This is a genomic window from Thauera phenylacetica B4P, assembly GCF_000310225.1.
Lineage (GTDB): Bacteria > Pseudomonadota > Gammaproteobacteria > Burkholderiales > Rhodocyclaceae > Thauera > Thauera phenylacetica.
Map to the genome: position 1 here is coordinate 1 of NZ_AMXF01000006.1, position 51,734 is coordinate 51,734.

71 protein-coding genes and 1 pseudogene (1 of these 72 running past the window's edge) are annotated in these 51,734 nt (G+C 61.0%); 35 read left to right on the plus strand and 37 right to left on the minus strand.

Features of this window, described 5'->3' with window-relative positions; translation table 11 throughout:
• The first annotated feature begins 389 nt into the window (after positions 1–389).
• Positions 390–1,028 (plus strand): DNA-binding protein, encoded by a 639-nt coding sequence (locus tag C667_RS02140; RefSeq protein WP_004356254.1) that lies wholly within the window; start codon positions 390–392, stop codon positions 1,026–1,028.
• Positions 1,028–1,249: a hypothetical protein gene (locus tag C667_RS02145; RefSeq protein ID WP_004356256.1), complete on the plus strand. Its 222-nt coding sequence runs from the start codon at positions 1,028–1,030 to the stop codon at positions 1,247–1,249. The genes C667_RS02140 and C667_RS02145 overlap by 1 nt, the downstream gene beginning before the upstream one ends.
• 2 nt (positions 1,250–1,251) lie before the next feature.
• Here the strand turns inward: C667_RS02145 and C667_RS02150 are convergent, their stop codons facing one another.
• Genes C667_RS02150 through C667_RS25470 form a run of 3 tightly spaced genes read right to left on the minus strand, consistent with a single transcriptional unit; the run spans position 1,252 to position 2,869 of the window.
• Entirely contained in the window at positions 1,252–1,521 is a 270-nt protein-coding gene (locus C667_RS02150; RefSeq protein WP_157302108.1) for a hypothetical protein, read from the minus strand.
• A gap of 56 nt (positions 1,522–1,577) precedes the next feature.
• Positions 1,578–2,702, minus strand: a complete 1,125-nt coding sequence (locus tag C667_RS02155) for a M23 family metallopeptidase (protein WP_004356260.1) — start codon at positions 2,700–2,702, stop codon at positions 1,578–1,580.
• Positions 2,699–2,869, minus strand: a complete 171-nt coding sequence (locus tag C667_RS25470; RefSeq protein ID WP_004356261.1) for a hypothetical protein — start codon at positions 2,867–2,869, stop codon at positions 2,699–2,701. The genes C667_RS02155 and C667_RS25470 overlap by 4 nt, the downstream gene beginning before the upstream one ends.
• A 229-nt stretch (positions 2,870–3,098) precedes the next feature.
• Here C667_RS25470 and C667_RS02160 point away from each other — a divergent pair, with 229 nt between their 5' ends.
• A complete protein-coding gene (locus C667_RS02160; protein WP_004356263.1) occupies positions 3,099–4,028 on the plus strand; it encodes a primase C-terminal domain-containing protein in 930 nt (309 codons plus the stop codon).
• A 190-nt stretch (positions 4,029–4,218) separates the two neighbouring features.
• Positions 4,219–4,533 carry a hypothetical protein gene (locus C667_RS02165; protein WP_039920606.1) on the plus strand — a complete coding sequence of 105 codons (315 nt, stop codon included), beginning with the start codon at positions 4,219–4,221 and terminating at the stop codon, positions 4,531–4,533.
• Positions 4,534–4,821: 288 nt separating this feature from the next.
• Here C667_RS02165 and C667_RS25475 read toward each other — a convergent pair whose 3' ends face one another.
• On the minus strand, positions 4,822–5,088 hold the full coding sequence (locus C667_RS25475) for a hypothetical protein (protein WP_058657698.1): 267 nt from the start codon (positions 5,086–5,088) through the stop codon (positions 4,822–4,824).
• Positions 5,089–5,295: 207 nt separating this feature from the next.
• On the opposite strand from C667_RS25475, the gene C667_RS24615 reads away from it, so the two are divergent.
• The 3 genes from C667_RS24615 to C667_RS25485 are packed head-to-tail and all read left to right on the plus strand — an operon-like array spanning position 5,296 to position 6,732.
• Positions 5,296–6,348: a DNA-binding protein gene (locus tag C667_RS24615; RefSeq protein ID WP_083881246.1), complete on the plus strand. Its 1,053-nt coding sequence runs from the start codon at positions 5,296–5,298 to the stop codon at positions 6,346–6,348.
• Positions 6,349–6,371: 23 nt separating this feature from the next.
• The gene (locus tag C667_RS25480) at positions 6,372–6,524 is read left to right on the plus strand and encodes a hypothetical protein (protein WP_196493490.1); all 153 of its coding nucleotides are present in this window, start codon (positions 6,372–6,374) and stop codon (positions 6,522–6,524) included.
• Positions 6,511–6,732, plus strand: a complete 222-nt coding sequence (locus C667_RS25485; RefSeq protein WP_157302110.1) for a hypothetical protein — start codon at positions 6,511–6,513, stop codon at positions 6,730–6,732. The genes C667_RS25480 and C667_RS25485 overlap by 14 nt, the downstream gene beginning before the upstream one ends.
• Positions 6,733–6,768: 36 nt before the next feature.
• Here C667_RS25485 and C667_RS02175 read toward each other — a convergent pair whose 3' ends face one another.
• The 3 genes from C667_RS02175 to C667_RS25490 all read right to left on the minus strand — a co-directional run bounded on the left by C667_RS02175 (position 6,769) and on the right by C667_RS25490 (position 8,204).
• Positions 6,769–7,314 (minus strand): hypothetical protein, encoded by a 546-nt coding sequence (locus C667_RS02175; protein ID WP_004356266.1) that lies wholly within the window; start codon positions 7,312–7,314, stop codon positions 6,769–6,771.
• A gap of 3 nt (positions 7,315–7,317) precedes the next feature.
• Complete coding sequence (locus C667_RS02180; protein ID WP_004356268.1) at positions 7,318–7,695, minus strand: hypothetical protein; 378 nt, start codon at positions 7,693–7,695, stop codon at positions 7,318–7,320.
• A 182-nt stretch (positions 7,696–7,877) separates the two neighbouring features.
• Positions 7,878–8,204, minus strand: a complete 327-nt coding sequence (locus C667_RS25490; protein ID WP_011222072.1) for a hypothetical protein — start codon at positions 8,202–8,204, stop codon at positions 7,878–7,880.
• Between the two features lie 244 nt (positions 8,205–8,448).
• Here C667_RS25490 and C667_RS24620 point away from each other — a divergent pair, with 244 nt between their 5' ends.
• The 5 genes from C667_RS24620 to C667_RS02200 all read left to right on the plus strand — a co-directional run bounded on the left by C667_RS24620 (position 8,449) and on the right by C667_RS02200 (position 15,618).
• Positions 8,449–9,174, plus strand: a complete 726-nt coding sequence (locus C667_RS24620; RefSeq protein WP_157302112.1) for a plasmid mobilization protein — start codon at positions 8,449–8,451, stop codon at positions 9,172–9,174.
• Positions 9,152–11,365: a relaxase/mobilization nuclease domain-containing protein gene (locus C667_RS02185; protein ID WP_004356272.1), complete on the plus strand. Its 2,214-nt coding sequence runs from the start codon at positions 9,152–9,154 to the stop codon at positions 11,363–11,365. The genes C667_RS24620 and C667_RS02185 overlap by 23 nt, the downstream gene beginning before the upstream one ends.
• Positions 11,366–11,736: 371 nt before the next feature.
• On the plus strand, positions 11,737–12,618 hold the full coding sequence (locus tag C667_RS02190; protein WP_039920589.1) for an AbiTii domain-containing protein: 882 nt from the start codon (positions 11,737–11,739) through the stop codon (positions 12,616–12,618).
• Between the two features lie 412 nt (positions 12,619–13,030).
• Positions 13,031–14,710 carry a TnsB C-terminal domain-containing protein gene (locus tag C667_RS02195; protein WP_000179844.1) on the plus strand — a complete coding sequence of 560 codons (1,680 nt, stop codon included), beginning with the start codon at positions 13,031–13,033 and terminating at the stop codon, positions 14,708–14,710.
• 2 nt (positions 14,711–14,712) lie between these two features.
• Positions 14,713–15,618, plus strand: a complete 906-nt coding sequence (locus tag C667_RS02200; RefSeq protein ID WP_004356276.1) for a TniB family NTP-binding protein — start codon at positions 14,713–14,715, stop codon at positions 15,616–15,618.
• Between the two features lie 56 nt (positions 15,619–15,674).
• On the opposite strand, the gene C667_RS02205 is transcribed toward C667_RS02200, so the two are convergent.
• From C667_RS02205 to blaOXA, 6 genes are all read right to left on the minus strand, one after another.
• Positions 15,675–16,175 (minus strand): GNAT family N-acetyltransferase, encoded by a 501-nt coding sequence (locus C667_RS02205; protein WP_000376623.1) that lies wholly within the window; start codon positions 16,173–16,175, stop codon positions 15,675–15,677.
• A gap of 127 nt (positions 16,176–16,302) precedes the next feature.
• Entirely contained in the window at positions 16,303–17,142 is an 840-nt protein-coding gene (sul1, locus tag C667_RS02210; RefSeq protein ID WP_000259031.1) for a sulfonamide-resistant dihydropteroate synthase Sul1, read from the minus strand.
• Positions 17,136–17,483: a quaternary ammonium compound efflux SMR transporter QacE delta 1 gene (locus tag C667_RS24635; RefSeq protein WP_000679427.1), complete on the minus strand. Its 348-nt coding sequence runs from the start codon at positions 17,481–17,483 to the stop codon at positions 17,136–17,138. The genes sul1 and C667_RS24635 overlap by 7 nt, the downstream gene beginning before the upstream one ends.
• A gap of 204 nt (positions 17,484–17,687) precedes the next feature.
• Entirely contained in the window at positions 17,688–18,476 is a 789-nt protein-coding gene (locus C667_RS24640; protein WP_004356282.1) for an ANT(3'')-Ia family aminoglycoside nucleotidyltransferase AadA4, read from the minus strand.
• Between the two features lie 16 nt (positions 18,477–18,492).
• The gene (locus tag C667_RS25495; protein ID WP_157302114.1) at positions 18,493–18,858 is read right to left on the minus strand and encodes a hypothetical protein; all 366 of its coding nucleotides are present in this window, start codon (positions 18,856–18,858) and stop codon (positions 18,493–18,495) included.
• 214 nt (positions 18,859–19,072) lie between these two features.
• The gene (blaOXA, locus tag C667_RS24645) at positions 19,073–19,873 is read right to left on the minus strand and encodes an OXA-46 family oxacillin-hydrolyzing class D beta-lactamase (RefSeq protein WP_004356283.1); all 801 of its coding nucleotides are present in this window, start codon (positions 19,871–19,873) and stop codon (positions 19,073–19,075) included.
• A 157-nt stretch (positions 19,874–20,030) separates the two neighbouring features.
• Between blaOXA and intI1 the strand changes: the two are divergent.
• A pseudogene (gene intI1 / locus C667_RS24650) lies at positions 20,031–20,552 on the plus strand (class 1 integron integrase IntI1); the annotation flags it as partial.
• A gap of 62 nt (positions 20,553–20,614) precedes the next feature.
• Here intI1 and C667_RS02220 read toward each other — a convergent pair.
• On the minus strand, positions 20,615–21,181 hold the full coding sequence (locus tag C667_RS02220; protein ID WP_003159185.1) for a recombinase family protein: 567 nt from the start codon (positions 21,179–21,181) through the stop codon (positions 20,615–20,617).
• A gap of 181 nt (positions 21,182–21,362) precedes the next feature.
• On the opposite strand from C667_RS02220, the gene C667_RS02225 reads away from it, so the two are divergent.
• The 9 genes from C667_RS02225 (at position 21,363) to C667_RS02265 (ending at position 27,812) form a co-directional block, all read left to right on the plus strand.
• A complete protein-coding gene (locus tag C667_RS02225; RefSeq protein ID WP_003108276.1) occupies positions 21,363–21,614 on the plus strand; it encodes an AbrB/MazE/SpoVT family DNA-binding domain-containing protein in 252 nt (83 codons plus the stop codon).
• Positions 21,611–22,006, plus strand: coding sequence for a type II toxin-antitoxin system VapC family toxin (locus C667_RS02230; RefSeq protein WP_003159186.1), 396 nt, complete (start codon positions 21,611–21,613; stop codon positions 22,004–22,006). Before C667_RS02225 ends, C667_RS02230 begins: the two co-directional genes overlap by 4 nt.
• Before the next feature lie 11 nt (positions 22,007–22,017).
• Positions 22,018–22,554 carry a hypothetical protein gene (locus C667_RS02235; RefSeq protein WP_003159187.1) on the plus strand — a complete coding sequence of 179 codons (537 nt, stop codon included), beginning with the start codon at positions 22,018–22,020 and terminating at the stop codon, positions 22,552–22,554.
• Positions 22,555–22,797: 243 nt separating this feature from the next.
• The gene (locus tag C667_RS02240; protein WP_011222055.1) at positions 22,798–23,385 is read left to right on the plus strand and encodes a recombinase family protein; all 588 of its coding nucleotides are present in this window, start codon (positions 22,798–22,800) and stop codon (positions 23,383–23,385) included.
• Positions 23,386–23,456: 71 nt separating this feature from the next.
• Positions 23,457–25,124, plus strand: a complete 1,668-nt coding sequence (locus C667_RS02245) for an Eco57I restriction-modification methylase domain-containing protein (protein WP_004356304.1) — start codon at positions 23,457–23,459, stop codon at positions 25,122–25,124.
• Positions 25,125–25,865 carry a type-2 restriction endonuclease gene (locus C667_RS02250; protein WP_004356305.1) on the plus strand — a complete coding sequence of 247 codons (741 nt, stop codon included), beginning with the start codon at positions 25,125–25,127 and terminating at the stop codon, positions 25,863–25,865.
• A gap of 38 nt (positions 25,866–25,903) precedes the next feature.
• Positions 25,904–26,152, plus strand: a complete 249-nt coding sequence (locus C667_RS02255; protein WP_004356308.1) for a hypothetical protein — start codon at positions 25,904–25,906, stop codon at positions 26,150–26,152.
• Positions 26,153–26,155: 3 nt separating this feature from the next.
• Positions 26,156–26,980, plus strand: coding sequence for a hypothetical protein (locus C667_RS02260; protein ID WP_004356309.1), 825 nt, complete (start codon positions 26,156–26,158; stop codon positions 26,978–26,980).
• 7 nt (positions 26,981–26,987) lie between these two features.
• Positions 26,988–27,812, plus strand: coding sequence for an abortive infection family protein (locus C667_RS02265; RefSeq protein WP_039920595.1), 825 nt, complete (start codon positions 26,988–26,990; stop codon positions 27,810–27,812).
• Positions 27,813–27,824: 12 nt separating this feature from the next.
• Here the strand turns inward: C667_RS02265 and C667_RS25500 are convergent, their stop codons facing one another.
• The 13 genes from C667_RS25500 to C667_RS02320 form a co-directional block, all read right to left on the minus strand.
• Positions 27,825–28,412: a hypothetical protein gene (locus C667_RS25500; RefSeq protein ID WP_016245702.1), complete on the minus strand. Its 588-nt coding sequence runs from the start codon at positions 28,410–28,412 to the stop codon at positions 27,825–27,827.
• A 33-nt stretch (positions 28,413–28,445) separates the two neighbouring features.
• Positions 28,446–28,676 (minus strand): hypothetical protein, encoded by a 231-nt coding sequence (locus C667_RS02270; RefSeq protein ID WP_004356313.1) that lies wholly within the window; start codon positions 28,674–28,676, stop codon positions 28,446–28,448.
• The gene (locus C667_RS02275; protein ID WP_004356315.1) at positions 28,655–29,128 is read right to left on the minus strand and encodes a hypothetical protein; all 474 of its coding nucleotides are present in this window, start codon (positions 29,126–29,128) and stop codon (positions 28,655–28,657) included. The genes C667_RS02270 and C667_RS02275 overlap by 22 nt, the downstream gene beginning before the upstream one ends.
• Positions 29,125–29,640: a hypothetical protein gene (locus C667_RS25505; protein WP_016245703.1), complete on the minus strand. Its 516-nt coding sequence runs from the start codon at positions 29,638–29,640 to the stop codon at positions 29,125–29,127. The genes C667_RS02275 and C667_RS25505 overlap by 4 nt, the downstream gene beginning before the upstream one ends.
• Positions 29,631–30,143, minus strand: a complete 513-nt coding sequence (locus tag C667_RS02280) for a hypothetical protein (RefSeq protein ID WP_241164082.1) — start codon at positions 30,141–30,143, stop codon at positions 29,631–29,633. Before C667_RS02280 ends, C667_RS25505 begins: the two co-directional genes overlap by 10 nt.
• Positions 30,100–31,224, minus strand: a complete 1,125-nt coding sequence (locus C667_RS02285) for a M23 family metallopeptidase (RefSeq protein WP_004356320.1) — start codon at positions 31,222–31,224, stop codon at positions 30,100–30,102. The genes C667_RS02280 and C667_RS02285 overlap by 44 nt, the downstream gene beginning before the upstream one ends.
• Positions 31,221–31,748: a hypothetical protein gene (locus C667_RS02290; RefSeq protein WP_004356323.1), complete on the minus strand. Its 528-nt coding sequence runs from the start codon at positions 31,746–31,748 to the stop codon at positions 31,221–31,223. The genes C667_RS02285 and C667_RS02290 overlap by 4 nt, the downstream gene beginning before the upstream one ends.
• Before the next feature lie 15 nt (positions 31,749–31,763).
• Complete coding sequence (locus C667_RS02295; RefSeq protein ID WP_004356326.1) at positions 31,764–32,831, minus strand: hypothetical protein; 1,068 nt, start codon at positions 32,829–32,831, stop codon at positions 31,764–31,766.
• Positions 32,824–33,012 carry a hypothetical protein gene (locus tag C667_RS02300; protein WP_004356328.1) on the minus strand — a complete coding sequence of 63 codons (189 nt, stop codon included), beginning with the start codon at positions 33,010–33,012 and terminating at the stop codon, positions 32,824–32,826. The genes C667_RS02295 and C667_RS02300 overlap by 8 nt, the downstream gene beginning before the upstream one ends.
• Positions 32,999–33,238, minus strand: a complete 240-nt coding sequence (locus tag C667_RS02305) for a hypothetical protein (protein ID WP_004356330.1) — start codon at positions 33,236–33,238, stop codon at positions 32,999–33,001. The genes C667_RS02300 and C667_RS02305 overlap by 14 nt, the downstream gene beginning before the upstream one ends.
• Complete coding sequence (locus C667_RS02310) at positions 33,238–33,843, minus strand: hypothetical protein (protein WP_004356332.1); 606 nt, start codon at positions 33,841–33,843, stop codon at positions 33,238–33,240. Before C667_RS02310 ends, C667_RS02305 begins: the two co-directional genes overlap by 1 nt.
• Positions 33,844–33,968: 125 nt before the next feature.
• Positions 33,969–34,499, minus strand: a complete 531-nt coding sequence (locus C667_RS02315; RefSeq protein WP_004356336.1) for a hypothetical protein — start codon at positions 34,497–34,499, stop codon at positions 33,969–33,971.
• Positions 34,496–37,339 carry a DotA/TraY family protein gene (locus tag C667_RS02320; RefSeq protein ID WP_083881249.1) on the minus strand — a complete coding sequence of 948 codons (2,844 nt, stop codon included), beginning with the start codon at positions 37,337–37,339 and terminating at the stop codon, positions 34,496–34,498. Before C667_RS02320 ends, C667_RS02315 begins: the two co-directional genes overlap by 4 nt.
• 264 nt (positions 37,340–37,603) lie before the next feature.
• On the opposite strand from C667_RS02320, the gene C667_RS02325 reads away from it, so the two are divergent.
• From C667_RS02325 to C667_RS02370, 13 genes are all read left to right on the plus strand, one after another.
• Complete coding sequence (locus C667_RS02325) at positions 37,604–38,236, plus strand: nucleotide-binding protein (RefSeq protein WP_004356341.1); 633 nt, start codon at positions 37,604–37,606, stop codon at positions 38,234–38,236.
• Positions 38,233–38,508: a hypothetical protein gene (locus tag C667_RS25510; protein WP_157302116.1), complete on the plus strand. Its 276-nt coding sequence runs from the start codon at positions 38,233–38,235 to the stop codon at positions 38,506–38,508. The genes C667_RS02325 and C667_RS25510 overlap by 4 nt, the downstream gene beginning before the upstream one ends.
• A 109-nt stretch (positions 38,509–38,617) precedes the next feature.
• A complete protein-coding gene (locus C667_RS25515; protein ID WP_024191637.1) occupies positions 38,618–38,914 on the plus strand; it encodes a ParC-related protein in 297 nt (98 codons plus the stop codon).
• 264 nt (positions 38,915–39,178) lie between these two features.
• A complete protein-coding gene (locus C667_RS24660; RefSeq protein WP_083881247.1) occupies positions 39,179–39,580 on the plus strand; it encodes a replication initiation protein in 402 nt (133 codons plus the stop codon).
• A 63-nt stretch (positions 39,581–39,643) separates the two neighbouring features.
• A complete protein-coding gene (locus C667_RS26310; protein ID WP_245538409.1) occupies positions 39,644–40,270 on the plus strand; it encodes a hypothetical protein in 627 nt (208 codons plus the stop codon).
• Between the two features lie 98 nt (positions 40,271–40,368).
• Positions 40,369–41,820: a helix-turn-helix domain-containing protein gene (locus tag C667_RS02340; RefSeq protein WP_004356348.1), complete on the plus strand. Its 1,452-nt coding sequence runs from the start codon at positions 40,369–40,371 to the stop codon at positions 41,818–41,820.
• Positions 41,817–42,662 (plus strand): ExeA family protein, encoded by an 846-nt coding sequence (locus tag C667_RS02345; protein ID WP_004356350.1) that lies wholly within the window; start codon positions 41,817–41,819, stop codon positions 42,660–42,662. Before C667_RS02340 ends, C667_RS02345 begins: the two co-directional genes overlap by 4 nt.
• Positions 42,663–42,682: 20 nt before the next feature.
• Entirely contained in the window at positions 42,683–42,910 is a 228-nt protein-coding gene (locus C667_RS02350; RefSeq protein ID WP_004356352.1) for a hypothetical protein, read from the plus strand.
• Positions 42,911–42,971: 61 nt separating this feature from the next.
• Positions 42,972–43,172 carry an HAD domain-containing protein gene (locus C667_RS25520; RefSeq protein ID WP_157302118.1) on the plus strand — a complete coding sequence of 67 codons (201 nt, stop codon included), beginning with the start codon at positions 42,972–42,974 and terminating at the stop codon, positions 43,170–43,172.
• A complete protein-coding gene (locus C667_RS02355) occupies positions 43,169–43,615 on the plus strand; it encodes an HAD domain-containing protein (RefSeq protein ID WP_004356354.1) in 447 nt (148 codons plus the stop codon). The genes C667_RS25520 and C667_RS02355 overlap by 4 nt, the downstream gene beginning before the upstream one ends.
• A gap of 9 nt (positions 43,616–43,624) precedes the next feature.
• A complete protein-coding gene (locus C667_RS02360; RefSeq protein ID WP_004356356.1) occupies positions 43,625–44,110 on the plus strand; it encodes a hypothetical protein in 486 nt (161 codons plus the stop codon).
• 89 nt (positions 44,111–44,199) lie between these two features.
• Positions 44,200–45,900: an IS1634 family transposase gene (locus tag C667_RS02365; RefSeq protein ID WP_004356360.1), complete on the plus strand. Its 1,701-nt coding sequence runs from the start codon at positions 44,200–44,202 to the stop codon at positions 45,898–45,900.
• Between the two features lie 111 nt (positions 45,901–46,011).
• Positions 46,012–46,251: a hypothetical protein gene (locus C667_RS02370; RefSeq protein ID WP_004356361.1), complete on the plus strand. Its 240-nt coding sequence runs from the start codon at positions 46,012–46,014 to the stop codon at positions 46,249–46,251.
• A gap of 153 nt (positions 46,252–46,404) precedes the next feature.
• Here C667_RS02370 and C667_RS02375 read toward each other — a convergent pair whose 3' ends face one another.
• The 10 genes from C667_RS02375 to C667_RS25525 form a co-directional block, all read right to left on the minus strand.
• A complete protein-coding gene (locus C667_RS02375; protein ID WP_039920599.1) occupies positions 46,405–46,980 on the minus strand; it encodes a hypothetical protein in 576 nt (191 codons plus the stop codon).
• Positions 46,981–47,001: 21 nt separating this feature from the next.
• Positions 47,002–47,622: a DUF5710 domain-containing protein gene (locus C667_RS02380; protein ID WP_004356367.1), complete on the minus strand. Its 621-nt coding sequence runs from the start codon at positions 47,620–47,622 to the stop codon at positions 47,002–47,004.
• Between the two features lie 10 nt (positions 47,623–47,632).
• Entirely contained in the window at positions 47,633–48,256 is a 624-nt protein-coding gene (locus C667_RS02385) for an SEN1982 family lipoprotein (protein WP_004356368.1), read from the minus strand.
• A 47-nt stretch (positions 48,257–48,303) separates the two neighbouring features.
• A complete protein-coding gene (locus C667_RS02390; protein ID WP_039920601.1) occupies positions 48,304–48,675 on the minus strand; it encodes a hypothetical protein in 372 nt (123 codons plus the stop codon).
• A 22-nt stretch (positions 48,676–48,697) separates the two neighbouring features.
• On the minus strand, positions 48,698–49,381 hold the full coding sequence (locus tag C667_RS24665; protein ID WP_004356372.1) for a GIY-YIG nuclease family protein: 684 nt from the start codon (positions 49,379–49,381) through the stop codon (positions 48,698–48,700).
• Entirely contained in the window at positions 49,378–50,097 is a 720-nt protein-coding gene (locus tag C667_RS02395) for a hypothetical protein (RefSeq protein ID WP_004356375.1), read from the minus strand. The genes C667_RS24665 and C667_RS02395 overlap by 4 nt, the downstream gene beginning before the upstream one ends.
• Entirely contained in the window at positions 50,094–50,831 is a 738-nt protein-coding gene (locus tag C667_RS02400; protein ID WP_211207650.1) for a hypothetical protein, read from the minus strand. Before C667_RS02400 ends, C667_RS02395 begins: the two co-directional genes overlap by 4 nt.
• Before the next feature lie 20 nt (positions 50,832–50,851).
• Entirely contained in the window at positions 50,852–51,184 is a 333-nt protein-coding gene (locus C667_RS24670) for a type II toxin-antitoxin system PemK/MazF family toxin (protein ID WP_004356379.1), read from the minus strand.
• Positions 51,184–51,438 carry an AbrB/MazE/SpoVT family DNA-binding domain-containing protein gene (locus C667_RS02405; protein WP_004356382.1) on the minus strand — a complete coding sequence of 85 codons (255 nt, stop codon included), beginning with the start codon at positions 51,436–51,438 and terminating at the stop codon, positions 51,184–51,186. Before C667_RS02405 ends, C667_RS24670 begins: the two co-directional genes overlap by 1 nt.
• 106 nt (positions 51,439–51,544) lie before the next feature.
• Positions 51,545–51,734, minus strand: the final stretch of a protein-coding gene (locus tag C667_RS25525; protein WP_004356383.1) for a hypothetical protein. It continues 299 nt past the right edge of the window; 190 of the gene's 489 nt are visible here — the last part of the coding sequence; its start codon lies off the right edge, out of view; it ends in the stop codon at positions 51,545–51,547.

Here is a 51,734-nt window from a genome sequence, read left to right on the forward strand (position 1 = left end):
GCAACACTTCGCGGCCAATCCGCTTCGATCCGATCTCCACCCGCGCTCGAAGTAGGCAAGAACGCCGCTCGGTTACCGCTTACGGCAAGGCGGGAATGCGCAGCTTTCCGCGCTTGTCGGCTGGCCGACAACGAGCGCAGCGAGGCGTCAGCAAGTAGCCCATCCAGCATTTGAAAAATGCGAGTAGCCCCGGCAAGGGAGCCGGTGGGCATACCTGCGTACCCGCCGACGGCGGGCCGTCCATAGCCTTGCGCTGTGGGCGGGCAGGTTGTCCACGGGCGGACGCGCAGCGACCAGCGGGAGCGAAGGCTGTTTCCTCTTGTCCCTTCGTTGCCGTTACGTTATCATAACGTAACACGTTACGATGTTACGATGCAAAGGAGGTAGCCATGCAGCAGGTCGTCACTCAACAGGCGGTTGATGCCGCCGCTGATGCCATCGTCGCCGCAGGCGGCAAGCCCACCTTCCGACTGATCCAGCAGCGGGTCGGCGGATCGTTCACCACGCTCAAGCCGATGCTGGCTGACTGGGAGACCCGGCGCGAGAAAGGCGAAGAGGCTGCCGTAGAAGTGCCGGACGCCCTGCTGGCACGCGGGGCAGACCTCGTGCGCAGCATCTACGCCGAGGTAGCTCAGCAGGCGCGGGTGGAGTCCGAGGCAGTGCGCAAGGATGCGGAGGCCCGCGTGAACGCAATGAAGGCCGAACTGGCCGAGGCGACCGAAGAAATCGCCCGACTGGAAGCGCAGGATGCCGCCCGTGCTGATGAGCTTACCGCGTTGCGAGAGGCAAATCGGGCGCTGGAATTGAAGGTTGGCCGTCTGGAAGAGCGTGCCGAGCACGCGACGCGCATGGAGGCGGAGCTTCGCGAGACTCGCTCTGCTCTTGGGAAGGCCGAGCAGCAGGTGATCGACCTGCAAGGGCAGCTTGCCAAGGCTGGCGATGTTCAGCGGCAGCTTGCCAGCCTCGAAGAGCGGCTGGCAGCGGCTGGCGTTGCGCCGAAGGGTGTCAAGAAAAACAGGAGCGAGTGATGCCGACCGCCGCCGAATATCAGAAATTGGCCGACGAGCTTCGGCAGCTTGGTGCGGTGTTCACTCAGGCAATCAATCTGGGCGATCAGGAACTTGCATTGTGGGCAGCCGGGGCGCTGTCGAGTGCTGCCGCCCAGCCAGCCTGGTGGGCGCGTGAGGCTGCCGAAAACGAAGCGGCGGCTGTTGCCGCCGCCATCATCATGAAAGCCCGGCAGGGGTAGGCTTACTGCTCCTCCATCACCTCCTGCTCGATCCGCATCTGGAGCATCGAGATGTATGCCAGCAGCGTGATTTTCTCGACGAGATCAAATCGGTCGCAGTAGATGACCAGTTCCTCGCGGCGGTATTCCCGCTGCCGTCGGCAACTAGACGGAATCAGCACGATCCGAGGTTCTGGCCTGCGTTTTCGGGGCGCGAACGGCAGCAACTCCAAGATCACGCCGGGGCACGAGCGCATGGCCTGGACAAACCTCTGCCGTTCTTCCTTCTCCATGCAGAGACGTTCCATCACGTCTGGATGTAGAAACACAAACATGTTGCCTTCCTCCGCTATTGGATGCTGCGCGACACGCCGCCGCGCTGCGCCCGATCATGTGCTGTGGCAGTCTGCTTGCGCAGCCGCTCAGTCTTCTGTGACGTGTAGGTGGCCAGCAGAGCTTCGACACGCTCCTTCTTGCGGTAGATCGCCTCAGACAAGTAGTTGCTGACGCCAACGGCATGGACGTAATCCGACCAGAGCGCCCGGCTGGATACCTTGGTGACGTTGTTGTTCCACTCGGCGTCGCCGAACCGGCGTCCGGCCTCGGTCAGCAGCATCTCTTGGGTACTCATCGTCTGGTAGCCGCCAATCGGCGCGGTCGGTAGCGAGCCGTAGCCGTCCTTGTCCGACAGCCACTCGGTGGGAGACTTGCCCTCGGCAGCGGCCAGCGCCGCGTCCGCATTCGCCGCCGCGACTTGTGCTGGCTCGAACTTGACGTTCGGAGCTACGCCACCGGGAGGGACGCTGCCGAACAGGATGGCGTGCTGCTCCTTAGTGTCCTTGCCCAAAATCGGGTAGTGCTGCGGATTGCCGTCTTGGATCGGGAACGTCGCGCAGAAATACGGGGCCGGATCGGTCTTCCAGCCGATACCTTGCTGCTGATTGAACGCGGACGGCAGTTGGCCGGGGTTGAAGGTGCCTTTCGATGCGCTCTGAGTGAAAGCCTTGGCGCGGGCCTCATCTTTCTGCGCGGTGCCGTAGGTGAAGTGCAGGTGCTTCACCATCGCGTCGCTGGGTGTGTTCCCGGACAGGCCAATGTACTGCCCGGCTTTGACCTCCATGCCCTGTTTCAGGCCGGTGGCAAAGCCGCTCATGTGGTAGTACGCCACCACGTCGCCATTGCTGCGCTCGATGAGGATCGCGTTGCCCGCCGAGCGCCGGTTGCCGATGAAGGTGATCTTGCCGTCCGTGGTGGCGTACAGGGGCTGCGATGCGCCGCTGGTCGAGAAATCCAGACCATCGTGCATGTGCGGCTTCTGGTTGGCGCTGCCGAAGTTCCCCGCACCTTCACCCCGGAATTTGCCGAAGCGCCCGGAGACGGTTTGCTTTTCGGTTGGCGACACCATGCAGGTATTGGCCAGTGCCGGAGTCACGGCCACCAGTGCGGCCAGAGCAAGCAGCTTGTGCATGGTCATGGCTCCCGGTACTCGTTTTCGTGGGCGGCATAGGTGCCGTCGATGGTGCAGGTCAGTTGCACCGATTCCGGCCCGAAGGGCTGATCGGCCATCAGGCCACCCATCGGGGTTTTGCGGTTGTGAGCACGGTCATCCTCAACGATGTAAAACAGCGTGTTTTTGGTCATTTTGGGTGATGTTCGAGGCCTGAAGTCCCTCATCTTCGATGACCAAAAGTTTTTCTGAAATATCAGCGCGTTATCGACTCCGTTCGGGCACGGTTTGTGCTTTACGTACTGGCGCGCGCTGCGTGCAGAGTCAGCCCTACTGCCTGGCGACAACTCGCCCGGAACGTAGGCGTTGTCAAGGCTGCGGGCGTAGCCCGCACCCGAAGGGCATGGCCTTGAAAACGCCGGAGTGCAGGGCACCCTCGCGTTCAAGCAGAAGGGCGGATCGGCGTTCATGCGGCAGTTCACCATCGCGGAGGGTGACCATCACAACATCAAATCCGGTGATCACACTCAGAAAGCCGTCTATGAGGCGTTCGCCGCCCGTCTGGACGCTGACACAGACTTCCACAGCGGGCCGGTCGCCAAAACTCCCGGCCATCCGTGGTGGCTGACATGGGAGATACACAGCCACATCTATGAGCTGGGCGAGCTGGCCGACTATGTGGAGCTGGCCGTGTCCTCGCCGTGGGGTAAAGGGCCGCAGCTCGATGAGGTCAGCCATTCGCGGCACTGCATCTTGTTCGAGCACCTGCGCTACTACGCCTATTCCATCGTCAACCGCGAGCGCGAAAAGGGGTCATTCTCGACCTTCACCCGCTTGCTGGAAGCCTACGCACATAACCGCAACAGTTTCCAGAAGCTCGGCTTCTCCGGCGACCTGCCCCTGTCCTCGCTGCGCGCCACGGTGAAATCGGTCGCCCGCTGGACATGGGATCGTTACAGGGGCGATAGCCGCTGCCATCGAGGCGTGATGCAGCTCGATAAGGACTTGCCGCTGGTTGAGCGGCAGCGACTTGCAGCCGCACGCACGCACGAGGTCAGGCAGAAGGCCACAGAGTCCAAGGTTCGGGCTGCCTGCCGCCAGCTCCAGCAGAAGGGCGAAACCCTCACTCAAGCCGCTATTGCGCGTCTGGCGGGCCTCTCTCGACAGACAGTCGCGGCCTATAAGCATGTCCTGGCCGAAGTGCTCAAGCCAGCAGTTGTCGCCGTATTGGAGGTGGTCGCAGCACCCAGATCGGATGTTAAGCATGGTGTACATCAGGTATCTGCCCCCCGTGCCTCGTTGGTTGATTTGATTGCCAAGGGGTTGGATTTGGAGCCTCTCGATTCTTCGTAGTGCTGTCTGGGGGGCTTTCGCTTTTGAGTAGCCCCAGCATTTTTTAAATGCGAGTAGCCGTAAGGAGGGCGGTGGGTAACTCGCCAGAGTTATCCACGGGCCGACGCGCAGCGCCGAAGGCGCGAAGTAGTAGTCCTGCCGCCCATCGGGCGGCTTCCCCCTCGGGGTGATGGATGGAGGTTTGTTGGTGATGGCAAAGAGATCATTTAGCCCTGAGCTGCTGGAGTCGCTTCGGTCGATGGTTGTGACAAAGGCTCTTGATGCCCTCGGGCTGCATTGGAAGCGCGATCCGGATTTTCAGCCGGTGAAGGATGCGGCCACGATCCGGTTGCATGTTGCAGTTGGTGGCCAGGTTTTCGAGCTGCTGGTGACTGGTGCCAAGTTTTTCGATACCCGTGCAGACAAAGGTGGTGGCGGTGCGATTGATCTGGCTATGCACCTCTTGCGGCTCGACTTCGTTGCGGCGGTTAAGCGGTTGTCGTCCTCGCGTGTTTCCAGCGTTTGAGTGGTGGATTTCAAGCCTTCGGCGACCGCGAAACCTTGCCGGTTTCGGGCTTCCCGCGTCCGATCTTGCCGGACTGGCCGCGTGGGCAGGCTCGGTGGGCTACGCCCTTGAACCTACCCACACGTAGAGGCTATTCAACAGCATCCGCGTCAAGGGGCCGTGTCCTCGCTGCGCTGCGGGCCGCACCAACCCCTTGACCCGGTTCTTTCGCGCCCTTTGGGCGCTGCGCGTCGGCCCGTGGATAACTCTGGCGAGTTACCCACCGCCCTCCTTACGGCTACTCGTCATTTAAAAAATGACCGGAGCTACTTGAAAAGCAGCTTGCTGCTTCCTGCCGGTGGTGTCGTGACGCCAAGATGGTGATGTGTTTTCACTTGCCCATCGGAGGCCCAAGTCATGCAAGTCACCATCCGTCGATTTCCCTGTGCTCGTGTTCGAGCGTTCGTTCACGTCGAACGTGTCTTCGAGGCCGCGTGCGGCATCGGTGACGATCTCGTCGAGCCTGTCCTGCTGGCCGAGGTCTGCCAGCGCGAAGCGGTCTGTCCGCATCTTCACCAATGCCCTCTGCGGAGCCGGGCGACGGCGACGGAATAGCGCAGTCTTTCCGGCGTCGGCGGCTGGCCAGCCAACGCGCCGCAGGCGAGGCGGCAGCTCGTGCTCGACATCCGGGAGGACAGGCGACCTTTTTAGTTTGTTAGTTTATTTGTTTGTTTCTTTGTTTGTTGTGTTATAATGAGGCCATCATGTGATGGAGGATCGGTTATGCGCCCTGCTGAGTTTTCCCCGGAAGAGATCGTCGCGGCTGGTGAAGCCCTTGTGGCCGCTGGTCGCAATGTGACCGGCTTTGCCCTGCGCCAGAAGGTCGGTGGCGGCAACCCCAATCGCCTCAAGCAAGTGTGGGACGAGCATTTGGCTGCGAAGAACACGACGGAGGCTGAGCCTGTGGCGGAGCTGCCAGTCGAGGTGGCTGAGGAAGTCGCTGCTGTCACCAAGTCGCTTACTGAGCGACTTGCGACGTTGGCCGTCGAGCTGAACGACAAGGCGGTCAAGGCTGCTGAGCGCCGGGTCGCCGAAGTGTTGCGCACTGCTGGTGAGCAGCGTGAGCAGGCGGAGCGGGAGCTGGTCGATGCCGCACAGACGGTTGACGAGCTGGAGACACGGTTGGACGAGTCGCAGGCGGAAGTTGAATCGCTGGAAAGGCGGCTCAGTGAGGCTCAGTCTCATGGGCAGGCGCAGGCGGTCGAGCTGGCCCAGTTGCGTGAGCGTCTGGTTGCCACTGAGCAAGCTGCACGGGCCACTGCTGATGCCCACGAAGCCGTGCGCTCGGAGCTGGATGCTGCCCGTCGCGACGCAGGCGTGAAGATCGAGGCGCTGCGGGATGAGCTGGCTCAGTTGCGTGAGCGATTGGCGGCGTCTGAACAAGCGGCCAAGGTTGCAGCGGAAACTCACGCTCGCGAGCTGGAGCAGGCGCACTCTGAAACGAAGACGGTACGGGCCGAGCTTGATGCGGCTCGTCGTGAGGCTTCAGAGAAGATTGAGGCGCTGAGAGGTGAGTTGGCCGAGCAAAAGGCCAAAGCCGCTGCTGATGCTCAGGCACACGCCGATTACCGGGCGCGGATGGAGCAGGATGCAGCGCGGATTACCGAGCTGCTGGGGCAGGCAAAAGAGGCTCAGGAGGTTGCTCGGCATGATGCGGCAGAAGCCCGTGAATCTGCTGCAAAGCTGGCGGGTCAGTTGGAGGCTGTACAGGCTCAGAATGCCTCTCTACTTGCGGCTGTCCAGCAGAGGTCTGATCGCGGTTCGGGTGGCAAATGAGTCAAGGATGTGCGTCGGATGATGTGAGGCTGCTGACCCCGGCAGAGCTGGATGCTTTGCGTGATGAAATGCAACGTGATGGCGAGTGGGCGCGTGAAGAGCTAGCTCGTCGTCGAGCGGCAAGGATTGCCACGGTTCAAGCCGCGCTTGAGGATGACGACAATGCCGACACCTGATGAACTACAGCAACTCTCAGATGACATCCGCCGTGCTGGTGCGATGCTCGTTCAGGTGGCCCATGACGGCGATCCTGAAATCCTGATGATGATCGTCAATGTGCTTAACGCATGTGCAGCAAAACCTGCATGGTGGGCGCGTGAGGCGCAGGCTGCTGAGGTCGATCAGATCGTTGCCGACATCATTGAGCGTGCGCGGTCAGGATGATTGCGATGAAACGCAAACAAATGCCAGTTGGCCGACTCACGCCTTGTCCTCTCGAGTGGTGCGAAACTGGCCCATTGCCACGGTCAGCCAGTAGGCCGCCTGATATTGCGGCCACGCTGCATACTCTGGATCGGCTGCGCGATTCTGGACACGCTCATAGAGCGTGCGAACACGATCAGCGACGGGGCCGCCCGGCTGCTCAATGATGGCGTGCAGCAGCCCGGCAAATGCCTCGTGGTCGCCACGGTTGATGATCTCGTCGATGCCCGCCAACGATTCCAGCGGATCGCCGGAAAGCCGGACTGACTCTGTATGCTCGCCCTCTGCGCCTAGCTGTCGATCCATCGCCCGACAGACCCAGCGCACAAACGCCTCCCACCCTTCCCGCGTGATAACGTCTCGGCCCTCGTGCTGGAAAAAATACTGATCGCGGGCAGTCGTCGGCCATGTCCACCGCAGCAGCCGCTGCCGCAACTCAAACGGCACACGATCCACATACACGCCGTCCCTATCGCCAAATTCTTGGAAGTAGTCCGACCGGAAAAACAGGAATTGCAGGCTGTTGAGTTTGTCGATTGCCATCAGTCAGCCCCTGTCGCTCGCCAGCTCGATCAGGCATCCTATGTCATCTAGTGCCACGGTCAGCGCGTCGGATCGTGCTTGCCGGACATCGACTCTCATATAGTGGTACTTTGGGGTGCAATGTGCCGTTGCGCCACAGGCATCGGCAAGCACCTTGATTGCCCACCGCCACCTCTCCCAGTGAGGACGATCAGGCCAGCGGTCACGCTGGGGCCAGTCGTCGGGGCGGTCGAGTGGATGCCACCCGGCCTCGATGTCGTCCAGCATCTGCCCGATGATTGTCAGCGCCCGCACCGTATCCGGCGACGGCTCGCCAAGCTCGGCGGCCAGAACGGCAAGTGCCGGGCGTGCTCTGGCGGCGGCTCGCTGTAGATCGTTCATCGTTGCATCCATCGTTTCAGTCGCTCGACGAACGTCATCGGTTTCTTTTTAGCTGGCTCAGTGAGAGGATTCTTCGTCACCCATATGGGTAGTTCAAGAGGCAATACGATTGCTTCCTTGATTACTTTCCTATCTGTTTCTGTTCTCTCACTTGTTGCCACGCATCTACCCTCTTCATGCACCTATGCCGATGGCTGAGCAGGCTGTTGCTGATCTTCGATAGCCGTTGCACTACCCGCTTCGCGGCCTTTCTTGCGTGTTGCCGTTCCGCTTCCAGCTCTCTTCAGGTAGCTGCGCAGCGTTGGTGTTGCCAGAGATACACCAAGCTGCTTTAGCTGCTCGCTGACCTGCTCCAGAGTATAGCCACGGGCCTGCATTGCTTTGATGTCCTTTGCAAGCAGCTTGATGGCCTCTTGCTTGCTGACCGGGCGTTTCTTGTTCTCAACGGCAGGTAGTTCTTTCAGCTTTGCGCTGATCTGCTCGACATGCTCAACGGTGAGTGTAGCCATGTGCTTGCTCCATTCCTGTAATCAACAAAACTCGCTTGACATCATACGCTTTTGCGTGTTCAGAGGCAACGCGCTATGATAGCCGAATCATGGCTGTAAGCAGACATGCAGGACGGCCATTGTATGACACATGCCGGAACGCTTCGCGCCCCGACCTGTATCATTCAATGGACGCCACTTGTTCGGCGCTGCGCTTCTCACAAGATGGCTCTTTCGTCCTGCCCCCTCGCGCCGGGGGTGGCGTTTGCAGCTTGCTATCAAGCAGTTTTCAAGGGGGGTTGCAAGGGTGCCGTTCGTTTGCATTGGCGATGAGCCGCTTACAGCAAAGCTCGCGCTGCGGTTACAGCCAGATGAGCGCGATGCGCTGCGTGCCGAGGCGGATGCACGCGGTGTCAGCATGAGCGCCCTTGTCCGTGATCTGTACTTCGGCGCTCCCGTTGTCAGTGATGTGAATCGTGATCTGGTTGCAGAGTTGATCCGGCTTGGCGCTGTAGTTCGCTCCGCGTGGGATGCTTCCGCTGCAAGCCAGTCACCCTACTTCCCTCCTCTCGCGGAGGCCATTGTTGATCTGCAAAAGTTCGCTCGGACACTGGCCGGAAAGATCAAGCCGAGCCGCGTCCGGCATGATCGCGCCGCTGATGTTGTCGAGTTCGTTGGAAGGTCAGATGGCGTGGCACTGGAAGCTATTGTGACGTTGCGTCTTCTGCCCGCAGAAAAAGACCAACTTGCGTTGGATGCGGAGATGGCGGGTATTACACCCGGCGCACTCGTTCGACGTCGGATATTCGGTCGCCCGGTGTCTGCGAACATAAATCGCGTGATGCAGCGGCGTATCCGGTCGCTGATGGCGATGTTGCAACATTTCCTCGCAGAGCATCGTAGTCGGGACTACCCAGAGATTTATACGACGCGGAGTGTACTGGCGGCGCTCTTCAAGAGGCTGGGACATGATCTCAAAGCACATTCGTAACCCAGATGCGAAGGCCGCGAAGCATCGTCGCATTATCAAGCTGGTCGAGTACATCCTCAATCCACAGACTGAGAGCGCGACGGAGAAATGCGTCTATCACGGCGCACGCGGGTTCATCACTGCTGAACGGTCGATGCAGCTTGGCGAGATGATCGCACTTTCGGAAGATGCCACGCGAAGCAAGAACACTGTGGAGCATTTTGTTCTGAGCTTGCGGGAGGGCGAGAAGCCGACACCTGAGCAGGTCGAGGAGATGATAACGATCTGGCTCAGGGAACTTGGGTTGAGCGATTGTCAGATTATCTATGGTCTGCACGAGGACACTGATAACTACCACCTGCACATAGCAGTCAACCGGATGCACCCTGAGCGACTGGAGTGCATCAAGATCAACGGTGGCTTCTCGAGGGAAGCGGAGCATCGGGCGATTGCATTGATCGAGCACGCGCAAGGCTGGAAGTCCGAGAGAAATGCTCGATACACGGTGCTTCCAGACGGCACGCTGGCCTACCGAGGCGAGAACGGTGAGGCTGTGCCGGATGCGGGCTGGTCGGCTGATTTGGCACTCAGACGGCGGCAAACCGATGACCGTAAAGAGCTGCGGCGACGGCATGAGCGTGAGCGGCGAGAGTTGGAGGCTGTTGAAGCTACGAAGGCGCAGCGGCAGGCGGCGCTCGATGAGCTGAGAACACGCCAGCTTGCTGAGCAGTTGGCGCAGAAAACGCAGCAGAAGGCGGAGCGCGTGGCATTGCGTAGCGCCCTCCCCGCCTCTCGGGCACGTGAAAATGTCGCGATCAGCCAGCGAGCCATCGACATCGAAACTCGCACAGGCGTGCAGAGTGCCGAGCGTACCGCCAAAGAGGTTGCCGGGCCGATCTTGCGGTCGGCATCGAGTTGGGCGCAGTTGCACGCGGAGCTGGCCGCCGTGGGGTGCCGCTTCGAGCGCGAAGGGAGCGGTGCATTGATCTGGGTTGGAGACACGCCCGTCAAGGCCAGCCAAGCCTGCCGAAAGTCATCCTTGCCTAAGTTGGAGAAGCGTCTGGGTGCATATGAGCCTGCTCCCGAAGGGATGGTGATTTCAGAGCGGGAGTTGGAGCCACTCAAGCCGGATGCGCCTCGCATGAGCGACTACATGCGCGAGCGGCGGCAGTACGAGCGGGAGCGGAAACAGGAAACGGCAGCACTGCGCGAGCGTCATCGACTGGAACAAGAGGCCGCGTGGTCACGCTACGAAGCGCGGCGCGATGCACTGCTGGCTGGCCATGCGGGCAGGAATCGGTATGCCTTGGGCGCTGTTGCACGCGCTGAGTGGCTGGCCGAACGGGATGAGCTGATCCAGCGGCAGAGCGGCGAGCGCCACCGGCTGCGGAAACGGTTGCCAGCTTTCCCCGGCGTCGAGGACTGGTATCGGCGATTGGATGAGCCAGGACTGGCCGAACTTTGGCGACATCGAAATAGCGATCAGGCGCTGCTGGTCGGCGACGCGGACACCCCTGCCCTGCCCCCTCGGGACATCCGGGCGTTCGTGGCCGAGGTGCGTGGGCGTCAGGTTGTATTCCGGCGACCGGATGATGCAGGCCCTGCATTTGTTGATTGTGGTCGGCGGATCGACGTGACTGCCGCGAGTGATCGTGATGCGGCACGGGCGGCGCTGCAACTGGCGAAGGCGAAGTGGGGGCGGGTCACGGTCAGCGGGCCACCTGAGTATCAGCAGATGATGCTGGAGCTGGCTGCGGAGATGGGGGTGCAGATTGCAAACCCCGAGCTGCAAGAGCGGCTGAATGTGGAGATCGAACGCCGCAGGCCCGTCCCAGTGCCAACGGCAAAGCCAGACTGGTCGCGGTATCGGTCAGTGGCTTCCGGTGGGGTGCGCTCCCCTGCTCGAATGACTGGCGAGCGCGATCCGCGGTGGCCTCAATTTGAGCGGGCCATGCTCCAGATCGGGCAGTTCGAGCTGGGTGTGTCGGCTGTGGTGCTGATGGGACAGCTTGAGATTGCCAAGGGCACGGTGACTGAGCGTCTTGGCGCTGCGGAGCGGTCTGGCAGGTCGGTTGATGACGTGGCCCGCGAGCTGGCCACCGCAGCAGCGCGAGCCGAGGCCGAGGCATTCCAGCGACAGCTTGACGCGGCTGAACGAGAGCAGGCGCGTCCTGACATGCATCCCGACGAGCCAGAGGGGCCGGGTTGGTGAGGGGGGCGATTCAGCGTGGACTCTGCTCCATATACGCCCACACCTTGAGATAGCTATATATCTTTCAAGATAGCTAGCTATCTAAATATGGTGGTGAGAGTGTGTTGGGATGGTGTGCGCTTGGTGGTTAGAAGGTGGTGACAAGGTGGTCAGATGGTGCTGCCTGTGTGGTGACAGCGTGGCGGGATGGTGGCTCTATGGTGGTGGCTTGGTGTTGCCTTCCATCTTGTTACCACAATGCCGCCACATAGTTTGATAGCGAGCTAGATAGCTATCAGGGAGGATGGGTGCAAAAACGGTGCGACTGCTCCCGAAATGACGGATGATAACGAGCTAGATATATAGCTAGCTATCAAGAATTTGGAGGAAGGATGCCTGCTCTTGTCCCGGAACTGGTGAATGCGGCAATTGATGCCTCGGTGTCGCCCGGCGATTTGTTACGCCGGGCGCTGGTTGTTGCGCGGCGTCTGGCCGTGCCTGAGCTGGTCGATTGGATCAGCAGCGAACTGAATGGCTACTACTCAGGAGAGGTGCCTGACTATCGTCGGGTGCAGGGGCAGTTGATGGCCGAGAATCCGATCAATGGCCCGATCCCGTTTTTTGCGCCGCCAGACATGGCCGAGCTGCTGTCGGACTTCGAGGTGCGACAGTCGGTGCCGGAGCTGATGCAGCTTGCTCAGAGCACAACCGGCATTTACAGCCACTTTCCGGCCAACATCGAGCACACGCTGATGCAAATGATGCGCGAGGCGAACGGTGTGACGATGCGCCCGGCGCTCAGGTTTTCCACCGTGCAGGTGCAGGGTGTCATCGAGAAGGTGCGGAGTCGGGTGCTCGAATGGGCGCTTGATCTGGAGGCTAAAGGCGTGCTCGGGGAAGGCATGACGTTCACTCAGCAGGAGAAGCAGACGGTGCAGCAGCAGCATTACCACTTCGGAGACGTAAGCGGCTCCCAAATCCAGATCGGATCGAATAGCTCTAACCAGACCCAGACTCAAACAGGCGGTGACATGGCTGCGCTGTCAGCCTTGATTGAGCTGCTGCGCGATGCCATCCAGCAGGGACGCATCGAAGCCGAGGTGCGCGATGAATTGCAGGCAGAGCTGGCGACATTGCAGGCTCAGGCTGCATCACCGAAGCCCAAGTGGGCCATCATCAAAGCGACCGCAGGAAGCATCAAAGCCGTGTTGGAAAACGCGGCAGGTGGCGTACTTGCGGCGCAGGCGCTGCCGTACCTGACGGCGCTGCTGTGATAGCTAGCTATCTAGCTTTGCTGTGGATGGGCCAGAAACGACAAACCCGCCAGTAGGCGGGTCTGTCGAGGAATTGGGGTGGCCCTGCATAACAGGGCCAGAACGAACCTAGTGTCATCACCAGTATGGTGGCCGGGAGAGGACTGAGCCTAGGGCTGCGAACCAAGTATAGCAACACATGGGCGGGGTGGGGCGCGGTTGATAGCTATATAGCTATCTATCAGTGTTCAAAAAACGGTGGTTTCTCAGGCATCCAAGCAGCGGCCATAAATGTCATTTTCAGAAGACGACTGCACCAGTTGATTGGGCGTAATGGCTGTTGTGCAGCCAGCTCCTGACAGTTCAATATCAGAAGTGATCTGCACCAATCTCGACTATGCTCAATACTCGTGTGCACCAAAGCGAGGTGAGCATGGCGACGGACACCCCACGGATTCCAGAACAAGGCGTGGCCACTCTGCCTGATGAGGCTTGGGAGCGTGCGCGCCGTCGTGCGGAGATCATCAGTCCGTTGGCGCAGTCGGAGACGGTCGGGCACGAAGCGGCCGATATGGCGGCTCAGGCGCTGGGCTTGTCTCGGCGCCAGGTATACGTTCTGATCCGGCGTGCCCGGCAAGGCAGCGGCCTCGTGACGGATCTGGTGCCCGGCCAGTCCGGTGGAGGTAAAGGTAAGGGGCGCTTGCCGGAACCGGTCGAGCGCGTCATCCACGAGCTACTGCAAAAGCGGTTCCTGACCAAGCAGAAGCGCAGCCTAGCGGCCTTTCACCGCGAAGTCACTCAGGTGTGCAAGGCTCAAAAACTGCGAGTGCCGGCGCGCAATACCGTGGCCTTACGGATCGCTAGCCTTGACCCGCGCAAGGTCATCCGCCGGCGGGAAGGCCAGGATGCCGCTCGTGACCTACAAGGTGTGGGCGGCGAGCCTCCTGCCGTGACCGCGCCGCTGGAGCAGGTGCAGATAGACCATACGGTCATCGACCTGATCGTGGTCGATGACCGCGACCGGCAACCTATTGGCCGCCCGTACCTGACCCTCGCCATCGACGTGTTCACCCGCTGCGTGCTCGGCATGGTCGTCACGCTGGAAGCGCCGTCTGCCGTTTCGGTTGGCCTGTGCCTCGTGCATGTCGCCTGCGACAAGCGCCCTTGGCTGGAAGGACTGAACGTGGAAATGGATTGGCAGATGAGCGGCAAGCCCTTGCTGCTCTACCTAGACAACGCGGCCGAGTTCAAGAGCGAGGCCCTGCGCCGGGGTTGCGAGCAGCATGGCATCCGGCTGGACTATCGCCCGCTGGGACAGCCGCACTATGGCGGCATCGTGGAACGGATCATCGGCACGGCGATGCAGATGATTCACGACGAACTGCCGGGAACGACCTTCTCCAACCCTGACCAGCGCGGCGACTACGATTCCGAAAACAAGGCCGCCCTGACGCTGCGCGAGCTAGAGCGCTGGCTCACATTGGCGGTCGGCACCTACCACGGTTCGGTGCACAACGGCCTGCTCCAACCGCCGGCCGCGCGCTGGGCCGAGGCCGTGGCGCGTGTCGGCGTACCGGCCGTCGTCACACGCGCTACTTCGTTCCTGGTCGATTTTCTGCCGATCCTCCGGCGCACGCTGACCCGCACCGGCTTTGTCATCGACCACATCCACTACTACGCCGATGCGCTCAAGCCGTGGATTGCGCGGCGTGAACGCTGGCCGTCCTTTCTGATCCGGCGCGATCCGCGCGACATCAGCCGTATCTGGGTCCTGGAACCGGAGGGACAGCATTACCTGGAAATTCCCTACCGTACCTTGTCGCATCCGGCTGTCACCCTCTGGGAACAACGGCAGGCGCTGGCGAAACTGCGGCAGCAAGGGCGCGAACAGGTGGATGAGTCGGCGCTGTTCCGCATGATCGGCCAGATGCGTGAGATTGTGACCAGCGCGCAGAAGGCCACACGCAAGGCGCGGCGTGACGCGGATCGCCGCCAGCACCTCAAGACATCAGCTCGGCCGGACAAGCCCGTTCCGCCGGATACGGATATTGCCGACCCGCAGGCAGACAACTTGCCACCCGCCAAACCGTTCGACCAGATTGAGGAGTGGTAGCCGTGGACGAATATCCCATCATCGACCTGTCCCACCTGCTGCCGGCGGCCCAGGGCTTGGCCCGTCTTCCGGCGGACGAGCGCATCCAGCGCCTTCGCGCCGACCGCTGGATCGGCTATCCGCGCGCAGTCGAGGCGCTGAACCGGCTGGAAGCCCTTTATGCGTGGCCAAACAAGCAACGCATGCCCAACCTGCTGCTGGTTGGCCCGACCAACAATGGCAAGTCGATGATCGTCGAGAAGTTCCGCCGCACCCACCCGGCCAGCTCCGACGCCGACCAGGAGCACATCCCGGTGTTGGTCGTGCAGATGCCGTCCGAGCCGTCCGTGATCCGCTTCTACGTCGCGCTGCTCGCCGCGATGGGCGCGCCGCTGCGCCCACGCCCACGGTTGCCGGAAATGGAGCAACTGGCTCTGGCACTGCTGCGCAAGGTCGGCGTGCGCATGCTGGTGATCGACGAGCTGCACAACGTGCTGGCCGGCAACAGCGTCAACCGCCGGGAATTCCTCAACCTGCTGCGCTTCCTCGGCAACGAACTGCGCATCCCGTTGGTTGGGGTAGGCACGCGCGACGCCTACCTAGCCATCCGCTCCGATGACCAGTTGGAAAATCGCTTCGAGCCGATGATGCTGCCGGTATGGGAGGCCAACGACGATTGCTGCTCACTGCTGGCCAGCTTCGCCGCTTCGCTCCCGCTGCGCCGGCCTTCCCCAATTGCCACGCTGGACATGGCTCGCTACCTGCTCACACGCAGCGAGGGCACCATAGGGGAACTGGCGCACTTGCTGATGGCGGCGGCCATCGTCGCCGTGGAGAGCGGCGAGGAAGCGATCAACCATCGCACACTCAGCATGGCCATATCGACAACCTCTCGCGCAACCAAGACATCGCGGTCGGACTGCAAGTGATCTTGAAGCCACGGGCCCGTCCCACCCCGACATGGACCTCGATGCCCGAACGGACGTTAGATTTCGAGTTCTAGGCGTTCTGCGATGAAGGTTGGATCCCAGCCGGGATTGAAAGTGTCGACGTGGGTGAATCCGAGCCGCTCGTATAGGCCACGCAGGTTCGGGTGGCAGTCGAGCCGCAGCTTGGCGCACCCCTGCGTTCGCGCGGCATGGCGGCAAGCCTCGATCAGCGCGGAGCTGACACCCCGGCCCGCATGTGTCCGTCGCACCGCGAGCTTGTGCAGATATGCGGCCTCCCCCTTGAGGGCGTCGGGCCAGAACTCGGGATCCTCGGCCGACAAGGTGCAACAGCCGACGATGCCGTCGCTGCAACTCGCGACTAGGAGCTCGGATCTCAGGACGAAGGTCTCCGCGAATGTCCGGTCGATCCGCGCGACGTCCCAGGCGGGCGTTCCCTTGGCGGACATCCACGCCGCAGCGTCGTGCATCAGCCGCACAACCTCGTCGATATCACCCGAGCAGGCGACCCGAACGTTCGGAGGCTCCTCGCTGTCCATTCGCTCCCCTGGCGCGGTATGAACCGCCGCCTCATAGTGCAGTTTGATCCTGACGAGCCCAGCATGTCTGCGCCCACCTTCGCGGAACCTGACCAGGGTCCGCTAGCGGGCGGCCGGAAGGTGAATGCTAGGCATGATCTAACCCTCGGTCTCTGGCGTCGCGACTGCGAAATTTCGCGAGGGTTTCCGAGAAGGTGATTGCGCTTCGCAGATCTCCAGGCGCGTGGGTGCGGACGTAGTCAGCGCCATTGCCGATCGCGTGAAGTTCCGCCGCAAGGCTCGCTGGACCCAGATCCTTTACAGGAAGGCCAACGGTGGCGCCCAAGAAGGATTTCCGCGACACCGAGACCAATAGCGGAAGCCCCAACGCCGACTTCAGCTTTTGAAGGTTCGACAGCACGTGCAGCGATGTTTCCGGTGCGGGGCTCAAGAAAAATCCCATCCCCGGATCGAGGATGAGCCGGTCGGCAGCGACCCCGCTCCGTCGCAAGGCGGAAACCCGCGCCTCGAAGAACCGCACAATCTCGTCGAGCGCGTCTTCGGGTCGAAGGTGACCGGTGCGGGTGGCGATGCCATCCCGCTGCGCTGAGTGCATAACCACCAGCCTGCAGTCCGCCTCAGCAATATCGGGATAGAGCGCAGGGTCAGGAAATCCTTGGATATCGTTCAGGTAGCCCACGCCGCGCTTGAGCGCATAGCGCTGGGTTTCCGGTTGGAAGCTGTCGATTGAAACACGGTGCATCTGATCGGACAGGGCGTCTAAGAGCGGCGCAATACGTCTGATCTCATCGGCCGGCGATACAGGCCTCGCGTCCGGATGGCTGGCGGCCGGTCCGACATCCACGACGTCTGATCCGACTCGCAGCATTTCGATCGCCGCGGTGACAGCGCCGGCGGGGTCTAGCCGCCGGCTCTCATCGAAGAAGGAGTCCTCGGTGAGATTCAGAATGCCGAACACCGTCACCATGGCGTCGGCCTCCGCAGCGACTTCCACGATGGGGATCGGGCGAGCAAAAAGGCAGCAATTATGAGCCCCATACCTACAAAGCCCCACGCATCAAGCTTTTGCCCATGAAGCAACCAGGCAATGGCTGTAATTATGACGACGCCGAGTCCCGACCAGACTGCATAAGCAACACCGACAGGGATGGATTTCAGAACCAGAGAAAGAAAATAAAATGCGATGCCATAACCGATTATGACAACGGCGGAAGGGGCAAGCTTAGTAAAGCCCTCGCTAGATTTTAATGCGGATGTTGCGATTACTTCGCCAACTATTGCGATAACAAGAAAAAGCCAGCCTTTCATGATATATCTCCCAATTTGTGTAGGGCTTATTATGCACGCTTAAAAATAATAAAAGCAGACTTGACCTGATAGTTTGGCTGTGAGCAATTATGTGCTTAGTGCATCTAACGCATAGTTGAGCGGCGGGCGCAGCCCGTCCACTTCAACGCGGAGTTAGGCATCAGATGCCTGGGCGCCGGTCGATGCACTTTTCGCACGTGCTGCTCAACGCAAGATTCTCTCAATCGTTGCTTTGGCATATCGAACGAACGCAGCCGTCTCTTCGACGCGCATTGCTAGGTCGTCGTCCTCGCTACCCAGGTACGCCGCGCGTGCCTTGCAAATGATGGGCCGATGCTCGGCAGGCAAACGCTCCGATACCCATGCGGCAGCAACGTCCTTAGGAGCAATGAGACCCGTTGAAGCACTGTACCAAATGCGAGCAAGAGCAAGAACGACGTTCCGCTCGTCACCCTTCCAATCCGACTCTGAATTCCACTGGGCAATCGTGTCGAAAAGCGCCTTGGAAAAATGCTCGTTCGGCACCGGCTCGAAGAACGTGACTGCGGATGGACCTAGCAGAGCAAGGCTGTGTTGCCTCGCCTTGGTCAGCAAAATCGCAAGATCGTGATCCAGAACGGCAGGCTCGAACGTTCCGGAGAGGATGTCGTGGCGGAGCCACTCACCGAACTGAAGCTCACGTCGCGCCGGATAGCGCCAGGGCACTACTTCGCTTCGAGCGACAACAGTCACCTCCAGCGGTCGCCATGGTCCGCCATCGCCTGGCGGTGATGAGACTTTTAGCAGGTCGAGCATTAGTGCCTGCCGGAGCGAATCGTTAGGTGCGGCGCTGACGGTCACGAGCAAGTCGATGTCGCTGTCCGGCTTCAACCCTCCATCGAGCGCAGATCCGAACAGGTGGATTGTGTCCAGCGTTGCAGCCAGATGGCGCTCGATCACCCCGCGAGCGTGGGATAGCTGCTCGGAAATTTGTGCAGGAAAGAATTCACCCATGAAGATGCCTAACGAATTAGTTAACTGGCGCCGGAGCCCCGCAGGGGCGCAGGGTACCAACAGCGGCCAATAAAATGCCGAAGGCATGGCCGCTGTTGGCGTCCACGTTGAACGCCCAGTTAGGTTTTTGACCAGTGGCACGCCCTGGAAACACACGACAGATGAAGTTGAGGTGAGGGCGGGCCACGGTGATTTTGTGCTGCTGCTGCCAGAATTCCAGAGAGTGTGACAGACAAACCGACCTGGTTGAAGCACCCAAACCGGTGATAGTAGATTGAGACATGACGCCGCGCCCGGTGAACGAACTGGCTGCCAGTAAAACGCCAAACTTCAAGATGCAAACAACTGCTTGAGTGAGCACGGAAGCGGCGTTGGCGAACATCAGTGTTCTCGCGTGGGAGTGGCGATGCATAACGCGCAAACCTTGCCATGCAAAGAAAACAACCTTGGCACGATAAATGATTCCCGCGTGCTGGATGTATGAACTTGCACCGATGTTGACATTTGCCAGAGCCTTTGCACCGAGTTACCTGAGCGTATTTTTAAACGGGACCTAACGTCGAAATCAGCGGCGCCGAAGGCGTCCGCTGGATTGATTAGTTGGGCGGCAACGCGTCGATAGAGCGAAGGATTGCCCGCGCGATTGCCTCTCTTTTGAAAAGATCATCCGTTCTGTTTGGCGTATCAATATTCAGCGCGAAGAATACGGAACCGGTTGGCCATTCAACCCACCCTATCCACCAGCCAAACCTGCCTTCCCAGCCAGTCTTTGCGCGTAGTATCCAGTTGCGCCCGGCTTCCGTAATCATGAGATATTTGACCAAGCGCTGGTGTTCCACCTGAAATGGCAGCTGATTTCGATAAAGTTTTCTGAGAAACGAAATCTGTTCGTGCGCTGAGATTTCAAGATTGCCATCTATCCAGTAATTGCCCTTAATTGTCGAAGGGTCGGCGTTGCCATAGTCAATTTGCTTTAAATAGCGTCTTGCGTTGTCCTCTCCGATCTCTTTTGCAAATAGCTCATAAACCCAGACCGCAGAATTTCGCATCGCTGATCGCAAGTCTTGGTCTTGATTGTGGCCCGCAAAGCTCCGCTTAACGCCATCCCATCGAAAAACCTGGAACTCATCACGAACGGCGCCTGCATCGAGTGCAAAAAGTGTGTGTGGAAGCTTGAAGGTTGAAGCAGGCGAGTAACGCTTTGCTGCTCGCTCTTGACCAAAAACCAATAAAGCATGCTCCGCTTGACGTTCGTCTGCAATAACGATTGCACCTTCGGCCTGGAGGTCGCTGAAGAACTTCTTCCAGTCAGAACGGACTACCACGTGTTCTTGCGCATGCACGAATGAGGTAAGAAAAAAAGTAGATAGCAGTATGGTGAGGAATCGGATTGCCATTAAGTTTCCTTTGACGCCTAACTTTGTTTTAGGGCGACTGCCCTGCTGCGTAACATCGTTGCTGCTCCATAACATCAAACATCGACCCACGGCGTAACGCGCTTGCTGCTTGGATGCCCGAGGCATAGACTGTACAAAAAAACAGTCATAACAAGCCATGAAAACCGCCACTGCGCCGTTACCACCGCTGCGTTCGGTCAAGGTTCTGGACCAGTTGCGTGAGCGCATACGCTACTTGCATTACAGCTTACGAACCGAACAGGCTTATGTCCACTGGGTTCGTGCCTTCATCCGTTTCCACGGTGTGCGTCACCCGGCAACCTTGGGCAGCAGCGAAGTCGAGGCATTTCTGTCCTGGCTGGCGAACGAGCGCAAGGTTTCGGTCTCCACGCATCGTCAGGCATTGGCGGCCTTGCTGTTCTTCTACGGCAAGGTGCTGTGCACGGATCTGCCCTGGCTTCAGGAGATCGGAAGACCTCGGCCGTCGCGGCGCTTGCCGGTGGTGCTGACCCCGGATGAAGTGGTTCGCATCCTCGGTTTTCTGGAAGGCGAGCATCGTTTGTTCGCCCAGCTTCTGTATGGAACGGGCATGCGGATCAGTGAGGGTTTGCAACTGCGGGTCAAGGATCTGGATTTCGATCACGGCACGATCATCGTGCGGGAGGGCAAGGGCTCCAAGATGAAAGTCGCACGCATCTACCTGCGCGTGATGTCATTTTCAGAAGACGACTGCACGGAATATCAGGAGTCGGCTGCACTGGTGGATTGCAGCGCGGTGTACAGGGCCGTCTTGCTCACCTTGAGCCGTGTAGCGGCCTCTCGGACATTAAGCCCGTTGGCGATGTGCTCCCGCGCTCGCTGCAACTTGTCGGCGGTGACAACCGGCTTTCGCCCGCCCTTCCTCCCACGAGCGGCGGCGGCAGTCAACCCGGCCTTGGTGCGCTCGCGGATCAAGTCGCGCTCGAACTGGCCCAGCGCGCCGAACACGTGGAAGATGAGCCGCCCGCCTGGCGTGGTGGTGTCGATGGCTTCCGTCAGAGAACGGAAGCCGACGCCTCGCGCTTCCAGCGCGCCTATCGTTTCGATTAGGTGCGGCATAGAGCGCCCGAGCCGATCCAGCCGCCAGACGGCCAGCACGTCGCCGTCGCGCAGGTAGGCCAGCGCATCAGCCAAGCCGGGGCGGTCGGCCTTGGCCCCGGAAGCCGTGTCCTCGAAAACGCGCTCGCAGCCTGCCTTGCGTAGCGCATCCGTCTGCAAGGCGGTGTCCTGTTCCGCCGTCGATACCCGCGCATAGCCGATCAGTGCCATTTGCCGCCTCTCTTGTCCGTCATTCCGTCCGCCTATCTTAATGTCCGACAACCCGTTGTGCAATAACTTTGCTGGACAGTGTCCGGCATGGCCGACTAATGATCGTTTGACGGACATTGACGGTAAGGCATTTTTGCATTACTATGTGAAGCATCAACCTTGATTGCGAGGGCAAACCACCATGACCACATTGACCGTTACCGCACGGGGACAAGTGACGTTTCGGAAGGACGTACTGCAACACCTCGGCATCAGGCCAGGCGACAAGATCGAGCTGGACTTGTTGCCAGACGGTCGGGGCGTGCTCAAGGCGGCACGGCCCGCAGGGACGATAGCCAGCTTTGTCGGCCTGCTCGCGGGCAAGACGCAGAAGGTTGCCACCATCGAAGAAATCAACGAGGCGGCGGCGCAAGGCTGGGCAGGTAAGCAATGAAGGTCGCAGTCGATACCAACGTCCTTGTGCGTGCGGTTGTGCGTGACGATCCCGCACAAGCGGACGTTGCCGCCGCAGTCTTGACCGACGCCGAGTTGATCGCGGTCGCGCTGCCGTGCCTATGCGAATTTGTTTGGGTGCTGCTGCGTGTCTACGGCTTCCAGCAAGCCGACGCGGCCAGCGCGATCCGGGCACTACTGGCCGCCGCGAATGTGGAAGTGAACCGGCCTGCCGTGGAGGCTGGCTTGCTGGTGCTCGACGCGGGCGGAGACTTTGCCGATGGCGTCATTGCCTACGAAGGCAACTGGCTTGGCGGGGAAACCTTCGTTTCCTTCGATAAGAAGGCGGTGGCACTTCTCACGGCGCAAGGGCAATCAACGCGCCTTTTGTGACGGACATGAGCATGAACGAATTCCGCCGACTGGCCGCGAAGATCGACCAACACATGCAGCAGCTTGCCGCCCAGGGTGTCAGCGAGGCCCATGCCATCATCAATCGCATGATGGGGTACGGGCCTGACCTGCACAGGATTTGGGTCGGCACATCCGATCAGCAGCTCATGGCGCTGTCCCGCGAGTTCCCAGGGTTCTACCGCTACGCCCGCATCATGGAAGAGGCATCCGAAGCCGAGCGCCGCAAGGCTTCGCGGCCCTATGACGGCATGGCCGAGTTCTCCGAACAGCACAAGCAAATGGGCGCGCAACTGCTGACCACGGCGGCCACGCTTGAGCGTGGCTACCAGGCGTTTCGTGCGAGCGGCAGTCTCCAAGACTTCCGGCCTCAGCTCGACGAGCTGGGCCGCCTGCATCGGCAATGGCTGTCCGACCTGGAAGCCTTCAAAGACTCGCTGCGCACGCAGGGCGCAGAACCCAAGGTGCTGGAATACGTGAACGAGGCTTTCGGCCGCCTGGCCGAGCGCATCAAGCAGCTTGCCGGTTGATCGCCGGAATTTTCGGCGGTTCCGGCTTTGTCGCGCCGTGCACAAGAGTTCTGAGCAATTCCGATCTCTCGCGGCGCTTCGTGCATAGAACTTCTGACCGTTCCCGGTCAGAAGTTCTATGCACACACGGCGGCCAGCCCAGTGAACTGGTGCAGTCGCCTTCTGAAAACGACAATAAAGCCCGTGTGGAATCGGCCTTTATGTGTAAAAATATCCGTCTGTTTATCTACGCTTGGTAAAGGTATGGGAAAGCGTCTTGGTTATGCCCGCGTTTCAACGGATGACCAGCGGCTCGACCTACAACGGGATGCTTTGACCCGTGCCGGATGTGCCGACATTTACGAAGAGAAGGTCAGCGGGAAGTCTGCTGATCGGCCTGCTCTGGATTACTGTCTTCGCGCCCTGAGTGCGGGAGACACGTTGGTGGTCTGGCGTCTGGATCGGTTAGGCCGTTCGCTCCCCGATCTGGTTCGCATCGTGGGGGAGTTGGAGCAGCGCGGTGTTGGCTTCGAGAGCGTCACGGAACGGATCGAAACTGGCAGTGCGACTGGGAAGCTGACTTTCCACTTGTTCTCGGCCTTGGCCGAGTTCGAGCGGAATCTGATTCGGGAGCGGACTCAAGCAGGCTTGGCTGCTGCTCGTGCTCGTGGTCGCAAGGGCGGGCGAAAGCCCGCGCTGGACGCCAAGCAAGTCCGTGAGATCAAGGCGCTTTTGCGTGATCCTGATATTCAGGTCGCCGACGTGGCGAAACGCTATGGCGTTTCACGCGCCACCATTTACAAGCACGTTGGTGCGGTGCGCCCAGAGCGCGGCGCATCGCCGATGATTTAGTGAGGTCGTCATTCATGGCATTTGCGCCAAGTGTTGCTCATAAGCCTGTTGCCGCTGCTGTATGCCCTGTCATGGCCGCGACCGAGGCGTTGGCAACAGAAGGGGGGCTCGAGGCTCGAGGGGCTATTTTCACGCGCTCTGAGGTGGTCGATTTCATCCTCGACCTGGCTGGCTACACCGAGGATCAACCGCTGCACGAAAAGCGGCTTTTGGAACCGTCGTTCGGTGGTGGGGACTTCTTGCTGCCGATCATTCAGCGGCTGCTGAGTGCATGGCGAGCAGCAAGGCTCAATGGTACTGCGGTCGATGATTTGGGTGATGCCATCCGGGCGGTGGAGTTGCACCACGACACCTTCCGTAGCACCTACGCTGCCGTTGTCGCGCTGCTCAAGCGTGAGGGGCTGTCGGCGAATGCTGCGACGGCCTTGGCTGACCGCTGGCTGTCGCAGGGTGACTTCCTGCTGGCTCCGCTGGAGGGCCAGTTCGATTTCGTGGTGGGCAATCCTCCCTACGTTCGACCTGAGCTGATTCCGGCCCCGTTGCTGGCCGAGTACCGCAGCCGCTATCAGACGATGTATGACCGGGCGGACATCTACATTCCCTTCATCGAGCGGTCGCTGACGGCATTGTCTGCTGGCGGCAATCTGGGCTTTATCTGCGCGGATCGCTGGATGAAGAACCGCTACGGTGGGCCACTGCGTAGCCTTGTTGCCGAACGGTTCCACCTGAAAGTCTATGTCGATATGGTGGATACACCGGCCTTCCATTCCGATGTAATCGCCTATCCGGCCATCACCATCATCAGCCGTGAGGGGGGCGGGGCGACGCGCATCGCACACCGCCCGTCCATAGACCGGGCCACGCTGACCACGCTGGCTGGCCTGCTGTCGGCACCGACACTTCCGAAGGATGCTGGCCCGGTGCGGGAACTCGCCCGTGTGACCAATGGTGCGGAGCCGTGGCTGCTGGAGTCTTCTGACCAGATGGCGCTTATTCGCCGTCTGGAGGGCGCGTTCCCACTGCTCGAGGAGGCTGGGTGCAAGGTTGGCATTGGTGTTGCGACCGGCGCTGACAAGGCATTCATCGGCGACTTCGAGTCGCTGGATGTCGAGCCTGATCGGAAGCTGCCGCTGGTGACAACCAAAGACATCATGACCGGCGAAGTGCAGTGGCGTGGTCAGGGGGTCATCAACCCCTTCGCCGAGTCTGGAGGGCTGGTCGATCTTGGCGAGTATCCGCGTCTGCGCCGCTACCTTGAGGCTCGCCGGCATGTGATTGCCGGTCGGCATTGCGCGAAGAAGGCTCCTGCCAACTGGTATCGCACGATTGACCGTATTACCCCGGCGCTGGCTGCGAGGCCCAAGCTGTTGATCCCTGACATCAAGGGTGAGTCGCACATTGTTTTCGAGGGCGGCGAGCTGTATCCAAGCCATAACCTTTACTACGTTACCTCGGACGATTGGGATTTGCGGGCCTTGCAAGCTGTGCTGCTGTCCGCTGTCTCGCGCCTGTTCGTGGCCACGTACTCAACGAAAATGCGAGGTGGCTTCTTGCGCTTCCAAGCGCAATACCTGCGCCGCATCCGTATCCCACGCTGGGCCGATGTGCCTGAACCGCTACGCCGCGAGCTGGCTGAGGCAGCCATCAAGCGGGACGTGCAAGCCTGCAACCGGGCTGTGTTCAGGCTCTACGGGCTGAGCCACGAAGAACGATCTGCCCTTGGGGGCAATGGAGAATAAATGGCACTTGATCTTGTCGATTACGAACAGAAGGCCCGCGACGCCGTAAAGGCGTTTTGGGGCAACCGTGAAGCTGCACGGCAAAAGCAGATTGAGTCAGGCAAGGCCGACCAAGGTGAACGCGCTGGCGTCACAGGCGGCAAGAACATGGACGGATTCTTGGCCTTGGTGCTCGATGTCATCAAGGCCAATGGTCTGGCCCACGCCGAGATTCACCAGAACCGGGCGATGCTGACCCTGCCCGGCTACTTCCGCCCGACAAAGCTGTGGGATTTGTTGGTGATCTACAAGGGCGAGCTGATCGCAGCCATCGAACTGAAAAGCCACGTCGGGCCATCGTTCAGCAACAATTTCAACAACCGTACAGAGGAAGCCATCGGAACAGCCCATGACCTCTGGACAGCCTACCGGGAAGAGGCATTCGGCAAGCAGCCACGCCCGTTCGTCGGCTGGCTGATGATGGTCGAAGATGCGCCGGAGTCCCGCCGTCCCGTTCGGGACTCGTCGCCGCACTTCCCGGTCTTCGAGGAGTTCAAGGGGGCATCGTATCTCACGCGGTATGACTTGCTGTGTCAGAGATTGGTGCAGGAGCAGCTCTACACGACCGCTGCCGTCATCGCGGCAGAACGCAGTGCGGTGGATACTGGCAACTTCACGGAGCTGTCGTCGATGACCAGCCTCAAGACATTCGTGTCGGCTTTGGCTGGGCACATCGCCGCCGAGGCGGCACGACTGGGCTGATTGCCCGTTCTCGATCATTCGGGCTTGGAGGCCGGACGATGGTGACAACCACAACTGAGGCGCTTTCAGAGGTCTTGCGCGGGTATGGACGCGCTGATGAAGCGGCATTGGCATCACTGCTGGAGGTCAGCGACTGGGAGCGCATCGCTCGTCAGGAGCTGGAGCGCCGGGCTACCCGAATTGTGCAGTCGCTTGATGACGGCACCCTTGAGGCTATCGCATCTGGTTCGCTCGATGTCCGGGCCGTCTGCCGCCAAGTGGCCGACGAGATCAAGCAGACCGCTTAGACGATGGCGCTGCCTTCTTTCGACAACGGGTGGCGCGAGGGCCAGAGCGTAAAGCCGCGCATCCTCGTGCTGGAGATCAAAGACAAGGATCGCCCGGATGACAAGGCATTGGGCTGGGTGCTTGTCGAGCGGGAGGAAACCTATCGGCGCGATCCTCGGGATGGGACGATCTACGAGGCGTCCATTCGGCTTTCCTACCAGCGCATCACAGCCAAGTTTTCGCACCGGGATGGTGGAAAAGGGCGGTTTGATGGCAGCTACTCGCGCAACTTCAACGCTGTGTCGCTGACTTCGACCTCGATGTCGAAAGGGGCTGTATTCCTTGATTTGCCGGGGCTGGATGGTCAGCGTATCGGCACCTATCTGATGAATGAGATCGTCCAGTGGGTGCAGCAGTGGCCCGAGGCGACCGTCAATGGTATCGAGCTGCTGGCCGGACAGGGGCATGGTGACAACAAGGCACGGCGCAACTGGTTTTATGAGCAGTTCGGTCTGGTCTTCGACTACACCGACCCCGAGCATCGCGAAGGCCGATCCAGACCCATGCTGGCCGGAGCGTTAGTCAAAGTCGAGACGTGGAAGCAGAACATCACCGAGCACCGGATGCTCGACTATCTGGCCGCAGTTCTTTACGCCGAGGAACGTGCCACATCGGAGTTGCAGGCCCGTGATCGAGCCTGTGCCCAACTCATTGCCGAGCAGAGACGGGCAGAAGCCCGGCCTGTGCGCTGGGCGTTGCGGCGGTTGTATATCCACTATGCCAGCACCGTGCTTGCCGGGCTTGTCCTGACGGCCCTTGTCGGTATGGCGTGGATCAAGATGGCGTAGGGGAGCTATGTCCGATCTGAGCGGAAGTGAGCGTCGCAAGCTGGAAAAGCTGCTTGGTATGGGTGGCGGCTATGTCCTGAACTTCTCTGACCGCACCTTCGGTGACTTCTTCGATGAGTACCGGGTCGAGATTGATGCCGAACGGTACAAGGCGCGGGGTACGTCCAAGGCCAATCGGATGCGTACCTTCTGGGATGTGGATGGCAATCATGTCGTGGGGCGGGTCATTGGCGGGCTGATCGAGTATGCGACCGATGAGCAGTGCTTTGGCGACAGCAATCCGCTGCTGATCGACGACTGCCGAAAGATTGCCCAGCGTCTTCTCAGTGACCAGCCGGTGGCCGAGCTGGATGCGCTGACCGCCATCGCAGATGAGCGGGATTTCGAGGTGGTGGCAGAGCATATCCGCGAAGCCATCGAGAAGAACCAGCCCGAGGGCGGGCTGGATCGACTACATACCTTCGTCAACAAGTTCATCCGTGTGACGTGCGAGCCGCACGGCATCACGATCACTCGTGACAAGCCGCTGCACAGTGTCTTCGGCGAGTACGTCAAGGCGCTCCGGGAAGGTGGCCACCTTGAGTCGGCCATGACCGAGCGCATTTTGAAGTCCAGTATCTCAGTGCTGGAAGCCTTCAATGATGTGCGCAACAACAAGAGCCTTGCACACGACAACCCGATCCTGAACTACGAGGAAAGCCTGCTGATCTTCAACCACGTCGCGGCATCCATCCGCTTCATCAAGGCGTTGGAAACGAAGATCAAGGCTCAGGCCAAGGTGGCAGAGCAGCAGGCTGCACGGTTTCCGTGGGATGAGAGCATTCCATTTTAGATAGCTATATAGCTAGCTATCTTCATTTGCCCGGCGATATGCCTCAAAGTTGTCGAGCAGGCTCTGGTACTGGCGGTGTGCCTCTGTGCCCGGTGGGGCGAAATTCGGCAGAGGCGGCTGAGTGCCCATCGGCCAGTGCTCGATGAGTTGATCGTCGTCGTCATCATTCGTCCGTGGGCGGCCTCGTGGCCGCTTAGGTTTCTCGTGGCCAGCCTTCTCCAGTTCGGCAGATAGCGCCTCGATGGCGGCCCACATTGCAGCGGGGTCAGCAGGTTTAGCCACGCACTCGCGTAGCGCCGTGGTGGCCGCTTCCATCGTCTTGGTGACGGCATCTAGGGCGATACCAAGCTGCTTTTTGCGGTACTCCGCATCGTGTTTAACCTTCCATGCGGCCCATTCCGCTTGCTCTTCTTCGGTGAGCAGTTCGCGGGCTTCGGCGGAAAGCTCCGATGCCCAGCGGTCGATGGTGCAGATGACTCGCTGGCGTCGGCGTCCTGTGGCTGTGCGCTCGTCTGTCCGCCGGAGGCATTGGACGGTGTTCCCTTCGACCGTTATCCCGCCCAACGACTTATTCACGTAGAGCGTGACTTTGAATTGCATTGTTTAGTGCTCTTGATTGGCTGATAGCTGTGACTATACGCAATCGGCGAAATGCAGACACTCGATCTCGGCGGTGTCGAACTCGATGCCCGCCACGGTGAACCGCTCGCCGACTGCGAGAGTGGGGGCGTTGCCGATGCGCAGCCGGAATGTGTTGTCCGGTTGCTGGATGACGTAGGTGCCTTCAGGATCGGCATCGAGTACAGCGGACGTTACCCGCTCGAACTCGACACGATCCTCGTTCAGTCGCCAGATTGAGGCCATTCGCCCAGTTCCTCGATGACGACCGACACCCGGTATCGCCTGTCTTTTTCCGCCTTCGGCAACATGGCGACCAGCGAGGTCATCATGTCGGCAGGGCGATCAGTGACGGCTGTCGTGCAGATGGCTTCGTCTCCGTAGCATGACCGAGCCGATGTTGTGAGGACAGGTTGTGCCTTCGGCTGGTTAATTGTGGGCAGCAGGAACGGGCCTTCAACAACCGGCGATGTGTCCGCTTGGTGGTTGATGACAAAGTACGCGGCAGCTCCAGCCGCTGTCAGCAGCGCGAGCGTGGTGAGGATTTGCTTTCCGTACCACCTCCAGAAGCCTTTGGGTTTGTAGGTGTTCGGGAAGGAGTCTTCCAAGTTAGGGGTGGGTTTTTTCTCTTCGGGCGGCACAGCTTCATCGAACAGGCCCGGCGCGAAGTCGATCTGTGTTGTGGTGCTTGTCGTCATACTTGCAATTCCTCCGCTGTAACGGGCAGGGCGCTTGCGAGCAGATCAAGCTCGGTGGTGCTTGCCTCGGGCGATGCCGGGGATAGGGGTGGGAAGCCTCCATTCCTGCGGCGGTCCTGTGCCTTGTGTAACCCGGTTCGGTCGTAATACTCGACACTCTTGATTTGCCAATTCAGTCCAAGTGCCGAGAGAGCCGCCATGATGTCGTCGAGCAGCATCATGGCAAAACCGTCTTCCATGCAGGACTCTGCATTGGCACAGTGGGCGATTGGGCCAAGGGTTGGCCGGAGATATTGCTCACGAGCCAACGCCAAGTGAAAGGCTAAGTGTTCGCGGATGTCAGCCGGGATATATTCGTCGGCCCGATGGCTAAGAGCGAAAGCGCACCCGACTTCATCTGCTGCTGCTTGCAGTGCGGTCAGCAGGGTCTTGTAGTAGTTGGCGTTTACGTAGCGATGCACCTTGTCTGCGATAGGCATGGTGCCGATGTTTGTGGGTGGGGTCACGCGCATGTCGGTGTCTTCCCTTGGAGGTAGTGGTCGGCCTCTGCTGCCAACTCCTTGCGGGCAGCCTGTTCCTCGGCAAAGGCTGCCCAGTTGTACCCGTCAGGGCTGATCTCCCAGTGATAGCCTAGTGTTTTCAGCTCTGCGATGATGTCTTGCACGAGCTTGATGGCGTATCCGTCGTGGATACGAGCCGTCGCGTCCAGAAACTGTTGGCTTGGGTCTTTTTTCGGCCACAGGTAGCCCTCTCTCGAGAAGGCGACGCAGAAGGCCAGGTACTCAAGAATCTCATTCGAGATCGAGTCCTCTTTTTCCGGGGTGGTAGTAAAAGACGCACCGATGCCGGAAGCCGAAGAGTGGAGGGCTTCCAGCAGGTGTGCGAAGTACAGCTCATTGAGCCGTCGATGCACTACTGCGGCGATGCCGGGGGAAGTGATACAGGGTGGCAAGTAGTCCATCTCTTCGACCTCAGTTGATGCTGCGGGCAACGTCACCGCGTTGCGCCCGCTCATGTGCTGATTGAGCCTGCCGCCGCAGCCGCTCGGTCTTCTGTGACGTGTAGGCGGCCAGCAGGGCTTCGACACGCTCTTTCTTGCGGTAGATGGCTTCGGCCATGACGTTGCTGACGCCAACGGCATGGACGTAATCCGACCAGAGCGCCCGGCTGGAGACCTTGGTGACGTTGTTATTCCACTCAGCGTCGCTGAGTCGACGCCCCGCCTCGGTCAGCAGCATCTCTTGGGTACTCATCGTCTGGTAGCCGCCAATCGGCGCGGTCGGTAGCGAGCCGTAGCCATCCTTGTCGGACAGCCACTCGGCGGGAGACTTGCCCTCGGCAGCGGCCAGCGCCGCGTCCGCATTCGCCGCCGCGACTTGTGCTGGCTCGAACTTGACGTTCGGAGCCACGCCGCCCGGAGGGACGTTGCCGAACAGGATGGCGTGCTGCTCCTTAGTGTCCTTGCCCAAAATCGGGTAGTGCTGCGGATTGCCGTCTTGGATCGGGAACGTCGCGCAGAAATACGGGGCCGGATCGGTCTTCCAGCCGATTCCTTGTTGCTGGTTGAAGGCGGACGGGAGTTGGCCGGGGTTGAAGGTGCCCTTGGATGCATCCTGTGCGAATGCCTTGGCGCGGGCCTCGTCGCGTTGGGCGGTGCCGTAGGTGAAGTGCAGGTGCTTCACCATCGCGTCGCTGGGGGTGTTCCCGGACAGGCCAATGTACTGCCCGGCTTTGACCTCCATGCCCTGTTTCAAGCCGGTGGCAAAGCCGCTCATGTGGTAGTACGCCACCACGTCGCCATTGCTGCGCTCGATGAGGATCGCGTTACCTGCCGAGCGCCGGTTGCCGATGAAGGTGATCTTGCCGTCCGTTGTGGCGTACAGAGGCTGCGATGCGCCGCTGGTCGAGAAATCCAAACCATCGTGCATGTGCGGCTTCTGGTTGGCGCTGCCGAAGTTCCCCGCACCTCCACCCCGGAATTTGCCGAAGCGCCCGGAGACGGTTTGCTTTTCGGTTGGCGACACCATGCAGGTATCGGCCAGTGCCGGAGTCACGGCCACCAGTGCGGCCAGAGCAAGCAGCTTGTGCATGGTCATGGCTCCCGGTACTCGTTTTCGTGGGCGGCATAGGTGCCGTCGATGGTGCAGGTCAGTTGCACCGATTCCGGCCCGAAGGGCTGATCGGCCATCAGGCCACCCATCGGGGTTTTGCGGTTGGGGAACGAACGACCCTTGTTCAGCTTGGCAGCCTTGGCGACTTCGGCTAGCGTCCTGCCTCGGATGTGCGAGGTGTAGCCGTGGCCCAGTTCGCCGTTGCCGTCATCGACCCAGACCTCAATCTCGGCCACCGGCAGACCGAATACCTTGAACCCGCTGGGCGGTGTCAGCCGGTAGTGCTGTTCCTCGCCTGCTGGTTTGCGTGGCAGCAGGGCGCGGGTGGCTGGATGGTCGGGCAGGTCTTCGCGGCATTCCAGCGCCGCTTGCAGCATCGGGCCAGCCACGGCCCAGAGTGCTGCATTGGGTGCGGCTGGCTCGTTGTCGAGCAGCGGTACGGGCATCTGGGCATGAGCAGCGCCGACGAAGCTCAGGGTCAGGAGGGTGGTGGTGATTGCTCTCAACATGGACTCTGCTCCATCTCAGTTAAACAGGTTGCCGATGGACTGGATGAAACTGCTGCTGTCCGATGCCGCTGGCTTCGGCGCGGCGGCTGGGGCGCTCCTCGCGCTGGCAGTCTGGGTGCCATAGATGCTCGGCGAGGTGTTGCCCAACTGGGTTTGCAGGGTCGCGAGCTGCCCGTTCAGGGTGTTGAGGTGGTTCTGGGCGTTGGCGACCTGCTGCTGATACGAGGTGCAGTTGTTGTACTGGTACGCCTGACAGTTCGAGAGCTGCTGCTGGGCCTGCTGGAGCTGGTACTGCGCCGGGCCGACTTGAGCCTGCACGTTGGCGATCTGCTGGTTGAGCGAGTTGATTTGGGCGTTGGTGCTGCCCATGTCCCCATTCGTGCCGGTGGAGCCGCCGAAATCGACCTGCGAGCTGCCGAACGGGTTGGTGCCCACGGTGTAGGTGCCGCCGCTCTGGTTGTTGCTGTAACCGGCTGCGATATTGGGGTCGATGTGGGCCATTCCCTGCTGCACAAGGCCATTGGTCAGCCCGTTGAGATCACCGAAGGAACTCAGTCCGTTCACCTTGTCGATGGCTTGATTGATCGGTGAGGTGACGAGGCCGGACACCTGATTGACCGCCGTGCAGACCTTCTTCTGGGCGTACTTCATGACGGCATCGCTGGCAGCGCCGACGATGCTTGCAAGACTTGGGATCGAGAACGACAGGTCGTAAATTTGGTTGAGGCCAGAGAAGCAGTCGCTGTTCACGTCAAACAGGGATTCGACGTTGACCGGCGCGGCGGCAATCGTTTGATGAATCTGCATGGCCTGCTTGATCGAGTGGCCGATGCTGCCGTCCAAGGTGCCAGTTGCGCACGCTTCGGCGTCGGCCTTGATGCTGTCCGCGACCACCGAGGTCTGTTGAGAGAGCAACTGGCTGCTGGCGTTGCCGAGGATGCTACCGCTGCCGGAGCTGACCGCCGACACGGCGTACCCGGCGAACATCACCGACACGCCTACGGCGATGCCGAGGGCGAACCGGGTATTGCTGCGGACGATGTTGCCGACCGATGCGGCTATGGGGGTGAGCTTGTTACGCATGGGCATGGCTCCTGATGTCGCTGTTGTGCTGTGCCCTGATGCGCATGGGCTTGGTGGGCTTGGGGTCAGGCTGTTGCTTGGCCTGCTGGTCGAGCCACAGCTCGACCAGCTCGCCGATGACCTGATCGTGCTCGCGCAGCCACGAGACACGCAGTACGAGATAGCTGTCAGCGGGTTTCATGGCCGGGCCTCACTAGGTAGCGGTAAACGAGCCAAACAAGCGGTGTCAGGTAGAGGATGGGGACAGCTATGGCGAGGGCGATCGTTCCGAGCTGGGCAGCAGGCGGGCCAAGCAGCAGCGCATCGCGCTCGACGAACAAGGCGAGACATGTCCCGAGTACGCAGCAGATGTTGGTGACACGCTCGCGGCCAAGGCGCTGTAGAAGGGAGTGGATCATCTGGGCCATCACTGCATCCCCCGAACCCAGAGCATGTCGCGGACGTAGCGGCCAAACGCGCCCTCAACGAACAGGGTGCCGGAGCGCACTTGCCACGCCCGATAGCTCCAGCGGATCGCATGGACTGAGAACGGCAGGCACATGGACAGCACGCTCAGGACAACCATCACTGGAGCGCCTATAGCCAGTTGCCATGCGGCCATCAAAAAGACGAGGGCGACCACCACCCAGTAGGCGCGGGATTTGCGCAGGTGGCTGGTGATGAGCTTGTCGCGCTCAGGGTCGCCGAGAAACGCCAGCCGTTGCTTGCCGCGTGTCTCGGATCGGGCCTGCACGATGTGGCGAATCTCAGCCGGGTCTTGCGGGGCCAGTACGCCGAAGCCACATTTGGCGGAGCACTCCCACGGATAAAGCGCCTTTTCATCGGGTTGGGCATTGGCGGGCAGGTGCATGACACCGCGACCGCACTCGGGGCATTGCGGATGACGCAGCGTGCGCCACAGGTCACGGATGTAGCCGTTGTTCGCCCGGAGTTGTCGCCAGCCGAGGATCGAAAGCGGCATCTCGACGAACGTGAATTTGGCTGCGCGTTTCGCGCCGTTCTTGAGGTTCATGCGTGTGCCCTCCGGGTGTGTTTACGCCGTTTGCGCTGGGCCAGAACGGTGTCAGCGACAGCTAGCAGGATGGCCAGCACGGTAGCGTCGGGGATCAGGGAATGGGTCAGCATCTGCGGCTCTCCTTATGGGCTGGGGGACTGGGTGCGGTCGGCTTCCGCTGCCTTCTTTGCGTGGTGGAGGACTTGATCCCACCATCCTTGGAGCTGGTCAGCGGTTGGGCGGGCGCGTGAGCGCAGGACGCTGTTTTCCTGCGGCATCGAGTCGATCCAGCCCTTGTCTTTCATGTACTCGGCGCGTTTGGCGTAATCGAGGATCATCCGAGTGCGCATGTCCTGCGGTGCGTGCTCCAGCACGCCCATTGCGCTATCGAGGGCGCAGAGCAGCGAATAGAAAGCGTTGTGCCATTTCTTGGTCTGCTGCCCGGCGTGGCGTACCTGCTCCAGCAGTTCATCACGGGCGCGGATGGCCTCATCACGCTCAGCAGTCAGACGATCAACGAGCGGCTCCCACTGGTCTTTTATCTGTGCATTCCACTGGGCTACCGCATCGTTCCAGCCGTGATCGTGGCCTGTCGCGTGTCCCTGTTCGTATCCACGTCGAAGCCCGATGACGTGGCCGGTGGCCTCAGCGTTGTGGTCGTACTGGTAGCTCATGCCGGTTGTCCTCCGTTTGCGGTGGTCTCTCCGTGGTTGATGACGCTTGAGCCGTCAGCAGTCGGAGGGGTGTAGCTGTAGCGGCTGTCATACTCGGTATTGATGGCCCCGGAGCCGTTGTCATCGTCGGCAGAAAACCCGCTGATAACGCCCGCGCTGCCAAGGGCTAGCACGGCATTGCCGGTGCCCTTGTCGGCGCTGCTCTTGCTGCGCGGCGCGGTGTCTTTCACTTCGGTGAACTCTGCGTCGGTAATGTCATTGCTGGCCCAGCGGCTGCCGACAACGCCTTGCGATCCCGTATTAACCGAACTGGACACGGCGCTGCTGCTGCGAGCCGGGCCGATGGCCGCTGCTGTGCTGGTCGATGCGGACGTGGGCGGGGTGTCGTGCTGCTGGGGTGCCACGCCTTGGCTATTGGCATTGAGCAGGCGGGGATGGTTGCCGCCGCTGCTGCGGCCACCACCGCCGCCGCCCGTGGGGCCGCTTGGCCCGCTGAGACTGCCAGCGCCTCCAGAGTCGCCGTTCAGGCGGTTGCTGCCACCTGCGCCGCCCTTGCCCGGGGGAGTAGCCCCGCCCTGTAACGCACTGGGGCCATATTTTTCCGACTGCCCGCGCATCTGCTCGGTAGCTTGGGTTTCGCCCATCGAGCTGATGCCAGCGCCGATCCAGCGCAGCACGGTGTCCGGCAAGCTCTGCGACAGCCCGAAAATCATGTACATCACGGGCAGCAGAACGAAGCCATAGACGATCAACCAATTTTTCCACTGCAAAAATTCTATGAACCAGCCCAGCGACTCCGCCGAGGTGACGTTGGCGTGATACATCGCCCAGAATGCCTTGCTGATGTACCCAACCACGGGATTGGCCACCATCATCGCGGCGAACAGGCCGGTGATGATGAGTGCCGGACGGACGAAGAGCGACAGCAGGAGCAGGTAGCCTTGCGTCTGGCTCCCAACGAAGGTGCGGTCAGGCGTCATGTGCATGACCGCCCACAGGGGCGCGGCGATGATCGACTGGAGCACTGCCATTAGCCAACCAACAAACGCGACCATGAAGATGGTGTACGGCAGGCTCGGCAGGAACACGCCGAAATAGAACGCGAGCCGCCCGAGCCACGTTGTGACTTCGGCCAGCGGGGTCAGGAAGTTGTAAATCACCCAGTTCAGGAAGGTGTCGGCCAACGGGGTGGCATCAACCTTGTTGCCCATGAAACTGACGCTGCCTACCGCTGCCGCAGCGGCTTTCAGGCCAGACAGCGAGGTGTGGATCAGCCGGTCGGCAGCAAAACCCGTCGATTGCAGCAGCGCGAGCACGTCACCCGTGGTTTTGATGCGGGCAATGGCGTCCACGTCGCCATCGGTGCCGATCATGGTGCTGGTCACGCGCTCCATGCCCCACTGCACGAACCCGCTCATGAAGCTGTCACCCCGGCTGCCCAATGTGTCGATGCTGAGATCGTCGAGGGAAGATGGGATCAGGTTCGACTTGAGATCGGCAGCCCGAGGGGTGTCGGGCGTGGTGTAGCTTCCCCCGGTCAGTGACTTGCTGATGATGGTGTTGTAGACGGTGGTGTAGCTGTTGGCCGCAAGGGAGGAATGCGGCCCTTGCGGTAGGGTGTTGAGGTTCGGTGCGGTGGCCTGTGCGACGTTCTCGGCATAGATGCGGCCCAGCTCTTCCTTGATGCCGCCGAGGCGCTGGTAGAAGCCGCCTGCCATTGCCCAGCCATCCTTGGTGATGTCGGTGACGTACTTCTGCATGATCTGTTGCAGCGTGGTGTCCGCTGCAATCTGAGCAGTCAGGCTTGCGGTCAGAGTACTCTGGGCTTGATTGACGATCTGGTTGAAACGATCGCTCGTGACGTTCTCCCAGCCAGATTCGTTGATGGTCGCGGGCCATTCGCCAACCCACTGCTCGATGTCTGCCATCACCTTGTTGACAGCGGTCGCCTTTGCGTTCAGTGCGGCGACACGGATTGCCGACATGGCCGTGGCGTTATCTTGAATCTTGGCCGGGTCGAAGATGGACGCCGCTGAGGTGGTGGTTTCAGCGGCGATAGCAGTCGGGGCCGAATAGCTATAGACCTTCACCGAGCCGCAAAGCGGAACACCACCGCCCAAGTTGGTGACGGTGTTGCGATCCTTGGCCTGATAGATCATTGCCTTCTTGCTGCCGCCTTCGGCAATGCTTTGATCAGGTGTTCCGGCTGCGCTGACGTTCGGCGTGCCGCCGCCGAAATCGGCGAACGATGCGTTCACGGTGCGCTTGCACCATGCGACAGCCAGGTATTCCTGCGCAAACTGGCGGATGTCGTAGAGCGGATAGTTCGGGTTCGGCTTTGCGCCGCTTCCGAGTCCCATCTGGGCGCTGGTCGCAGTCAGTGCGCCGTTGATGATCCCGTTCTCTGTGCCGATCTTGAACAGGGTGTTGGCGAAGCCCACTCCCCACAAGGCAAACATCATCACGATGAGCTGGATGAAGCTGTATCCGCTGGTGGTCGGCAGCAGCACACTGCCGCCAGAAACGATCCGCACGGGCGTCCAGAGTGACGACCAGTTGCGGCCCATCGCTTCTCCCTCGTTGGCCGTGTTGGTAACGCCCATGATGGCGACGTAGCTGACGATCAGGCTGGCGACAACCAGCAGGCCGCTGTTGAATACCGAGAAGATCGAAGCCAGCACGGAAACTGAGGCATCAACGGTGTCCGGGTCTGCGCCGGTTGTCAGCTTTTCGATGACCGGGCCGAAGATCCACTCAAGGATTCCGACGCTGACATCAGTGCAAGCGCCTGCGGCGGAATCGCAGGGCGAAAAGGGCATGGATGGATCGGCGGCAGCCACGGCGATGCTCCCAAAATTGGTCAAGATGCCGTCATTCTAGGTGCTGTCGCGTATCGCTGCAACGGTATGCAAAATCTAAAGCATGGACATAAAAACACGCCGAAACCCGCATAAATAAAGGGTTTTATGGTTTTGCAGATGGACTATAGACCATAAAAATATTTATTTTTCGTTTCCTTCTTGTGATAGCTAGCTAGCTATCTCTATAATCTCGTTGTGTCTTGTGATAGCTAGCTATCTAGCTCAACTCTGGAGGATGATGACGTGACGATCTTTGCTGTGGTCAATACCAAAGGCGGCGTGGGAAAGACCACGACCGCCGTCCATCTCGCCACGATGCTGGCCCGGCAGGGCAAGACCTTGCTGATTGACGGCGACCCGCAGGCGAGCGCTGCGAGCTGGGCTGCTTGGCGGCGAGAGAACGAGGGCTACACGCCCAGCCCGACGACGACATGCCTCGCGGGCAAAGCGATCCTGGCCGAAGGCAAGCAGCTTGCCAGCGGCTTCTCGCATGTCGTGGTGGATGCCGGTGGTCGCGACTCGGTGGGGTTGCGTTCCGCTCTGTTGCTCGCCCAACGCGCAGTTATTCCGATCGGTGCCTCCAACCTCGATGCCGCAGCCATGACCGATCTGCTGACAGTGGTCGAGCTGGCCCGTGACTACAACCCCGACCTCGATGTGCGCGTGTTGCTGACCCGCGTCGATCCGCGCACCAAGGACGCTGCTGAGATGCTGGAGTTTCTGGCCGAGCAGGAGCTGACTGTGCTGCCGACCAAGGTTTGCGAGCGCGTGGCCTTCCGCCGCGCCATCGGCGAAGGTGCGATCGTGCAGGAGCTGGGCAAGGATCAGGCCGCGATTGCGGAAATGGAAGCCTTCTTCAAAGAGGTGACAGCGTGAAGAAGATGCGCGGAAAACCTGACCTCACCGCTTTTCTGGAAGGTGGAGCGGGAGATGTTGCTGACAAGGCGCATCGGGATGCACCCAAGCCTGCGGCACATGCCGCAGATGAGCCTCCCGTGCCGACCGTTCAGAAGCTCTTTCGGATGCGGTGGGACATCGCAAAAGCCCTCAAGGACGCCGCAAGCGCGGAGTCAGTACCGGGCCATCGGGTGACGGAAACAGAGATCGTTGAGCGGTTGCTCAAGCAGCATTTCGGCATTGATAGCTAGCTAGCTAGATAGCTATCTAATTCAACTTAAGGCGCTCAACATGGACTCTAGTCCATGTCGATATTGAATATCTTGCGTTTATGTCTATTGGAGTGTATAAACCGTGGCTATGACAGAAAAACGGGCAACAGTGACTGTCCCCATTGTTCGTGAGCTGGCAAGCGCAGGTGCTATTGAGTCTGTGGTTGTCCGTATGGATGAAGCCGGTCAAGGGTTGATTGCGGTTATCCGCACGGCTGCTGGGGAGCGGATTTTTAGCGCGGCTCGGACTGGGGTTCGTTACTTCCAGTCCGTGGATGGCGCTATCTCTGCTTTGCAGGTCTGTGGTCTGAGCAAGTTTGAAGTAGACGCTAATGGCTGGGTGCCACGCACGAAGCGGGGCAAGCAGACAGAGCTGGATATTTGATTGTTCCCCGTGCAACGGGGGTGAACCGGAGTTGGCTATCGAGTAGCACCAGAGACAAGGCACCGAAAAAGCAAAAGCCCCGTTGGCGCGGGGCTTTGTGCAAAGTTTCGGGGGGCGTTGAGACGTAGAAGGAAAAGCCGGAGGGGCAATCGACTTGGCGGTCGGTGTCTCACCCGAGGGAACCATCACAGGCCCTCATTCTACGTCCCAACCCCCCCGGTAGGCAAGTTTTTGCCCGCGTTTTTGCGCGGGTAGCGGAGGGGTATGGCTCGACAATCCACCGTCGCAGCACGCGACGAAGCACCGACACAGCGGTTTTTTCAGGGCGGCACCGCCCTGAATCGCGTGCTGCTTGAAGCTCCTTACCTGCCCCGGTGCTCCGACGATAAGACCGCCACGCGCATCCGTCCTCGTGAGTACGCGATTCGCTATCCCTACATGCAGGTCAATCGACCGGGCATGGTGAGCTGGCTGATCTTCGACGTCGATCACTCAAACGCGCTCATCTGGGAGGATGCGGGCTTGCCAGCCCCCAACTTGATCGTGCGCAACCGCAAGAGTGGCCATAGCCACCTGTACTACGCCATCCCCCCCGTTTGCACGACAGAAAGCGCCCGCTCCAAACCCATCCAGTACATGAAAGCTGAGCATGGTCACTGCTGCTGATGGCTTTTGCCGGCGGGATGATCAAGCAGCGTGATGGCGGAGGGGGGATCCCCCTCAGGGAACTTGAACAAACGAACCCCTCGGGGGAGTCTCTGGTTACCAAGCCTAGAGACCGTTCAAGTGTGCCATGTTGACCTGCAGCGTTCGCAATTTTTCCTGTTCCTGATTCGCCTCGATGAAGAACTCGCTGCCCAGGCGCAGGGCGCGGGGTGTTCATGCGGCGGCGTGCTTCATCGTGCCAACTATCCCCGTAAGCCCCGTGGTTGCCCGACCCTCGCGATCCGCGAGGCGTTCTCGTCCCGGCTGAGCTTTTGCTGCAGCCGTTGCCGCCGGCGCACCACCTCGGTATCGGTGCGTTTCCTGGGCCGGCGCGTGTATCTGGGTTTGGTGGTGGTGCTGTGTTCTGCCCGGCATGCCGGGCAGAACACAGCGGCGGCGACGCTGTGCGAGGCGCTCGAGATTCCGCTGCGCACCCTGCAGCGCTGGCGACGGTGGTGGCGTGAGGACTTCCTGCAGACGCCACTGTGGCAGGCGATGTGCGCCCGCTTCATGCCCCCGGTGTCAGCCCAGGGGCTGCCGGGCGAGTTGCTCGCGCGCTTTGCCGGCGAGGCCACCGAGGCGCTGCAGCGGCTGCTGCGCTTTCTGGCGCCGCTCACGGTGCGCGCGGTCACGCTGCCCGAGGGGCGCTGAGTTCCCGCAGAGGATGCAGATCGCCACCGACGCCGAGGCTTCGTAGCCTGCACTCCCAGTGGCGCCACCACCCCGGTGCGCCCGAACCGGGAGTCCTCTTGAACACACCGACCGATCCCCCGCAACGCGATCGATGGGCGCGGCTGCGCTTCTCGATCATCGGCCCCTTGCTGGCCGCACCGCCCGCGCCGGGCGAGGTGCACGATGCGCTGGCCACGCTCGCCGCCCGCACCTGGCGCCATCCCATCAGCGGCCAGGACGTACGCTTCGGGCTGTCGACGATCGAGCGCTGGTACTACGCCGCGCGCAGCGCCGCCGACCCGATCGCGGCGCTGCGCGACCGGCCACGCCCCCGAGGCCGCTTCGCGAGTCTTTCGCCGGGCGTCATCGACACCCTGGTGCAGCAGTACCGCGAGCACCCGGGCTGGACCGCGCAACTGCACGTGGACAATCTGCGCGCAGCACTCGCCGGCACTGGGCTGAGCGTGCCGTCCTACCCGACGGTACGCCGCTACCTCAAGGCCCAGGGGATGTTCCGCCAGGCGGCACCCAAGCGCACGAGCGCGGGCGCGGTGCTCGCGCGCGACCGGCTCGAGCACCGCGAGGTGCGCAGCTTCGAGCTCGACCATGTCTCGGCGCTGTGGCACCTGGACTTCCACCACGGCGCGCGTCGCGTGCTCACCCGCGCGGGCACCTGGGAGAAGCCCTTCCTGCTGGGCATCCTGGACGACCGCTCGCGCCTGGTCTGCCACCTGCAGTGGTACCTGGACGAGAGCGCGCAGAGCCTGGTCCATGGTCTGTCCCAGGCCTTCATGAAGCGTGGGCTGCCGCGTGCGCTGATGACCGACAACGGCGCGGCTATGCTCGCCGACGAGACGGTGTCGGGCCTGAACCGCCTGGGGGTACTGCACCAGACGACGCTGCCGTACTCGCCCTACCAGAACGCCAAGCAGGAGTCCTTCTGGGGCCGCGTCGAGGGGCGGCTGATGCCCATGCTCGAGGGCGAGCCGGCGCTCACGCTGGAACTGCTCAATCAGGCGACCCAGGCCTGGGTCGAGCAGGAGTATCACCGCACCGGGCACAGCGAGATCGGCGCCACACCGCTCGCGCGCTATCTGGCCGGCCCCAACGTGCGCCGCGACTGTCCCACACCCACGGTGCTCGCCGACGCGTTCCGCATCGAGGCGCCACGACGCCAGCGGCGCGCCGACGGCACCGTGACCCTGCACGGGCAACGCTTCGAGATCCCGTCGCGCTACCACGCGATGGCCGTGGTGCACCTGCGCTACGCGCGCTGGGACCTGACCCGGGTCGATCTCGTCGATCCGCACACCGGCGCCGTGCTGTGCCCGATCACCCCGCTCGACAAGTCCGCCAATGCCGAGCGGGCGCGCCGGCCGCGCGCACCGAGCGTGGTCGATCTGTCGCCGCTGCCGCCGGCGGGCATGGCGCCACTGCTCACCCAGTTGCTCGCCGACTACGCCGCCACCGGCTTGCCACCGGCCTATCTGCCTGTCCCCACTTCCCCCGCCGAACAGGACCTCGCATGAACACCAAACTGCTCGCCCTCTACGGGCTCAAGTGGCACCCCTTCACGACCGAGGTGCCCACCGAGGCGATCCATGTGCCCGCGCGCCTCGAGCACTTCTGCTGGCGTATCGAGCAGGGGCTGATCGGCGAGGGTGGCTTCGCGATGATCCACGGTGACCCGGGCACCGGCAAAAGCGTGGCGCTGCGTCTGCTGGCCGAGCGCCTGGCGCGGCTGCCCGATCTCACCGTCGGGGCGATCACCCATCCGCAGAGCAACCTCGCGGACTTCTATCGCGAGATGGGCGATCTCTTTGGCGTGCCGCTGCGCCCGCACAACCGCTGGGGCGGCTTCAAGGCGCTGCGCGAGGCGTGGTTCGCCCATCTGGAATCGACCCGCCGCCGCCCGGTGCTGCTCATCGACGAGGCCCAGGAGATGAGCCCAGCGGTGCTCTCGGAGCTGCGCCTGATGGCCAGCGCGAAGTTCGATTCGCAGTCGCTCCTGTGCGTGGTGCTCGCCGGCGACGCGCGCCTGCCCGAGAAGCTGCGCCGCGAGGAGCTCATCCCGCTCGGTTCGCGCATCCGCACCCGGCTCGCCACCGAGGCGGCCAGTCGCGAGGAACTGCTCGCCTGCCTGCAGCACCTCACCAGCGCGGCGGGCAACGCCAGCCTGATGAGCGCCGCCCTCATGCACACCCTGTGTGATCACGCCGTCGGCAACTACCGCATCCTCACCACGATGGCCGCCGAGCTGCTCGCTGTGGCCGCCCACCGCGACCTGCCTCAGCTCGACGAGAAGCTCTACCTCGACGTCTTTGCCCCGCCCGAGACCGTCGCCCCACGCCGTGCGTCGGCCCGGCGCTGACCGCCCACAGGAGTCCCATCATGCACAACCCATCCCCGCGCGCACCGCTGTCGTGGCCCGAACTGCCCGATGAGGCGGCCGTGGCCCTCCAGAGCGTGCTTCACGACTTCGTCATGCTCTTCGAGTCCCACTACCTCGGCCAGATCGAGCGCTACTACCACGAGCGATCGCGCGAGCACCTCGTCGCACCCGACTTTGTCCAGCCTGACCTGTTCCGCTCGGCCTACCCTGACGACCCACCGTTCTGAGCCGTCTTCAAGTACAAACGCCGCCCCTCAGTATCACCGGGCGGCGTTTCCGTTCGACGGCGTGCCTCTGCACGCCATCGCGCTACGTGATCATCGGAACATCAAATCGGGTGACCACACTCAACTACGCCGCTGGGTGGCCGTTGATGACGATGCCAAAGGCTGGGATGAACCCGCCCGCTTGGTGCAGACCAACCCGGAAACCGGCCTGTCTGATCCGTCCGTGGTTGCCCGCCTCTCTGGCTTGCTGGGGGAAAAATGATCCTGTTTCTCGACTTCGACGGTGTGCTGCACCCGGAATATGACGGGCAGGCTACTCCGGCAGACGTAGTGTTCTGCCACCTGCCACGCTTCGAGGCCGTCATGCGCGATCATCCAGAAGTGGAGATCGTCATCAGCTCGACATGGCGCGAGCAGTTCCCGCTCGATGACCTGCGGGCGCGGTTTTCGCCCGACATTGCTGCCCGGATCGTCGGAGCAACACCAATCACCCCGCGCATTGATGGCAAATACCTGCCAGCCCGGCGCGAGGGTGAAATCCTCGACTGGTTAAGGCACGCCGAGCGCGAGCATGAGCCGTGGCTGGCTTTGGACGATGCCGCGTGGCAGTTCCAGCAGCACCGCGACCGCCTGATCGCCTGCACTTGGTATGTCGGTCTTGATGACGCGGCAGAGGCGGCACTACGGGAACTGCTGGGCGGATAGGTGGTAAATATGGCAATCGACAAACTTAACAGCCTGCAATTCCTGTTTTTGAGACCGGACTACTTCAAGGAATTCGGCGACCGGGACGGCGTGTATGTGGATTACGTTCCGTTCGAGCTGCGGACGCGGCTCCTGCGTTGGACATGGCCGACAACCAACCGAGATCGTTATTTTTTTACTCATGATGGCCGCGACGTCATCACGCGGGAAGGCTGGGAGGAATTTGTGCGCTGGGTCTGCCTTGCGATGGATCGACAGTTGGGGGCAGAGAGCGGGGCAAACGAAGCCGCGATGAAACACAAACAAATCCCTGCTGGCGGGGAACCAAGCGGCACCATCGACGATTTTTTCCACGTCATCGAAGGTAGCGTGAAACCGGAAAAGCCGGTGACGATTGAAGAGATGAACGACGTGACAGCGGCCGCCGGGGTTCGACACTTAACCCCGATTTTCGCCCCTTTTCGGAAAGTGCCTTCAGCGCTGGCGCGGGTTTGAAGGCCATGATCGCAAAAGTGCTGTGGTGGCACGTTTGTAACAGTCACCTTCAAACTTGACGAGGCTTTGTGCCTGGGTAGAGTGGCGGCATGCACGTCAAGCTCACCACCTCCGGAGGCCGCCGCTACGTCCAGCTCGTCGAGTCCTATCGTGACGAGGCGGGACGGGTGAAGAAGCGCACCGTCGCCACGCTCGGCCGCGCCGAGCAGGTCGATGGTTCGCTCGACGCGGTGATTAACGGTCTGTTGAAGATCACCGGCCGCGAACCAATGGGCGCCAAGCCGCCGGCGCCGACGGTGTCGTTCGAGTCCGCGCGGGCACTCGGTAACGTGTGGGCACTCACGGAGTTGTGGCGGTCGCTGGGCTTCTCCGGGCTGCGCCGGGTGTTTCGCCGCACGCGCCGCACCACGGACGTGGAAGCGCTGATCCGTCTGATGGTGCTCAACCGCCTGTGCGACCCCGAATCCAAGCTCGGCGTGCTGCGCTGGGTACAGACGGTGGCGCTGCCCGACTTCGGGCCGAAGGCGGTCACGCACCAGCAGTTGCTGCGCAGTCTCGATGCCCTGATGGACCACCAGGACGAGGTCGATGCGGTGATCGCCGGGCTGCTGCGCCCCCTGATCGACCATGATCTGTCGGTGGTGTTCTACGACCTCACCACGATCCGTAGCGAAGGACTCAGCCAGCAGCCCGGCGACGTGCGCCAGTACGGCATGGCCAAGGAGGGACTGATCGCCCGCCAGTTCATGCTCGGCATGGTGCAGACCGCCGAGGGGCTACCGATCTACCACGAGGTGTTCGACGGCAACACGGCCGAGACCCGGACCCTGTTGCCTACGCTCTCCAAGGTGCTCGAGCGCTTCCCGTCGGTGCAGCGCCTGGTGCTGGTCGCTGACCGGGGGCTGCTCAGCCTGGACAATCTGGAGGCGCTGAAAGCCGTGCGCCTGGCCAGCGGCAAGCCGCTCGAATTCATCGTCGCGGTGCCTGGCCGCCGATACAACGAGTTCATCGAGCTGCTCGAACCCTTCCACGAACAGCAGTGCGCCACCGCCACCCAGGAAGTGATCTCGGAGCAGCCCTGGAACGGGCTGCGGCTGGTGGTCGCGCACGACCCGGTGACGGCCGCCACGAAGACCCAGCAGCGCAACGAGCGCATCGACGCGCTGACCCGCCAGGCAGACCAATGGAGCGGCAAGCTCACCGAACAGGACGAAGGCGTGAAGCACCGGGGGCGCAAGCTCTCGGACAGCGGCGCCAAGGCGCGCTTCTACCATGCGGTCAGCGAAGCGCACCTGTCGCGCATCATCAAGGTGGATCTGGGCGAGGAGCTCTTCAGCTACCACATCGACGACAAGGCGAAGCGTCTTGCCGAAATGATGGACGGCAAGCTGCTGCTGGTGACCAACGCCGAGGGGCTCGCCGCGCAGAACGTGCTTCAGCGCTACAAGTCGCTCGCCGACATCGAGCGCGGCTTCAAGGTGCTCAAGTCCGAGATCGAGATTGGCCCGGTGTATCACCGCCTGCCCGAGCGGATTCGCGCCCACGCGTCGATCTGCTTCATGGCGCTGATCCTGCATCGGGTGATGCGCAGCCGACTCAAGGCGGCGGACGCGGGCTACACGCCCGAGCGGGCGCTCGAGCAACTACAGCGCATCCAGCATCACCGCGTGCGCCTGAACGGCGGCGAGCCGGTGGTCGGGGTGTCGACGCTCAGCACGGAACAGAACGAGGTGTTTCATGCATTAGGAATCGAAAAACCAGCGGCGCCGGAGCAGTTGGCGCTGTTGTAGTGGCATTTTTGAAAGTGCGCTCTAGCAAAAACAAGCACTTGCGAGCGTAACTGTCGAACTCGGGCGGCCGGGTGGGCTGGCGAACTGGGCACCGAAAACAACGGTGCCCCTATGAGCGTCGCCGATCTGATCGCCAAGCTGCATCCCTTGCCGCCAGACCTGCCGGTGATGCTCACGGTGAGCGAGGGCGGTATCGACTATGCCCGCGTCGTCCGGATAGCCGATGTGGCGCAGCACCACCGCAACTGGTCATTTACGCCCATAGGCCAATACCGCGAGTTGCCGGACGAAAACACGGTCGGAGAGCCATTCAAGGCCGTGGTGATTGACCTTGACGCGGAGTTGCTGTGAGCAAGGGGCGCGACACCGAACGGGCGATACTGGAGCGATGCCGCCAGATCGCCATCACTCCGGGCGATACGCCCAGTGATCACGACGCAGGGGCCAACGTCTGCCGACTGGCCGGGATGATTGTCCGCCTCCGATACGCCGACAACATACAGATCACAGCGTGTATACGCCCCACTCCACCAATAATCCAGTCTCGCGCAAGAAGTCTGGGCCAACCAGCATAGGCTTGTAAGCCATACCATCCAGGCCATCGGCAGGCCGAGCAAGAACACGGCCATAACCCTCCGGTATCTTATTGATCACGGCAATGGTGGTAGCTAGCGCCATGTCGATCACCTCCATGCTCGGAAGCGTCAGCCAAGCATGGAGGTTCACTGTGCCGCCTGCATGACCGTTCTTGAGCTTATCGGCAATGAAGTCATCGTCGAACTTGAACATCCCCGTGTCGGTGCCGTCGTCGATCCAGCCGAGGGTGTAAAGCACCGGACAGCCGAGCCATTCCTGTATCACTGGCGCGAGCCGGTAGTGGATGGCCATGCACTGGGCCACTACGTCAGAGAAATCGAGATCACCGAGGCCACGCTGTACCACATAAGGGAATTCGGGTTGCCGCTCGTCAGTCAGATACTGCTTCGTGAGCTGCACCTCGTGACTTGGAACATCGAGGCCGAAGCGTTTGGTACGCTCAACGGCGGCAGCCCATTCAGTTGCGTAATTGCTTGAGATCATAAGGGTCCTTGGCGCACGAAATCAGGTCCGGCGCATGCTATCGAAAAGGTGATCGCCGTAGGAGGTGTCGGCGCATCCGCCAAACGGCTCAGAAAAGGTCTGGAGCACGATCTGGGAGGCCGCCTGCTCGTCCATCGGAAAAAAGGCTCCGTCCGGCTCGCAGAACAGCTCAAAGTCGCCTTGTTTCATTCCGCACGCCTCGCAGTGGTTCATCCAGTACGAGCTGCCCGTGGTCTTGCTGAAATCGACACGGTAGTGCCGCGTCATGGTCTTGATCCGGTTGGCCACGGCAGGCAGTAGCTCGGTAACGTAGTTCAGAATGGTCGGCTCATCGTGCCGATACCACACGTCTCTATCGTCCTCCTCGTCGTCGGGTTCGAGTGCTTCGTGCCCAGAGGGCAAGATGAAGCCAAAGACTTGCGTCAGCTCGCGACACTTCCAGCAGTGCGTCTCGGACTGGGCAATGAAGTAGTTGCTGGCCCGCACATTGATGTCGGGTAGGGCGGGCAACCAGCGCCCGAAGGCGCCGGGGTTTACGCCGTCCGGCACGTACCAGACCTTGCGGTCGCCGTCCCATCTCGCACCCAGCCGCTTGGCGTCATCCTTCTGCGCGAAGGGCACATTGAGGTCGATCCGTGCCATACACCCTCCGTCAATCCAGACCCTTTGCTTCCCAGCCTTGGCTGGTCAGCTTGACGGCATGCTTGGATTCCTTGTTGCCAACACCATCGAGAATGCTCTTGACCGCCGGGAAAGCGGCTTGCACCTCGGGCTTCTTGGCCCAGTCGGCAAGGTTGTTGACCTTATAGGTGTAGGTGATGCCTGCCTCCTGGTAGTCGCCGAGCTTCATCGGGCCTTCCCACTTCACCACCTTGTCGAGGCTCTTCTGTCCCCAGCACAGATCGGTCTGGGTCACCTTCTGGGAACCGTTCAACCCCCAACTGGTCGCCTCCTTCTCCCGGACAAAGGGTTTGGCGGCATCGGTCAGCGAACAACGCTGTCCCTTGTCCGCAGCTTCGCACTTCACCAGCGCGGCAGCCTCAAGCGCGGTCATCTGATTGGCTGTGCCGCTTTGCATGGTCTTCTGAAGACGCATGTCCATTTCGGTGACCGTCACCGGGAAGTCACGGTACTGATTGAGGCACAACTGTCCCTTCTTCTCGAAATACTGGCTCAGCGCCGCACCGAAGTTCTTTTCGTTGACGTCGGTTTTGCTACCGCAGGCGGCGAGCGTGACGGTGCCGAGTACGGCGAGGATGGCAAGCTGTTTTGACATAGGCATGAACTCCCTGTTCTTGTTGGTGAATATGAATGAAAGTGGTGTCAGGACAGATCCCAGACTTCGATGGTCAGCACCTTGTCGGGCGGACAGGCGGCGATCTTGCCGTGATGCAAGATGACGTCGCGAGCCCGGTTGGCGGGCATCACATGGTCGTCGCCGATGACGGCAGGATCGTTGCGCGCTGGCGGGCCGTTCTCGATGATCGGCAGGACATCACTGGCCTTGGCCGTGTAACGGTTGGGATAGCCTCCCGACAGCAGTTGTACCGCCTTGCCTTCATCAACCAGCCGCTGCACCCAGCCATTTCCGCCGACACTGGTTTCCCAGTTCGCCAGCACCGCATCCCTTCGACCAATGCCTGTATCCCGCTCCTCGGGCGTCTGGGCGGCAATGACGATCCACCATCCGATCATGCTTTCCTTCCTTCGTCTTCGATCACAACGGAGTTCGACTGGCAACAAACAACTCGACAGGCGTGATGCCACGCTCGACCAGTTCCAGCAGGGGGAGAGACGCGGCAAAGACTTCCATTGCAGGCCAGCGATTCGGCTGGCCTGTAGGGTTTTCTGGCTGCGGCAACCGTCCCCAGTTATGGGCATCGGGAGCCTCGAAGCCCGCCTCAACCGCCAATCTCAGCCAGTAGCCCTCAAATCGGGATGCATAACTCTGGTCGCCATCAACCCATGAGAGAACGGTCGCACGAACCTCGGCCTGTTCGCGAACGGCCCACTCGAAGAGAGCGAACGAGGCATGGCCGGGGCGATGCCGACGCAGATGCTCGCGAAATCGACGTTTGAGATTGACCGTCTGCCCGATGTAGCAGGCTTTTCGCTCGCCATTCCGGCTATGCGCCGTCAGCGCGTAAATCCAGTATCCGCGTGAACGGATGACCGGGACGGCGCCCGTGTCAATCGAACATTCCGGCCTTGTAGGAAATGCGCCGCCGGCAAACGCGAAACGAATCCGGAACCGCTTCCCATCAGGCCCAAGCAACCCGATGTAATCACGCCCATTCCTTGTCACCGTCAGGCCGAGAGCTTCTGCACGCTCAAGCAGTTCTTGCTTCGAGTTGATTTGCCCAGAGGAGATGGCGGCTTGCAACGTGGCTTTCATCGTCATGAAACACTTGCGGCCTCGTTTTCATCGCCGTAGAAGCTTTCGCCTGCCGCTTGCTCGTTCCGCCAATAGCGGATCGTCTCGTCGATGCTTGCCCTGTCGTGAGCCTCGATTTCCTCCCAGACACCATGCTGCTTCCAGTCATCGAAGGTCTGCTCATGCAGTTTTTCCGCGACCTCGGCAAGAGCCATGTTCGGATCAAACAGCTCTTCGTGGTCGATGCCCGGATTGAACCAGCCGTCAGGGTCGTATCCATTGGGCAGATCGCAAAAGCGCCACCATCCGCGATAGGTCTCAGGCGTGCGGCGGGCGCAGTCGGCAAGATACTCGGCCTCATCCTTGTCCGACCATTTACCCCGTTCAATCCGTGAGTCACGGTAGGCATCACGGTCATGGAAGAAGCATTCGTGCATTCTGGGATCGTGTTTCGCCCAGTCGTAAAAGTCACAACCGATGCCCGACCGTCCCCACCGCATAACGGTTCGCACGACGGCAGACTTCGACGTGCCGAACACCCATTCGTATTCGCGCAAGAAGGTCTGTCCGCTGGTTACGCCTTTGCCCTCGCAGGCAAGTTCGAATTGGCCCTTGTGCTCTTCCCAGAATTGCTCAAGCTCATCGAGTGTCCGCAGGGTGGCAAACATGACGCCATCCTCAAGCAAGACGCGCTCGGGCAACTTGATGTCCACAGGCAACAGCGGCTTTTTCTTCGGCTTCATCGAACTGGCATCCCAAGTTGGGCAGAAGGGTAGTCAACGCTTGCCAGTGCCTCTTGCTCACGCACCAATGGCAGGTGATCACGCGGCACCGCCTCGGACGACACCCAGTCGGTTTCTCCAATCGCGAGGAAGCGGTCAATCGCAGCTTCGATAGCTGCTTGATTGATGACCTCCACATCCTGGACGATACGAAGGCCAATCCCGTAGGCGTAGCTCCAGTCGAGCTTGAACGATTCGTAGATCACAGGCGGCTCGTCGCGAATGATGGCTGTTTCCAGCAGGTCGATCTGCTCGGAGAGTGTCCGTCCGTCGAACTGTACGTACCGAACAGGTTCTCGCTTCACCAGCCGATAGGTGAGAACCTTCCCCGTGCGCGAGACATCGGCTGGCTCGAAATCCAGCTTTGATTCCCTGTCCAGGTCGGCGTCTCCCAGTGCTGCGTAGGCCCGCGAGGACGCCTCGTTGTGCGCGGCATCCCAGAACGCTTGCCGTGCCGTTACGATCTCGGCGTTCCAGATCGTGAACCGACCCATGCCGGGGAAGTAAAAGTCGAACCATTGGTTGTACAGATCGGGGCGGCCCGGCTCGTTTAGCACAAGGTGACTGGTGAATCGCCCGCCATATTCGGCGGCGTCGCGACGCATCTTGCCTTTGAGGCGGATGACCTCATCGCTTCGCTTATGCCGTGGCAAAGAGCTGAAGGGAGGGCGTTGCTTTCGATGGTGCCGGCTCATGCATCCCTTCCCCTGCAAGCTCACTCGAAGAGAGGTGCCAGCCGTGCCAGCACCTCTTCCATGATGTCGGATGGAACGCTTTCCAGTTTTCGACCACGCCGGGAATGTAGGTCAAGCGCACGGGGTTGATCGCAGCGAACGACTCCCGTGGTGGCGGTCCCGGCTCCCATGAGCGGGACGGCAAAACCCGCCGTGCGCGCAAAGTTGCCGCCGCTGGTGATCGGCAACACGATCGGCGTTTTCGTCAGGCGATTGAAAGGTGTTGGCGACACGACCAGCACGGGGCGGGTTCCCTGTTGCTCGTGGCCCGATGTCGGGTCCAGCGACACCAAGTAGATATCGCCGCGCTCCATTACAGCAACTCGCTGCCGACTGGCTTGTCATCGAGCCAGGCGCGATCCTCGGCTCCTTCCTCGGCTGAAGCATCACATTTCGCCAGCAGCTCATCCAGCGTGTAACGGGGACGCTGCGGCTCGACCACCAGACGCCCGTCATCAACGGCTACGCCGACCGTGGCTCCGGCTTGCAGATGCAACAAATCAAGAATGGCGGGCGGTACAGCCAGCATGACCGAACCGCCGACCTTGCGAAGACTGGTTGTGTGCATGATGTGCCTCCACTGTTTAAGTTATACAAATATATAACCTGATCCACCTTCCGTCAAGGCCGGGCGAGTTTCTGTGCTCAGCCACAGGTCGCTTCCACAAAGTCCATCAATCCCGTTCCAACATGCGCACGATGAATGCGAGGGTTTTGGGCAGGGTTCTGGCGAACTCTTCATCTGCGTCCGGAGGGAGCTTGATGCCGCCGGATTCCAGCGCTTTGCTGACCTGCTGAGCATATTTTTCCGCAAACAGTTGCCGTACATGGGCGGCATGAGGGGAAGCATCCTCTGTAAGCTCG

What these genes read in the sequence shown, in the direction of transcription:
- C667_RS02140 (WP_004356254.1), top strand. Translation starts at nt 390, where the DNA reads ATGCAGCAGGTCGTCACTCAACAGGCGGTTGATGCCGCCGCTGATGCC.
- C667_RS02145 (WP_004356256.1), top strand. Translation starts at nt 1,028, where the DNA reads ATGCCGACCGCCGCCGAATATCAGAAATTGGCCGACGAGCTTCGGCAG.
- C667_RS02150 (WP_157302108.1), bottom strand. Translation starts at nt 1,521, where the DNA reads ATGGAGAAGGAAGAACGGCAGAGGTTTGTCCAGGCCATGCGCTCGTGC.
- C667_RS02155 (WP_004356260.1), bottom strand. Translation starts at nt 2,702, where the DNA reads ATGACCATGCACAAGCTGCTTGCTCTGGCCGCACTGGTGGCCGTGACT.
- C667_RS25470 (WP_004356261.1), bottom strand. Translation starts at nt 2,869, where the DNA reads ATGACCAAAAACACGCTGTTTTACATCGTTGAGGATGACCGTGCTCAC.
- C667_RS02165 (WP_039920606.1), top strand. Translation starts at nt 4,219, where the DNA reads ATGGCAAAGAGATCATTTAGCCCTGAGCTGCTGGAGTCGCTTCGGTCG.
- C667_RS24615 (WP_083881246.1), top strand. Translation starts at nt 5,296, where the DNA reads ATGCGCCCTGCTGAGTTTTCCCCGGAAGAGATCGTCGCGGCTGGTGAA.
- C667_RS25485 (WP_157302110.1), top strand. Translation starts at nt 6,511, where the DNA reads ATGCCGACACCTGATGAACTACAGCAACTCTCAGATGACATCCGCCGT.
- C667_RS02175 (WP_004356266.1), bottom strand. Translation starts at nt 7,314, where the DNA reads ATGGCAATCGACAAACTCAACAGCCTGCAATTCCTGTTTTTCCGGTCG.
- C667_RS02180 (WP_004356268.1), bottom strand. Translation starts at nt 7,695, where the DNA reads ATGAACGATCTACAGCGAGCCGCCGCCAGAGCACGCCCGGCACTTGCC.
- C667_RS25490 (WP_011222072.1), bottom strand. Translation starts at nt 8,204, where the DNA reads ATGGCTACACTCACCGTTGAGCATGTCGAGCAGATCAGCGCAAAGCTG.
- C667_RS02185 (WP_004356272.1), top strand. Translation starts at nt 9,152, where the DNA reads ATGATCTCAAAGCACATTCGTAACCCAGATGCGAAGGCCGCGAAGCAT.
- C667_RS02190 (WP_039920589.1), top strand. Translation starts at nt 11,737, where the DNA reads ATGCCTGCTCTTGTCCCGGAACTGGTGAATGCGGCAATTGATGCCTCG.
- C667_RS02195 (WP_000179844.1), top strand. Translation starts at nt 13,031, where the DNA reads ATGGCGACGGACACCCCACGGATTCCAGAACAAGGCGTGGCCACTCTG.
- C667_RS02205 (WP_000376623.1), bottom strand. Translation starts at nt 16,175, where the DNA reads ATGGACAGCGAGGAGCCTCCGAACGTTCGGGTCGCCTGCTCGGGTGAT.
- sul1 (WP_000259031.1), bottom strand. Translation starts at nt 17,142, where the DNA reads ATGGTGACGGTGTTCGGCATTCTGAATCTCACCGAGGACTCCTTCTTC.
- C667_RS24635 (WP_000679427.1), bottom strand. Translation starts at nt 17,483, where the DNA reads ATGAAAGGCTGGCTTTTTCTTGTTATCGCAATAGTTGGCGAAGTAATC.
- C667_RS24640 (WP_004356282.1), bottom strand. Translation starts at nt 18,476, where the DNA reads ATGGGTGAATTCTTTCCTGCACAAATTTCCGAGCAGCTATCCCACGCT.
- C667_RS25495 (WP_157302114.1), bottom strand. Translation starts at nt 18,858, where the DNA reads ATGTTCGCCAACGCCGCTTCCGTGCTCACTCAAGCAGTTGTTTGCATC.
- blaOXA (WP_004356283.1), bottom strand. Translation starts at nt 19,873, where the DNA reads ATGGCAATCCGATTCCTCACCATACTGCTATCTACTTTTTTTCTTACC.
- C667_RS02220 (WP_003159185.1), bottom strand. Translation starts at nt 21,181, where the DNA reads ATGGCACTGATCGGCTATGCGCGGGTATCGACGGCGGAACAGGACACC.
- C667_RS02225 (WP_003108276.1), top strand. Translation starts at nt 21,363, where the DNA reads ATGACCACATTGACCGTTACCGCACGGGGACAAGTGACGTTTCGGAAG.
- C667_RS02230 (WP_003159186.1), top strand. Translation starts at nt 21,611, where the DNA reads ATGAAGGTCGCAGTCGATACCAACGTCCTTGTGCGTGCGGTTGTGCGT.
- C667_RS02235 (WP_003159187.1), top strand. Translation starts at nt 22,018, where the DNA reads ATGAACGAATTCCGCCGACTGGCCGCGAAGATCGACCAACACATGCAG.
- C667_RS02240 (WP_011222055.1), top strand. Translation starts at nt 22,798, where the DNA reads ATGGGAAAGCGTCTTGGTTATGCCCGCGTTTCAACGGATGACCAGCGG.
- C667_RS02245 (WP_004356304.1), top strand. Translation starts at nt 23,457, where the DNA reads ATGGCCGCGACCGAGGCGTTGGCAACAGAAGGGGGGCTCGAGGCTCGA.
- C667_RS02250 (WP_004356305.1), top strand. Translation starts at nt 25,125, where the DNA reads ATGGCACTTGATCTTGTCGATTACGAACAGAAGGCCCGCGACGCCGTA.
- C667_RS02255 (WP_004356308.1), top strand. Translation starts at nt 25,904, where the DNA reads ATGGTGACAACCACAACTGAGGCGCTTTCAGAGGTCTTGCGCGGGTAT.
- C667_RS02260 (WP_004356309.1), top strand. Translation starts at nt 26,156, where the DNA reads ATGGCGCTGCCTTCTTTCGACAACGGGTGGCGCGAGGGCCAGAGCGTA.
- C667_RS02265 (WP_039920595.1), top strand. Translation starts at nt 26,988, where the DNA reads ATGTCCGATCTGAGCGGAAGTGAGCGTCGCAAGCTGGAAAAGCTGCTT.
- C667_RS25500 (WP_016245702.1), bottom strand. Translation starts at nt 28,412, where the DNA reads ATGCAATTCAAAGTCACGCTCTACGTGAATAAGTCGTTGGGCGGGATA.
- C667_RS02270 (WP_004356313.1), bottom strand. Translation starts at nt 28,676, where the DNA reads ATGGCCTCAATCTGGCGACTGAACGAGGATCGTGTCGAGTTCGAGCGG.
- C667_RS02275 (WP_004356315.1), bottom strand. Translation starts at nt 29,128, where the DNA reads ATGACGACAAGCACCACAACACAGATCGACTTCGCGCCGGGCCTGTTC.
- C667_RS25505 (WP_016245703.1), bottom strand. Translation starts at nt 29,640, where the DNA reads ATGCGCGTGACCCCACCCACAAACATCGGCACCATGCCTATCGCAGAC.
- C667_RS02280 (WP_241164082.1), bottom strand. Translation starts at nt 30,143, where the DNA reads ATGAGCGGGCGCAACGCGGTGACGTTGCCCGCAGCATCAACTGAGGTC.
- C667_RS02285 (WP_004356320.1), bottom strand. Translation starts at nt 31,224, where the DNA reads ATGACCATGCACAAGCTGCTTGCTCTGGCCGCACTGGTGGCCGTGACT.
- C667_RS02290 (WP_004356323.1), bottom strand. Translation starts at nt 31,748, where the DNA reads ATGTTGAGAGCAATCACCACCACCCTCCTGACCCTGAGCTTCGTCGGC.
- C667_RS02295 (WP_004356326.1), bottom strand. Translation starts at nt 32,831, where the DNA reads ATGCGTAACAAGCTCACCCCCATAGCCGCATCGGTCGGCAACATCGTC.
- C667_RS02300 (WP_004356328.1), bottom strand. Translation starts at nt 33,012, where the DNA reads ATGAAACCCGCTGACAGCTATCTCGTACTGCGTGTCTCGTGGCTGCGC.
- C667_RS02305 (WP_004356330.1), bottom strand. Translation starts at nt 33,238, where the DNA reads ATGGCCCAGATGATCCACTCCCTTCTACAGCGCCTTGGCCGCGAGCGT.
- C667_RS02310 (WP_004356332.1), bottom strand. Translation starts at nt 33,843, where the DNA reads ATGAACCTCAAGAACGGCGCGAAACGCGCAGCCAAATTCACGTTCGTC.
- C667_RS02315 (WP_004356336.1), bottom strand. Translation starts at nt 34,499, where the DNA reads ATGAGCTACCAGTACGACCACAACGCTGAGGCCACCGGCCACGTCATC.
- C667_RS25515 (WP_024191637.1), top strand. Translation starts at nt 38,618, where the DNA reads ATGACAGAAAAACGGGCAACAGTGACTGTCCCCATTGTTCGTGAGCTG.
- C667_RS24660 (WP_083881247.1), top strand. Translation starts at nt 39,179, where the DNA reads ATGGCTCGACAATCCACCGTCGCAGCACGCGACGAAGCACCGACACAG.
- C667_RS02345 (WP_004356350.1), top strand. Translation starts at nt 41,817, where the DNA reads ATGAACACCAAACTGCTCGCCCTCTACGGGCTCAAGTGGCACCCCTTC.
- C667_RS02350 (WP_004356352.1), top strand. Translation starts at nt 42,683, where the DNA reads ATGCACAACCCATCCCCGCGCGCACCGCTGTCGTGGCCCGAACTGCCC.
- C667_RS02355 (WP_004356354.1), top strand. Translation starts at nt 43,169, where the DNA reads ATGATCCTGTTTCTCGACTTCGACGGTGTGCTGCACCCGGAATATGAC.
- C667_RS02360 (WP_004356356.1), top strand. Translation starts at nt 43,625, where the DNA reads ATGGCAATCGACAAACTTAACAGCCTGCAATTCCTGTTTTTGAGACCG.
- C667_RS02365 (WP_004356360.1), top strand. Translation starts at nt 44,200, where the DNA reads ATGCACGTCAAGCTCACCACCTCCGGAGGCCGCCGCTACGTCCAGCTC.
- C667_RS02370 (WP_004356361.1), top strand. Translation starts at nt 46,012, where the DNA reads ATGAGCGTCGCCGATCTGATCGCCAAGCTGCATCCCTTGCCGCCAGAC.
- C667_RS02375 (WP_039920599.1), bottom strand. Translation starts at nt 46,980, where the DNA reads ATGATCTCAAGCAATTACGCAACTGAATGGGCTGCCGCCGTTGAGCGT.
- C667_RS02380 (WP_004356367.1), bottom strand. Translation starts at nt 47,622, where the DNA reads ATGGCACGGATCGACCTCAATGTGCCCTTCGCGCAGAAGGATGACGCC.
- C667_RS02385 (WP_004356368.1), bottom strand. Translation starts at nt 48,256, where the DNA reads ATGTCAAAACAGCTTGCCATCCTCGCCGTACTCGGCACCGTCACGCTC.
- C667_RS02390 (WP_039920601.1), bottom strand. Translation starts at nt 48,675, where the DNA reads ATGATCGGATGGTGGATCGTCATTGCCGCCCAGACGCCCGAGGAGCGG.
- C667_RS24665 (WP_004356372.1), bottom strand. Translation starts at nt 49,381, where the DNA reads ATGACGATGAAAGCCACGTTGCAAGCCGCCATCTCCTCTGGGCAAATC.
- C667_RS02395 (WP_004356375.1), bottom strand. Translation starts at nt 50,097, where the DNA reads ATGAAGCCGAAGAAAAAGCCGCTGTTGCCTGTGGACATCAAGTTGCCC.
- C667_RS02400 (WP_211207650.1), bottom strand. Translation starts at nt 50,831, where the DNA reads ATGAGCCGGCACCATCGAAAGCAACGCCCTCCCTTCAGCTCTTTGCCA.
- C667_RS24670 (WP_004356379.1), bottom strand. Translation starts at nt 51,184, where the DNA reads ATGGAGCGCGGCGATATCTACTTGGTGTCGCTGGACCCGACATCGGGC.
- C667_RS02405 (WP_004356382.1), bottom strand. Translation starts at nt 51,438, where the DNA reads ATGCACACAACCAGTCTTCGCAAGGTCGGCGGTTCGGTCATGCTGGCT.